Here is a 55,773-nt window from a genome sequence, read left to right as displayed (position 1 = left end):
ACATCGACGGCATGCCGATCGTCAGGCCGGTCGGCCGCCAGGCAAGCTGAATTCCGCATGAGGCCAGGGCAGCATACGCCCCCGGATTCTTAAGAACTTACCCCCGGTCTACCCCGATCATCACAAACCACGAATGCAATCAGTTATGATTCTCATTTAATACACGTGCAGAGGCGTCGTCCCAACGGAGCCGCGCCGGCACTGGAAGACATCTGCTGGCCTGCCCGATGGAATTCAACTTCGAGCTGTTTCCGGTTCTGACCACGGACGACAACCCGCGCACCGGCGCAAAGGTCCTGCGCTTGCTTGCGTCCATTCGGGACACCCGGTCCATGGGCAAGGCCGCCGTCGCCAACGGATTATCCCAACGGCATGGCTGGACGCTGATACGCAGTTGGGAAAAGGCGCTGGGGCAGCCACTCATCGTCGGCGCGCGCGGCAATGGCTCGATGCTGACCCCGTTCGCGATGCGACTCCTGCACGCCGAATGGCGCTTCCGGCAGGCCACGCAACCGGCCCTCGAGGCCGCCATGGCAGAATTTGCGGCGACGCTGTCGGAAGACGACGAGGAGCCGATTGCGATGGCCCAGCTCCAGGCAAACAAAAAGGGCCGGGGTCAATGACCCAGGCCCTTGTTCGGGACTTTGTCGTTAGCGACTGCTAACCGGCAAAGCCTTGCAGAATATCTGGCGGAGAGAGGGGGATTCGAACCCCCGATAGGCTATTAACCTATACACGCTTTCCAGGCGTGCGACTTAAACCACTCATCCATCTCTCCGGGAAGTCCGCGATTATAGCAGAGGTCGCCGACGAGTCCAGCGATTCCTGATCTGGCGCCTACCCCTTTCGCAGGTAAGTCACCAGGCGATCGATCACAGGCGCGTTCCTGGGCGTCACCAGGCTGACAAGGATGGCCGCCGCAAAGCCCGCCGGGACGCCAAACGCACCGGACGCGATCGGGTCCACGCCGAACCATCGATCGCCGAAAATTCCCGTCATACGGGTGAAGAACGGATAGTTGACGAAGATGTAGTAGACCGAGATGCCAAGGCCCGCGGCCATGCCTGCCACCGCGCCGGCGGCGGTGGTGCGGCGCCAGAAGATGCCCAGCACCAGCACCGGGAAGAAGCTCGACGCGGCCAGCGAGAAGGCGGCGCCGACCAGGAACAGGATGTTGCCGGGACGCAGCGATGTGACGTACGAAGCGAACAGCGCCACGCCGAGCAGAACGATCTTGGCTGTGGTGACGCGCCGCTGGTGGCTCGCCTGGCGGTCCACCATGTGATAGAAGACGTCATGCGACAGCGCATTGGCGATCGTCAGCAACAAGCCGTCCGCGGTGGAGAGCGCTGCAGCCAGCGCCCCGGCGGCGATCAGCCCCGATATCACATACGGCAGTCCTGCAATCTCGGGCGCCGCCAGCACGATCATGTCTGGCTGTAGCAGGATTTCCGCCCACTGCACGATACCGTCGCCGTTAACGTCGCGCAGCGCGAACACGGGGGGATCGACCTTGCGCCACTGCACGACCCACTGCGGCAGTTCGGCATAAGGCGTGCCGACCACATGCTGGAAGAACTCGTATTTGACCAGCGCCGCCAGCGCGGGGGCCGATACGTATAGCAAGGCGATGCAGAATATGGCCCACGCCACCGAGTTGCGCGTCTCCTTCACCGACGGCGTGGTGTACAGCCGCGTGAGGATATGGGGCAGGCTCGCCGTCCCCACCATCAGGCAGAACACCAGCAGCACGAAATTCAGCCGCTTGTTCCCGCGCTCCTGCTCGGACGCCGAGGGATAGGGCTCCGTCGACGGCGTGGAAGGCTTGCTGCGCGACAGCGCGTCTTCACGCATCTGGTTCCATTGCTGCTTCGCGGCGGCCGCATCGGCAGGGAAATCGATGCGTTCGCGTTCCAGTGCCTTGATCTCCCGCAGTGGCGCATTGCGCGCGCGCAGGTCCAGGAGCCGCGCATCGAGCGCCGCGCGCTCCTCGCCGAACGATTCCGGCAGGCGCGCAATACGGTCCTGCATCTGAATGGCCTGCTGCCGGTAGTATTCTCGCACCGCCTGCTCGGCCGGCTCCCGTTCGATCTGTCGTTCGCGCTGGTCAAGCCTGGTCAGCATCGGACCATAGCTGAGCTGCGGCACCATTTCCTGATGATGCTTCCACGCGATCATGGAGACCGTGACCAGGAAGGCCACGATCATCATGATGTACTGGGCCACCTGGGTCCACGTCACGGCGCGCATGCCGCCCAGGAACGAGCAGACCAGGATGCCGGCCAGCCCGAAGAAAATGCCGACCGCGAAATCGACGCCGATAAAGCGCGTGACTACCAGGCCGACGCCCTGGATCTGCGCGACAAGATAGACGAACGAGCACAGCGATGCCGCCAGCACGGCAATGGCGCGCACGGGCAGGTTGCCGCCCGGCTTGCCATTGCCGTACCGCGCTGCCAGGAAATCGGGAATCGTGTAGCCACCGTACTTGCGCAAGTACGGTGCGAGCAGGAATGCGACCAGGCAATAGCCGCCCGTCCACCCCATCACGTAGGCCAACCCTTCATAGCCGGACGCGAACAGGATACCAGCCAGGCCGATGAACGATGCCGCGCTCATCCAGTCGGCCGCGATCGCCATGCCGTTGAACATGGCGGGCACCCGCCGCGCGGCTACGTAGTATTCGTTGAGGTCGGATGTGCGGCAGATCAGGCCGATGCAGGCGTAGATCGCGATCGTGATAAAGAGAAAGACGTAGCCGAGCCAGAGCGCATCGGCATTGGATTTTTCGAGCAGCCCCATCATGCCGACGAAGCCGAACAAACCCAGCGTGAACAGGCCGTAGTACAGCATCAGCCGGCGGCGGAAACGCGACTGGGCGTCGGGCATAGGCGGCGGTCGGACGGTTAAGGGGGATTTACAGTGAAGAACCCGCCGGCGCGCTGAGCACGGCGGCGGGTCCTGTCCGGCTGGCGGTTACCGGTTGATCCGGTTACTGCGCCTGCTTCAGTTGATCAAGAATCGCGGGGTTCTCCAGCGTGGAGGTATCCTGCGTGATCTCCTCCCCCTTGGCCAGCGAACGCAGCAGGCGCCGCATGATCTTGCCCGAACGCGTCTTCGGCAAGTTATCGCCAAAGCGGATGTCCTTCGGCTTGGCGATCGGGCCAATTTCCTTGGCCACCCAGTTGCGCAGCTCCGTGGCAATCTGCTGCGCCTCGGCATCGCTCGGACGCGAACGCTTGAGCACTACGAACGCGCAGATGGCCTCACCCGTGGTGTCGTCCGGGCGGCCCACCACTGCGGCTTCGGCGACGATCGGGTTGGCCACCAGCGCCGACTCGATTTCCATCGTGCCCATGCGGTGGCCCGACACGTTCAGCACATCATCGATGCGGCCCATGATGGTGAAGTAGCCATTGTCCTTGTCGCGGATCGAGCCGTCCCCGGCCAGGTACAGCGTGCCGCCAAGTTCCTCAGGGAAGTAGCTCTTCTTGAAGCGTTCCGGATCTCCCCAGATGGTGCGGATCATCGCCGGCCACGGGCGCTTGACCACCAGGATGCCGCCGGCGCCATTCGGCACATCCTGTCCGGTCTCGTCGACGATGGCCGCCATGATGCCCGGCAGCGGCAGCGTGCACGAACCCGGCACCAGCGGCGTGGCGCCCGGCAGCGGCGTGATCATGTGGCCGCCGGTCTCGGTCTGCCAGAAGGTGTCGACGATCGGGCAGCGCTCGTTGCCGATGTTCTTGTAGTACCACATCCACGCTTCGGGATTGATCGGCTCGCCGACCGTGCCGAGCAGGCGCAGGCTCGACAGGTCGTATTGCTTCGGGTGGATCTTCTCGTCGGCCTCCGCGGCCTTGATCAGCGAGCGGATCGCCGTGGGCGCGGTGTAGAAGATGCTGACCTTGTGGCGCGCGATCATGTCCCAGAAGCGGCCGGCGTTCGGATAGGTCGGCACGCCTTCGAAGATGATCTGCGTCGCGCCCGCCGCCAGCGGGCCATAGGCGATGTAGGTGTGGCCGGTGACCCAGCCGATGTCGGCGGTACACCAGAAGAGATCGTCGGGCTTGATGTCGAAGGTCCACTGCATCGTCATCAGCGCCCACAGCAGGTAGCCGCCGGTGCTGTGCTGCACGCCCTTGGGCTTGCCGGTCGAACCCGAGGTGTAGAGCACGAACAGCGGATGCTCGGCGCTCACGGGCACGGCCTCGCAAGTGTCGGGCTGCCCGGCGGAGACATCTTCCATCGAGCGGTCGCGGCCTTCCACCCAGTTGACCTTGCCGCCGGTGCGGCGATAGACGATCACGTCCTTCACCGCCTCGCAGCCACCGAGCGCGAGCGCGTCATCGGCAATTGCCTTCAGCGGCAGCGCCTTGCCGCCGCGCATCTGCTCGTCAGCGGTGATCAGCGCCACGGCGCCCACGTCCACCAGCCGCTCCTGCAGCGACTTGGCCGAGAAGCCGCCGAACACGACCGAATGCGTGGCACCCAGGCGCGCGCAGGCCTGCATCGCGACCACGCCTTCGACCGACATCGGCATGTAGATCACCACGCGGTCACCCTTCTTGATGCCGAGTTTCTTCATCCCATTGGCAAAACGGCAGACCCTGGCATGCAGGTCGCGGTAGGACACGCGGGTCACGGAGCCGTCGTCGGCTTCGAACACGATCGCCGTTTTCTCGGCGTTGCCGTTCTGCAGGTTCCGGTCCAGGCAGTTGTACGAGGCGTTGAGTTCGCCGTCCTCGAACCACTTGTAGAACGGGGCATTGCTCTCGTCGAGCACCTTGGTGAACGGCTTGTTCCAGTGCAGCAGGTCGCGCGCGCGGCTGGCCCAGAAGCCTTCGTAGTCGCGCTCGGCTTCGGCGCAGAGCGCGCGGTAGGCATCCATGCCGGAGATCGTGGCTTGCCGGACGAAGGACTCGGGCGGATTGAAAACGCGATGCTCCTGCATCACCGATTCGATAGCGGACATAAGGCGGGTCTCCTGATTTTTGACTGAACGGCTTGGCTGCAAAACTACGCCCGGCGGCTTACTTAAACCTGACGCTCTCACGCGCTGCGTCCGGGCCCAGTACCTTGCTGCAAAGCAACAAGCCTGTGCGCCAATCGCCATCACAAGGAATGTGCAGCCTTCTTCATTAGGCTAGCACAGCTATAATGCCCCGGGCCCGATATTCGGGCGCCTCAGCGTCCACAACGCGCCCTGTTCCGGCACCTGCTGAACCACCGCAGTCTGCCCGCACCCGGCCCGCACAAGGGGCTTTGTGCTCACTCCCCGAGGCAGCATCCGTGTCCGTCTACCCGTTCTTCCTGATCGCCTCGATGGCACTCGTCGGCAGCAACGTCGGCCTGGGAAAGTCCATCATCGCCCATGTGCCGGTGCTGCTGTTCGCGCTGCTGCGCTTTGTCGTCGCCATCGTCTGCCTGTCACCGTGGTACCGGCCATCGCGCATGCGCCAGGTGTCGCGCGCGGAGTGGCGCAACCTTTTTCTGCAGGCGTTCTTCGGCACCTTCCTGTTCACGCTGCTGATGCTCAATGGCGTGCGCCTGACCAGCGCCATGGCCGCGGGCGTGATTACGAGCACAATCCCGGCGACGGTGGCCATCCTGTCCTGGCTGTGGCTGCGTGAACGGCTGTCGCGCCGGACCGTGGCGTCGGTGCTGCTGGCCGTGGCCGGCGTGGCGGTGCTCAACGTAGCCCGCGGCGGTTCGCATGGCGCAGGCAGCGGCGGCAGCCAGGCCCTGCTCGGCAACCTGATGATCCTGGGTGCCGTGGTCTGCGAATCGATCTACGTGATCCTGTCGCGTCGGCTGACGCAGACGCTGGCCGCCATCGAGATCTGCGCCTACACCCACCTGATTGGCGGCCTGCTGATGCTGCCGCTCGGTTTCATTCCGCTGCTGGATTTCGACCCGACCACCGTGCCCACGCAGACCTGGCTGATGCTGCTGTGGTACGCACTGTCCGCGAGCGTGTTCTCGTTCTGGCTGTGGATGAAGGGCATCCGTCATGTACCGGCCCAACTCGCGGGCGTCTTTACGTCGGTACTGCCAGTGGCGGCAGCCGCCTACGGCATTGTCTTTCTGGGCGAGACACCGGGCTGGCCGCACGCCATCGCGCTGGGCTGCGTGCTCGGCGGCATCCTGCTGGCAAGCTGGCCCGGGCCGATGGCGCGCCGGGTGTTGCAGGATAGGGCCTGAATCGTTTCAGGGCGCGACAGTCACGCGGCACGCCACATGGGCGCGGTACAATCCAGACCCATTTCGAATGTCTTGTAACAAAGACCTAGCTGATTGCCCATGGCCGAATCCTCGATGCGCCCGATCCCCCGCCTTATCTTTGCCTCCCGCTGGCTCCAGTTGCCGCTGTACCTCGGCCTGATCGTCGCGCAGGGCGTCTACGTCTATCACTTCATGGCCGAGGTGTGGCACCTGCTGTCGCACGTGACCGAGTACGACGAGAACAAGATCATGCTGGTGGTGCTCGGCCTGATCGACGTGGTGATGATCTCCAACCTGCTGATCATGGTGATCGTGGGCGGCTACGAAACATTCGTCTCGCGCCTGGGAATCGACAACCATCCCGATGAACCGGAGTGGCTCGACCACGTCAACGCCGGCGTGCTCAAGGTGAAGCTGTCGATGGCGCTGATCGGCATCTCGTCGATCCACCTGCTCAAGACCTTCATCGACGCCGAACAGCGCACGACCCACACCATCATGTGGCAGGTGGCCATCCACCTGGCTTTCCTGCTCTCGGCCGTGGCGATGGCCTGGGTGGACCGGATGGTTTCCCACCCCGCCGGCGCCCATGCCAAGTCTCAGTCGCACTGAAGCCGCATGCCCTGTTGGCTTCACTTCGGACCGCGGCCCTGCGCCGCGGTTTTTGTTTGCGCCTCGCAGCGCCTCCAAGCGGCGGAAAAGGCGCCCCGCGCACTGTAGACGCCTGTATGCAAACGGGCAGAGCGCCCCGGCTAGGTGTATGATTTCGGGCTGTGTTTCACCGCTGCCACCCCCCATAAAATGACCGTCATCAAGCAAGAAGACCTCATCCAGAGCGTCGCCGACTCCCTGCAGTACATCAGCTACTACCATCCGATGGACTACATCACCAGCCTGGGCCGCGCCTACGAGCTGGAGCAGAGTCCGGCCGCCAAGGATGCGATCGCGCAGATCCTGACCAACAGCCGCATGTGCGCCGAAGGCAAGCGCCCGATCTGCCAGGACACCGGCATCGTCACGGTGTTCGTCAAGGTCGGCATGGACGTGCGCTGGGATGGCGCCACCATGAGCCTGACGGACATGATCAACGAGGGCGTGCGCCGCGGCTACACCCATCCGGACAACGTGCTGCGCGCCTCGATCGTCAGCCCGCCCGAAGGCGCCCGCAAGAACACCAAGGACAACACCCCGGCCGTGATCCACTACGAGATCGTGCCGGGCAACACCGTGGACATCCAGGTCGCGGCCAAGGGCGGCGGCTCGGAGAACAAGTCCAAGTTCGTGATGCTGAACCCGTCCGACTCGATCGTCGACTGGGTCCTGAAGACCGTGCCGACCATGGGCGCCGGCTGGTGCCCGCCGGGCATGCTCGGCATCGGCATCGGCGGCACCGCCGAGAAGGCGATGGTGATGGCGAAGGAATCGCTGATGGAGTCGATCGACATCCAGGACATCATCGCCCGCGGTCCGAAGGACTGGATCGAGGAACTGCGCGTCGAGCTGTACGAGAAGGTCAACGCGCTGGGCATCGGCGCGCAGGGCCTGGGCGGCCTGGCCACCGTGCTCGACGTCAAGATCATGGCCAGCCCGACGCACGCCGCGTCCAAGCCGGTCGCGATGATCCCGAACTGTGCCGCGACCCGCCACGCGCACTTCACGCTGGACGGCAGCGGCCCGGCCAAGCTCGAAGCGCCGGACCTGTCGCAATGGCCGAAGGTCGAATGGGCGCCGAACACCGAAACCTCGAAGCGCGTCGACCTGAACACGCTGACGCCGGAAGAAGTCGCGTCGTGGAAGCCGGGCCAGACCCTGCTGCTCAACGGCAAGATGCTGACCGGCCGCGACGCCGCGCACAAGCGCATCGCCGACATGCTGGCCAAGGGCGAGAAGCTGCCGGTGGACTTCAAGAACCGCGTGATCTACTACGTCGGCCCGGTCGATCCTGTGCGCGACGAAGCCGTCGGCCCGGCCGGCCCCACCACCGCCACGCGCATGGACAAGTTCACCGAGATGATGTTGGCCGAGACCGGCCTGATCTCGATGATCGGCAAGGCCGAGCGCGGACCGGTCGCCATCGAGGCGATCAAGAAGCACAAGTCGGCCTACCTGATGGCCGTGGGCGGCGCCGCTTACCTGGTAGCCAAGGCGATCCGGGAAGCCAAGGTGGTCGGCTTCGAAGACCTCGGCATGGAAGCCATCTACGAGTTCGACGTCAAGGACATGCCCGTGACGGTCGCCGTGGACAGCCAGGGTACCTCGGTGCACAAGACCGGCCCCGCCGAATGGCAGGCCAAGATCGGCAAGATTCCGGTCGCGGCGCTGTAAGATTGCGCGCTTGCATGAAAAAGCCGGGTTCTCCCCGGCTTTTTTTCCACCCCCGCCCTTCCGCTTGCCCAACGTGAACCCCGCTCCCATCGGCGTCTTCGATTCCGGCCTCGGCGGCCTGTCGGTGCTGCGCGAGATCCGCGCATTGCTGCCGCAAGAGTCCCTGCTTTACCTGGCTGACTCCAAGTACGCGCCCTATGGCGAGAAACCTGAGTCATTCGTGCAGGCACGCACGCTGCAGGCGTGCGAATGGCTGCTGGCGCAAGGCTGCAAGGCGCTTGTCATCGCCTGCAACACCGCGACCGGTCACGCCGTGGAACTGCTGCGCCAGACACTGCCGGTGCCGATTATTGGTGTTGAACCTGGCCTCAAGCCGGCGGCGGCGGCCAGCCGGAGCAAGGTGGTAGGTGTGCTGGCCACAGCCAATACGCTCAAGAGCGCAAAGTTTGCACGACTGCTGCAGTCGCTAGATGGGGAAAGCCAGTTTATCTGCGAAGCAGGGCTCGGCCTGGTGCCACTGATCGAGCAAGGCGACATCGACGGGCCTGACATACGCGGCCGGCTGAACAATTACCTCACGCCGATGCTTGAGGCTGGCGCCGACACGCTGGTACTTGGCTGCACCCACTACCCGTTCCTCTCGGACACCATCCGCGGCATGGTGGGCGACCAGTTGGCATTGGTCGATACCGGCAGCGCCATTGCGCGTCAGCTGGCGCGCAAGCTGACGGAACATGCCCTGGCAAGCGCACCCGATGCCATGCCGCTGGACCGCTTCGCCTCGACCAAGGATGCCGCCCACCTGAGGCAGATGGTGGCCGCGCTGCTGCATATCGAAGCGCAGGCGGAGACAGTGACCATCGAACCCGCCCCCGCTTTCTGACGACTAGCGCAAAAAGCCGAGCGGACGGTGCGCCCGCACGTCCGGCTTGACCGCGTGCTCGTGCCGCAACTGCGCGAGAAATTCTTCCGGCGTCAGCGAATCGCCGAGCAGCACGCACTGGCGCTTGACCGTGGCGAAGTCGCCGGGCGTCAGGCAGTCCATCGCATCGAGCTCTTGCCGCATGGCATCCGTCAGCCGGGCCTCGTCACCATCCAGCGCTTCATCGACGAACATCGTGGCGCGCTGGCCGGCCTTCAGCGGCAGGAAGCGGATCTTGAACGAGAACCTGCGCAACGCAGCCTCGTCGATGCGGTCGAACAGGTTCGTCGTGCAGACAAAGATACCGTTGAAGCGCTCCATGCCTTGTAGCATCTCGTTGACTTCCGACACCTCATAGTTGCGCACGGCCTGCTGGCGGCTTTGCATGAAGCTGTCGGCTTCATCGAGGAGCAGCACCGCGCCGTCTTCCTCGGCGCGGGCGAACATGGCGGCAATCTGCTGCTCGGTCTCGCCGACGTACTTGCTCATCAGGTCCGAGGCGCGCCGGATCATCAAGGGTGTGTCCAGCGCCGCGGCAATGTGTTCCGCCAGCGCGGTCTTGCCCGTGCCAGGCGGCCCATAAAAGCACAGCGTGCCGCGTTGCCGCACGCGTAGCGCTTCAATGATCTTTGCCACGTCGTAGCGTGTTTCCAGGTGCAGGTTGTCCAGCCGATAGTGGGTCACCACGGGCCTGACCTCGGCCTCCGGCCGCAGCCCCATGGCGCGGTCGGCGTGCTCGAGCTGGCGCAGGATCAGCGCCTCGACCGGCTCCTCTACGTCGGGCCGGGCCAGTTGCACGAAGCGTGCGGCGGACTGCACCTGGGCCGGCGTGAGCGTCTTGCGCCCGGCCAGCGCGGTGATGAAGGGATCGCTGACATCCAGCCCGCCCAGGTGCTTGCGAATGATGTTCTCGCGCACCAGCGGCGGCGGGATCTTCAGTTCCAGGTGGAACTGGAAACGGCGCAGATAGGCGGGATCGATCTGCCGGATCGAATTCGAGATCCAGATCACGGGGACCGGATTCTGCTCCAGCGTCTGGTTGACCCAGGCCTTGCCGTTCACCGAAGCACGCGCATCCTCCTGGCCGAACAGGCTCATCAGCTCGCGCGAACTGCCGGGGAACACGTCCTCGACTTCGTCGAACAGCAGCGCGGTGCGCGGCCGCCCGCGCAGGAAGGCCTGCGACACCTGCAGCGAGCGATAGCGGTCCTTGCCCGAGAGGCTGTTGCCGTCGCGGTCCAGGCAATCGACCTCATACAGCTCGCAGCCGGCCTCCCCCGCCAGCAGCCGTGCGAATTCGGTCTTGCCAGTGCCGGGCGGGCCGTAGATCAGCACGTTGACGCCCGCCGCATGCTGGCGCGTGGCATTGGAAAGCAGCGCGGAAAGATAGCGCGCGTCGGTGTCGACATGCGGATAATCGGCAACGGTCAGCGTGGGCGGCGCGGCCGGGCGCGTGAACACCGCCATCATCTCGGCCTCGTTGGCATAGTTGCCGAGCAGCACATGCAGCAGGCGGTCGGACAGGCGCATCAGGTCGCCCAGGTCGGTCACGCTGTTCTCGGGCAAGGGCTGCTCGATCAGGTTCAGCGTCTCCAGCCGCGAACCTGGCCGCAGCGACGCGGCCACGTCCGCCGGGCTCGCCCCGGTCAGCCCGGACAGTATCTGGAATGCCTCCTGGCTGTGCGCCACCTTGCAGTCCACCATCACGGCGCGCAGGTCGCGCTTGTACTTGGCAAGCGCCGCGAAGAGCAACAGCTTGCGCTCGTGCTCGGGCAGGTCCAGCACATGACTGAGCATGTCGATATTGCGCACCAGCAGCACGCGTTCGCCATCGAGCCGCGATGCGATGGCCGAAGCCGAGGCATCGAACACCGCGAACATGTCCTTGGCGTGGTGCTTGACGTACTCGTCGAGGTAGTAAAACAGCGCGCTTTCGTCGAAAGCGCTGTTCCATTGGCCATGTCGCTCCAGGAACTCCTCGGGCGTCAGGCGTCCCGCCCCTTTCCACGCCGGCATGTCGGCGCAGCGGGCCGACAGAAAGCGCTGCACGCGCAGCACGACACCATACGGCCACACCATTTCCTGCGCGCTGACCGTCAGCACGTCATTGATATTGCTGCGCAGATTGAATCGCGGCCCCAGCGCGCACACGACCCGCAGGGCAAACTGGGCGCACATCCAGTCCAGCGCCGAACTGGCCGACAGGCCCGGCCCGGGGCGCAGTATCTTGGAGCGGTCCTCTTCAGCAAAACGTGTGAAGTCCATGGCCTCATCCCCGTGCCCCCGATTGCGACGCCGCAACAGGGGTACCACCCCGCTCGCACTATTTTCCCTATGCTAGCGCGCTTTGCGGCTTGCGGCGCATTCCGAACGCCTCGCCATGCCCGCCATTGTTGTGCCGCCCGCCCCCTCGAAACGCTGCCTGGATTTGGCGGTATAACTGCCCTTTGGACAAATTTCCAGCTGCGGCGCACAAATCACAACAAATAAGAATCATTATCGTTTATACTGCTCCACTGACACGCCGCCCGAGAGTGGCGCTCCCCGGCAACCGTATTGCAGGAGCGTTTATCATGGAATTGCTTGTTAGCTTGCTGGTCGGATGTGGTATCTCGCTGATCCTGTTCTATCGCAAGTGACTCTGTGCCGGCCGGCAGACACTGTTGTTCACCTCATGTTCGATCAACGCTTCCTCAAGATTACGCTCGCCGTCCTGCTGTTCCACGCCGGCCTGCTTTACCTGATCCAGAGCGGCCTGGGCCGCAAGATGACCGAGGCGGTGATTGCCCCGGAAATCATTGCGCGCATCATTCCGCTCGAGCAGCCCAAGCCGCCCGCGCCGGAGCCGCCCAAGCCCAAGACGGAAACGCCGCCCAAGCAGGTCAAGGTGACTACGCCGCGGCCGACGCCGCCGCAGCCCAAGCCGGTTCCGCAACCGGCCGCCGCCCTGCCGCCGTCGCCTACCGCGATCGAAGCGCCACCGACGCCGCCTGCCTCGCCGGCTCCCGCAGCGCCCGCGCCCGAACCTGCGCCCGTGTCGTCCGCGCCGCGTGCCGTGGGAATCGGCGAGATCCAGTGCTCGCCGCCGCAGCCAAGCTATCCGGCCCAGTCACGCCGCATGGGCGAGACCGGCAAGACCGTGGTGCGCCTGACAACGGATGAAACCGGCAAGGTGGTCAAGACGTCGGTAGTATCCTCCAGCGGATCGTCACGCCTGGACCAGGCTGCCGTCGACGCCGTCCAGCGCATGCGCTGCAAGCCGTACATGGATAACGGCCGCGCCATTGCCGTGACCGCGCAGCAGCCGATTGGATTCGAACTGAACTGATCTCAACCTACAACGTACTCACCAGGAACCAACATGCAGGACCTCGGACTTTCCCACCTCTGGTCGCAAGGCGATTTCGTCATGCGTGCGACGGCCATCATTCTGCTGATCATGTCGCTCTTGTCGTGGATCGTGATCCTTACGAAGGCGTGGGATCTGGTTCGCCTGAAGAAGATGGCGCACGGCGCGGAAAAGCGCTTCTGGCACTCCGACGACTTCGACCACGCCCTGGAAACGCTGGGCGCCAACGACGCCAACCCGTTCCGCACGCTGGCCATCGCCGGCAAGGACGCCGCCCAGCACCACCGCGCCAGCCAGCCGCAGCTGCATGACGTGATGGACATTTCGGACTGGCTGACGCGCTCGCTCAAGAGCTCCATCGACGAAGCCGTTGCGCGCATGCAGTCCGGCCTGGCGGTACTGGCTTCGGTGGGTTCCACCGCGCCGTTCGTGGGCCTGTTCGGCACGGTGTGGGGCATCTATCATGCGCTGATCGGCATTGGCGCCTCGGGCGTGCCCACGATCGACAAGGTCGCCGGCCCGGTCGGTGAAGCCCTGATCATGACGGCCTTCGGCCTGGCCGTGGCCATTCCCGCGGTGCTGGGCTACAACGCGCTGACGCGCGGCAACAAGGCGGTCATCTCCAAGCTGAACCGCTTTGCCCACGACCTGCACGCCTACTTCGTGACCGGCGCGCGCGTTCGCCCGACCGGCACCCGCGCCGAAGACAACGCCGTGCGGCTCGCCGCGGCACGGCAGTAACATCCTCGCATCAAGGAAGTCATCATGGCATTTGGCACCCTCGACGGCGACGATGACGAGGTGATGAGCGAAATCAACATGACGCCGCTGGTCGACGTCATGCTGGTCCTGCTGATCATCTTCATCATCACGATCCCGGTCATCAATCACGCGGTAAAGATCGACCTGCCGCGCGCAAGCAATACGCCGAACGATTCCAAGCCGCAGAGCATCAATGTCTCGATCGATGCCCAGGGCAAGGTCTACTGGAACCAGACTGAAGTCGACGAGACCACGCTGGCGAACAAAATCGCCCTGGCCGCCCAGCAGGAGCCGCAGCCCGAACTGCACCTGCGCGCGGACCGCGAGGTGCGCTATGAACGCGTGGCCGAAGTCATGGCCGCCGCGCAGCATGGCGGACTCGGCAAGATCGGCTTCATCACCGAACCGAAACAGTAGGCACGGCCTGGCCTGGCTATGCGGAATGAAGGGCATCCCACGGGATGCCCTTTTTCTTTGACTGGGCCGATACGCCAAATGTGTAACCATCGATCGGCACTATTGAAATGATAACGGTTCTCATTTATGCTTCTTCCATCGCAAGCACGGACCTCCGGTGACGCCATGCGCCCGGCGTGCAAGCCAATCCCTCATTGCCGAACGGAGCCAGATGATGAGCACCCTTTCCCTGCCGCTGTCGCAACCCCGTGAAGTTACCCGCCGCCGCCTGTCGCTGCGGCGCGTGGAAGTTGCCCCGCAGGGCCGACGCGATACGCCAGCGGCATCCGCGCTGGAATCCGTGAAATCCGCTGTGGCGGCCATTCCGGCCCGCCTGGAAGCCCTGGTGCGCGACAGCTTGCCGAATTCGCCCGTGGCCGAGCCTGTCGCGCTCGAAACCATCATGCGTGGGGCCACGACGCTGCCGATCCGCCATAACGGCGACATCTACACGCTGCGCGTCACGCGCTACGGCAAGCTGATCTTGACAAAGTAAGGGAATGACACGGCGCTGGCACTGCAGTGCCGGCCGTCACAGAAAGTGAGAGGCGGCAGGCCGAATGGCCTGCCTGCCGATGGCAAGGCGACGCGCTTGCCAGCCCCGCAGCCAGGCGGGGCTTCCGGCGAATGGGATCAGGGGATCAGAGACCCAGCGCCGCGATACCAGCACGGGCGATCTGGGCGTCTTCCGTCGACTTGACACCCGAAACGCCTACCGCACCCACAACCTGCTCGTTGCAGACGATGGGCACGCCGCCTTCCAGCATGCCCTGCAGCGTCGGGGCAGTCATGAAGGAATAGCGACCGTTGTTGATCATGTCTTCGTAGACCTTCGACTCGCGGCGACCCAGGGCCGAAGTGCGGGCCTTTTCCGTCGCGATATAGGCCGAGATCGGCGCCGTGCCGTCCAGGCGCTGCATGGCAAGCATGTGGCCACCATCGTCCACCACGACGATCGAGACGGCCCACTGGTGCGCCTTTGCCTCGGCCTCTGCTGCGGCCATGATCTTCTTCACGTCTTCTGCCGTCAGCACGGTCTTTTGCTGCATACCACTCTCCTGATGTTCATACGGTGTGAGGCGGAAGTATAGCGCCGCGCAAATGTCCCGGTCACCGCGCGAGGTGTGCCTGCGAGGGACAAAACACAATTGCCCAAAACAACATGACCCGCACATCAGGCGGGTCATGTTGTCGATCCGCCGACGTCGCGAGATGCCGGCAACCGTCATGCGTCAGGCGCCGTCGGTAAATGGGTCCGGCTTGCTGGTGCGGGCACCGTCGGTGAACGGATCCGGCTTGCTGATCCGGGCGCCGTCGGTATAGGGATCTATCTTGCCGACACGCGCGCCGTCGGTGAACGCATCCACCTTCCCAATCTTGGCACCATCCAGGAACGGATCGACCTTGCCCGTACCGGCAAACGACGGCAGCGACACAGCGGAAAGCGCCGACAGGGCGGCGACAGTCGCCAAACTACGCTTGATATTCATGAGATTCCCCTTTTTCTCTGACAGACAGGCGCCGCGAGGACCACGATCTTTTCGTGTGACATTGCGGCGTCACAGATGCAGTTTAGGGGAAACCCTAATAGTGGTATCCCTAGGCCTTTGAGCGATCTATTCAGGAAATTTGATGACACCAACCGTTAGGGAACTTGCCGGGAGCGGCCCTTCACTTGTATCGCGCGAAGCGGACAAAATAAAAGAGCCCCGAATCGGGGCTCTTTCTTTCAAAAACCTTGGAGGGCTGGCTATCAGCGCCAATGGCCATGACCGTGGTACCCACGGGGTCCGTAGTACGGGCGCGGGCCATAGTAGCGCGGGCCGTAATAACGCGGACCGGGACCGTAGTACCGCGGGCCGTAATACACCGGCGCCGGGGCGTAGTACACCGGAGCGGGCGCCACCACGACCGGCGGAGCGGGCGGATAGTACACCGGGGCCGGAGGATAATAAGCCGGGGCGCCGACAACCACGCCAGGCACACCGATCGCAACGCCGACGCTCACATGGGCCATTGCCGCACCCGACGCAAGGCCAGCGACGATACCGAATGCTGCGAGCCACCAACGTTTCATTTCCCGCCCCTCTGTCCCGGATTCCTGATGGCTCTATTTTAGTGGTTCGGAAATTTCCAGGTGCAACGGCGCTCACGACATTGTTACGAGCCGTAACAGACGGATCACTTTGCTGGAGAACCGGCTTTGAGAAGGAGCGCTCGCAGCCCGCACTTGCATCCCGGATGCGCAACCACCACAATGTTGGCCTTTCCGCGCGGCCGTGGAGAAATTGGTAGACTCAGCAGACTTAAAATCTGCCGCCCTTACGGGCTTACGGGTTCGAGTCCCGTCGGCCGCACCAAGCTGGCTGCGGCCGCCGTCTCATCCCGCCCTTCCGTTCAGGCCATCAGGTAGCAGAGCGCTGCGCCGCCGGCCATCAGGAAGACAAAGATCACGCCAGCCAGGGCAAGCGGCTTGCGCCCGGCGCGCAGCAGGTCGCCGATCCGCGTGTGCAGGCCGATGGCCAGCATGGCGCAGGCAAGCATCCAGTTGTCCAGCGCGGTCAGGCCGGCCTTCCATTCCTGCGGAACGACGCCCGCCGAATTCACCGCCATCACGGCGACGAAGCCAACCGCGAACCACGGCACCGACTTCAGCAGGCCGCTCAGGCGCGGGCCACCGCCTTGGGCCTTGGCATCCTTGTTCGGCCACAAGGCCATCACCAGCAGCACCGGGCCGAGTGCCAGCACGCGCACCATCTTGGTCACGACGGCGGCGTCCGCGGTCGTATCGCCAATCATCTTGCCCGCCGCAATCACCTGTGCGACTTCGTGCAGCGTCGCGCCGGTGAAGATGCCGAACATGCGTTCGCTGATATTCCAGTGGTAGGTGCCCGTCACCAGCTCGAACAGGTACGGATAGAGCAGCATGCCGACAGTACCGAACAGCACCACCGTGGCCACCGCGACCGCCGTCTGCTTGTCGTCGGTACGCACGACGGACGACACGGCGATTGCCGCGGCGGCGCCGCAGATGGCGCTGCCCGAGCTGACCAGGATGGCCTCGCGGCGGCTCAGGCCGAATACTTTCGTACCGATCAAGGTGCCGAAAAGCAGCGTGCCAAGCAGCATGGCGAGCGGCACCACGATGCCGGACAAGCCGAGCGCGGCAATCGAGGCAAAGGTCAGTCGCAGTCCATACAGGGCCACGCCCAGGCGCAGCAGGTGCTGACGCGCGATCTGCATGCCAGGCGCCAGCGGTTGCAGCCAGTGCTTGGGCATGGTATTGGCGGCGATCATGCCGGCAAACATGGCCAGCGTCAGGGCGCTCAGGCCATAGCGCGAGACGGCGGGATGGTCGGCCAGAACCATGGCGAGCCATGCCACGCCCCCAAGGGGCAGCAAAGGCAGCAGACGCTGATGCCATGGCAGCACGGCGGCTGGCGCAACAGCCTGGGCGGAATTGGTAGCGGACACGGATGACATGGCGGCAGGTGTTTGATTAGGTGTATGGAGCGTACCTTCCCCCTCTCAATCTGCAAAACGGGTAATATCGGTATGAATTACCTGAAATGTCGATATGGACCAGCGCCCCCTTCGCCTGACGTTGCGCCAACTCCAGGTCTTCGTCTCCGTGGCTCAGCACGGCAGCACGGTGGCGGCCTCGGAAGCCCTCTCCATGTCCCAGTCGGCCGTCAGCGCCTCCCTGGCGGAACTGGAGCGTGCGCTCGACGGCCCACTGTTCGACCGGGTGGCAAGGCGCCTCAGCATCAACGAGACCGGGCGGCAGTTCTTTCCGCGCGCCTTGTCTTTGCTCGATCAGGCGCAGGAGCTTGAGCGGTTCACGACACAGACCGGGGTGCAGCTGCGCATTGCCGCCAGCAATACGATCGGCAGCTATATCCTGCCGGCGCTGATGGCTGGCTTTCGCGCTTCGCAGGGCGGCCCGTGCCAGCTGGATCTGCGCATCGGCAATACCCGCGACGTCTTGCGCTCGGTGATGCAGTTCGAGGCCGACATCGGGCTCGTCGAAGGCGCCAGCCATGAACGCGAGCTGCGCAGCATGCCGTGGTGCGATGACGAGATGGTCGTCGTGGTTGGCCCGTCCCATCCACTTGCCGCGCCGAACGCGCCCCTTGATGGCCTGCGCGATGCCGAATGGATCGTGCGCGAGCCGGGCTCCGGTACCCGGGAGATCATTGAAGAAAGACTGATGCCCCTGCTGGGCGAGCTACGCTTCGCGCTCGAACTGGGCAATGCCGAGGCGATCAAGCGTGCGGTGATGAGTGGTTTCGGCGTGAGTTGCCTGTCGCTGCACGTGGTCCGCGATGAACTGGAGCGCGGCACGCTGGTAGCGGTGCGGCAAGGCTTGCCCCGCATTGTCCGTCCGCTGCAATTAGTGGTGCACCAGGACAAGTTTCCGACACGGGGGCTGCTGGCCTTTACCGAGTATCTGCGGATCACGGCCCAACAAGTCGGTGCGCAAGCGTAGATCGATGCAGACGAGGCGCAAACGAAAACAGCGCCCATCGGGCGCTGCATCTTTTTCAACTGGAGGCGGAGGTCGGAATCGAACCGGCGTACACGGCTTTGCAGGCCGCTGCATAACCACTCTGCCACCCCGCCAGGTGACGTGCTGCTGAATTGTACCCGCATCAACCGATGCTGCTTGCGGCTACCAACCCAAACAAAAAGGGAAGCGCTGCTTCCCTTTGGGGATGGAGCGGGAGAAGAGTCTCGAACTCTCGACCTCAACCTTGGCAAGGTTGCGCTCTACCAACTGAGCTACTCCCGCGTAAAACTTTTACTGCTACGAGTCCAACGACAAGCCATCGCTTGTTACCGCACCCGAATTAACCTGGAGCGGGAGAAGAGTCTCGAACTCTCGACCTCAACCTTGGCAAGGTTGCGCTCTACCAACTGAGCTACTCCCGCATTGCGCCGTTTTACGCTCACCATCGAGGCGAGCACGCAATTGACTGCAAACAACAGCTTCTTGCGCTAAACCAGCTTATCTCGCCGCTTTCGTTTGCGTCGTCAGCAGCGAGAACAAGATTATTGCAAAGGACAGATCTGCTCGTCAACACTTTTTTGCGCGCGGCATCATTTTTGTGTGCGCGCCTCGCCAAGAACGCCGGCGCGCTCGCGGATCTGCGGCCAGGCCAGCTTCATGTAATAGAACATCGACCACAGCGTCAGGACCGCGGCCACGTAGATCATCCAGGTGCCCACCACCTGCGCGTCGATGCCGAACAGCCGGTCACTGAAGAGCAGCATCGGGATCGCGATCATCTGCACCGTGGTCTTCAGCTTGCCGAGGAAGTTCACCGCCACGCTCTTGGAAGCGCCGATCTGCGCCATCCATTCCCGCAAGGCCGAGATCGTGATCTCGCGGCCGATGATGACCAGGGCCACCAGGTCCGCCACCCGGCCCAGGGCCAGCAGCGACAGCAGTGCCGCGGTGACCATCAGCTTGTCGGCCACGGGATCCAGGAACGCGCCGAAGGCCGAGGTCTGGTTCCAGCGCCGCGCCAGGAAGCCGTCCAGCCAGTCCGTGACCGCCGCGACGATGAAGAAGGACGCCGCCGTGACGTTCTTCGTGTGCATCGGCAGCCATGCTTCCGGCAGGTAGTACACGCCCACCACGAGGGGAATCATGGCAACGCGCAACCAGGTCAGCAGGATCGGGATATTGAAGGGCATGGGGCTCGGAGACCGACGGGGCAATGACGAATTCCGCGATTGTCGCCGATTTCGGCGCCAATGCACGCCCGGCGGGGTAAATCGCCGGCCTGGGACATCAATGAAGCTGACGGTAGATTTCCTCGGCTAGGCCGCGGGAGATGCCGTCGACGCTGGCCAGCTCGTCAATGCTGGCCGCCATGACGCCGCGCAGGCCGCCAAAACGGGTCAGAAGCTTCTGCCGCCGGCGCGCACCCACGCCCTCGATCTCTTCCAGCCGCGAGGTCGTGCGTGCCTTGGCCCGGCGCGCGCGCATGCCCGTGATGGCAAAGCGGTGCGCCTCGTCGCGGATCTGCGCGACCAGCATCAGCGCCGCACTGCCCTGCCCCAGTTCGAGCGATGGCCGCCCATCCGCGAATACCAGGGTTTCGAGGCCGACCTTGCGGCCCTCGCCCTTGGCGACGCCCACCAGCAGCCCGATATCAAGCCCCAGCTCCTCGAACACCTGGCGCGCCACCTCGACCTGCCCCTTGCCGCCGTCGATGAGCACCACGTGCGGCAGCGGCGACGAGGCCTCGCCGGCGGCATCCTGGCCGCCCTCCTCCTGCATCTGCTCGACCAGCTTCTGGTACCGGCGCGTCAGCACCTGGCGCATGGCCGCGTAGTCGTCGCCCGGCGTGATGTCCTGAATGTTGTAGCGGCGGTATTCGCCGTTCTGCATGTCGTGATGGTGAAACACGACGCAGGACGCCTGGGTGGCCTCGCCAGCGGTGTGGCTGATGTCGAAGCACTCCACACGCAGCAATGCCAGGTCTTCCAGGTCGATGCCGATCGTCTCCGCGAGCGCACGCGTGCGCGCCTCCTGGCTGCCCTGTTCCGCGAGCCGCCGCGCCAGCGCCAGTGCCGCACCCTGCTGCGCCATCTCCAGCCAGGCCTTGCGCTGGCCCTGCGGCTGCCGCACCAGCGCGATCTTGCGCCCGGCGTGGAGCGCCAGGGCATCCAGCAATGCGGCATCGTCGGGAACGTGGCTGACGACGATGATCGGGGGCGCCGCCTGATCCAGGTAATGCTGCGCCATGAACGCCGACAACACGCGCGCTGCAATGCGCTCGACGCCCGGCGGCCCGGCCGGTGCCGGTTCGCCTTCCGCGCCTTCCGTGCCCTCTGCCCCCTCGTCGCCGTCCTCGACGATCATCGCCGCCTCGTCGGCATGCGCGGGGAAATAGGCCTTGTCGCCAAGGTGGCGACCGCCGCGCACCATGGCCAGGTTGACGCACGCGCGTCCGCCTTCCACGACCGCCGCCAGCACGTCGATGTCCCGCGCCTGGCCGACCTCCTCCACCGCCTGCCGCTTGAGCACGGTCGACAGCGCCGCGATCTGGTCGCGCACCGCAGCGGCCTGCTCGAACTCCAGCCGGGTGGAATGCTCTTCCATCTTCGACTGCAGCCCCTCAAGCACCTCGGTTTCGCGGCCTTGCAGGAAGCGCGCCGCATTGCCGACGTCGCGCGCGTAGTCCGCCTCGTTGATCGCGCCCACGCATGGGCCCGTGCAGCGGTGGATCTGGTGCAGCAGGCAGGGCCGGGTCCGGTTGTTGAAGACCGTATCCTCGCAGGTGCGCAGCTGGAACACCTTCTGCAGGATCTGCATGCTCTCGCGCACGGCGTAGGCGCTCGGGAACGGACCGAAGTACTGGTGCTTGCGGTCCGTGGCGCCACGGTAGTAGGCCATGCGCGGAAAACGATGGCCGGTCAGCTTGAGGAAGGGATAGGACTTGTCGTCGCGGAACAGGATGTTGTACCGCGGCGCCAGCGCCTTGATCAGGTTGTTCTCGAGCAGCAGGGCCTCGGCCTCGGTGCGCACCACGGTGGTATCGATGCGCGCGATCCTGGCCACCATCATGGCGATGCGTGGCGACAGCTGAGTCTTGTTGAAGTAGCTCGATACCCGCTTCTTGAGGTCGCGCGCCTTGCCGACATAGAGCACGTTGCCGGCGCTGTCGATATAACGATACACGCCGGGCAAGCCCGGCAGGCGGGCGATGACGGGCTTGGGGTCGAAGGGTTCTGCCGGTGCCGCTTCGGGCGGCAGGGCCGAAGCGTCAGGAAGCGGGTCGGACATGGGGAACGATGACCAATTCGATGTGGCCGGCTCGCGATTCGCGGCAACGGCTCTAAAATCCGAAGTTTAGAGCAATTCACTGCCCTCCCTCGCTTTGCCCGCCCGCCCTGCCTTGCCTGCCACCTCCGACATGCCAATCCGTTCCTGGGACATCTTCTGCACCGTCATCGACAATTTCGGCGATATCGGCGTCTGCTGGCGGCTGGCACGCCAGCTCGCGCAGGAACACGGCCATGCGGTGCGCCTGTGGGTCGATGACCTGCAGAGCTTTTCCCGGCTGGCGCCCGCGCTGGACACGGCAGCGCGGCAGCAGCGCCTGTCCGGCGTGGAAATCCGCACCTGGCGCCCCGGTGGCGATGCCGATGACCGCGCCCGCTTTGGCAACCTTACCGTGCACGACGCCGTCATCGAAGCCTTTGCCTGCGACCTGCCGGAGGTTTTCCTTGCCCGCATGGTGGCACGCGAGCGCGCCCCGGCATGGATCAACCTTGAATACCTGAGCGCGGAGTCCTGGGTGCGCGAGCACCACGGCATGCCTTCACCGCATCCGCGGCTGCCGCTGACGAAGCACTTCTTCTTCCCCGGTTTCGAGCACGGGACCGGCGGCTTGCTGCGCGAATCGATGCTGGGCGCACAGCGGGACACCTTCCTGGCCGGTCCGGCCGCCCAGGCCGCCCTGTGGCACCGGCTGCGCGCGACCCGCGATGCAAGCGCGCTCAAGGTCAGCCTGTTTTCGTACCAGAACACTGCGCTACCCGCGTTGCTTGAGCAATGGCGCGATGGCTCGGAACCGATCCAGTGCCTGATTCCGCAAGGCATGGCGGCCGAGCAGCTTGCAGCGTGGTCAGGGGAAAGCGCAGCGCCGGGCAAGGCGCTGGTACGGGGCCACCTGCAGGTCAACATCGTGCCCTTCGTGCGGCAGGAGCTCTACGACGAAATGCTGTGGTCCTGCGACCTCAATTTTGTGCGCGGAGAAGACTCGTTCGTGCGCGCGCAGTGGGCGGCGCGGCCGCTGGTCTGGCACATCTACCCGCAGGATGAGGACGCGCACCGCGACAAGCTCGACGCCTGGCTCGCGCTGTTCCGCCGCAGCGGCGTGGACGCCGCCGCGGCCACGGCCCTGGCGGATTTCTGGCACGCCTGGAATGCGTACGGCAACGCACCCGACTGGACCGACTTGCGCCGCAAGCTGCCCGTGCTGGCGCAAGCCGCCCGCCAATGGCAGGCGCGCCTGCTTGGCTTGGGTGACCTGGCGGCAAATCTCGTGGCGTTCTGTGAAAATCGGGTAAAATAGCGGGTTGATTTGATGGCGACCGGGCCTGGTAACCAAGGCTCCCATACCAGAGGGCAGCGCTGCCACGCGCGCGCCGCGGCGCGGGGACCTGAGCGAACACTGAGCACGGGGTCAAGCGCACGTGGGCACGGGCCCAGCAGGCGCCAGAAGCGGCAAGGCGACAGGGCTTCCTGCTGGCCGCGCCTGCGCCACACCTCGCCATACCAATTTCCGAGACTTTCTTTTTCAGGAAAACAGTTCAGATGAAAACCGCACAGGAACTCCGCGTCGGCAACGTGTTCATGATGAACGGCGTCCCGATGGTTGTGCAGAAGGCCGAGTACAACAAGTCGGGCCGCAACGCTGCCGTGGTCAAGATGAAGTACAAGAACCTGCTCACCGAAGCCCCGGGCGAGTCGGTGTTCAAGGCCGACGACAAGTTCGAAGTCGTGATGCTCGAGCGCCGCGAATGCACCTACTCGTACTTCGCCGATCCGATGTACGTGTTCATGGACGCCGACTACAACCAGTTCGAAGTCGAGGGCGACAGCATGGGCGACGCGCTGAACTACCTCGAAGACGGCATGGCCGTAGAAGTGGTGTTCTACAACGAGAAGGCCATCTCGGTCGACATGCCGACCACGCTGGTGCGCGAAATCGTCTACACCGAGCCGGCCGTCAAGGGCGACACCTCGTCGGGCAAGGTGCTGAAGGGCGCCAAGATCAACACGGGCTTCGAACTGCAAGTGCCGCTGTTCTGCAACATCGGCGACAAGATCGAAATCGATACCCGTACCGGCGAATACCGCAGCCGCGCCAACTGAACGCACGGCTCGCCCCGCCGACCAAGCGGGGCCGGAAACGAAAAAGGCAGCCTCGCTGCCTTTTTTGTTGCCTGCCGCAAACGACGCGGCTACCCGTTCAGGCGATCAGTTCTTGGTCCTTCAGCAAACGCAGCGCGGCGCGATATTCGCCCTCCTGCTGCAGCTTGTTCCAGTCGAGCGGCTTGCGGCGTGCGAACAGCTTGCGGATGCGGCGCTGTGAAGTCTTGTCGATGCCGCTATCGAGTTCCGCCAGCAACTGGTCGGCACGCTCGGGGTGGTTGCAGATCAGCACCATGTCACAGCCCGCAGCCAGTGCAGCCCGCGCGGCCTGCGTGACGTTGCCGGCCACGCTGGCCCCTTCCATGCTCAGATCGTCGCTGAAGATGACGCCCTCGAAGCCCAGTTGCGCGCGCAGGATGTCCTGCAGCCAGAACGGCGAGAAGCCCGCCGGATTGGGATCGACCTTCGGGTAGATCACGTGTGCCGGCATGACCGACGACAGCGACAGGCCCATCCAGTCGTACGGGCGCGCATCCTGCCCGAGGATCTCTTCCAGCGGCCGCTCGTCCACGGGAATCGCGACATGCGAGTCCGCTTCCACGTAACCGTGGCCGGGAAAATGCTTGCCGCAGTTGCTCATGCCCGCCAGCAACAAGCCGTGGTTCAGGTGCCCCGCCAGCATGGTGACCACGCGCGGATCGGCGTGGAAGGCGCGGTCGCCGATCACGGCGCTGCGGCCGTAGTCGAGGTCCAGCACCGGCGTAAAGCTCAGGTCGACATCGCAGGCGCGCAGTTCAGCGGCCAGCACGTAGCCGCAAGCCACCGCGGCCTTGGTAGCGGCCAGAACGTCGCGGTCCCACAGCTCGCCCAGCTTGCCCATGGCAGGCAGGTGCGTGAAGCCGTCGGTCTTGCAGCGCTGCACGCGGCCGCCTTCATGGTCGATGCAGATCAGCACGTCGTCGCGAAGAGCACGAATGGCGCGCGTCAGCGCCAGCAGTTGCGCGCGCGATTCGAAATTGCGCGCGAACAGGATCACGCCACCTGTCAGCGGATGTGCAATGCGGCGCGCGTCTTCGGCGTCGAGCTGCTTGCCGACAACATCAAGCACCACCGGTCCCGGCCGTTTGCCGGAGAGCTTCTTGGTCATGGATAGGGTTCGAGGCTAGGCTGGAGTTTCCGGAGTGGCCGCATGGCCGCCCCGCTCGGCGATTGCAAAAGCAACCGCATAGGCGTGTTCATCACTGACACTGACACGTATCGTCAGGCCGCGTTCCCGGATCCATTGGGCGAGCTCGCCATGGCATACCGGTGTCGGCTCGCCCGACGGCAGGTTCATCAGTTCCATCGCGCGCCAGGTCATCGGCCAGCGCATGCCGAGCCCGATCGCCTTGGAGAAGGCTTCCTTGGCGGCGAAGCGCGTTGCCAGGAAGGCCAGGCCGCGCCGCTCGGAGCGCGCCTTGCGCGCGTGGTACTTGACCAGTTCATCCGGGCCCAGCACCTTCTCCGCGAAACGGCCGCGCGTGCGCTCCATCACGCCTTGCACACGCGCGATCTCGATGATGTCGGTGCCGACGCCGTAGATCACGCCGGGCTGCCCGCAACGGGATAGCGGGTACCAAGGCGCGCGGCCACCATGATGGCCTTGATCTCGCGCACGGCGTTCTGCCAGCCGGCGAACACGGCGTGCGCGACGATCGCGTGGCCGATGTTCAGCTCCTTGATACCCGGCAGCGCGGCGATAGGCTGCACGTTGGTGTAGTGCAGGCCATGGCCCGCATTGACCACCAGGCCATGACGGATGCCGGCATCGACGCCATCGGCAACGCGGCGCAATTCGATAGCCTGCTCGTCAGGCGTGTGCGCGTCAGCGTAGCGGCCGGTATGGAGTTCGATCACGGGCGCGCCACAGGCGGCGGCGGCGGCAATCTGGTCGGCATCGGCGTCGATGAACAGCGACACGCGGATACCCGCCGAGGCGAGTTGCTTGCATGCCGCGCTAACCTGTTCAAAACGCCCCGCCACATCGAGGCCGCCTTCGGTGGTCACCTCTTCGCGCCGTTCGGGCACGAGGCACACATCCTGCGGACGGATCTCGCAGGCGATATCGAGCATCTCCTGCGTGATCGCGCATTCCAGGTTCATGCGCGTGGTCAGCAGCGGGCGCAGCGCGCGCACATCGGCGTCGCGGATATGGCGACGGTCTTCGCGCAGGTGCAGCGTGATCAGGTCCGCGCCGGCCTCCTCGGCCTGCAGCGCGGCCTGGATCGGATCGGGATACACCGTGCCGCGCGCATTGCGCAGCGTGGCAACGTGGTCGATATTGACGCCAAGGTCGATGACGCCCGGATTTGCGTGGAAGATCATGCTTGCGGAATCAGCAGTGGGCCGGTAGCCCGGCGGGTCAAAGGTAGTGCAGGTCGATCAGGATCTGCCGCGTCTTGAGCGGCGCACCCTGCAAATAATAATGCAGAAGGAAGCGCATCAGCGCGCGGCTTTGCAGTGCGGTTTGCGCGCGCCCGTAATCATCCTCCGACATGTCGAGCAAGGTCTGGCCCGACACCACGGGCCACGACGACGGGTCGCTTGGCTGGGCCCTGCGCACGCCGCGCTCGGGCTGGTAGACATAGTCGAGTCCGGGCTGCACGCGTTCGCCGGTGCTCAGGCACTGGTCGAAGGCCACCGCGAAACCCGTTTCCTGCAGCAGCACGCGCTCGAAGCTGCGCAGCACCAGGCCCGCGGACTCGCCATGCGCCAGGCGCGTGAGCGTAGCCATGTAGTGGCGGAACAAGGCCGGATGTCCGTCCTCGCGCGGACAGAACCGCATCAGCAGTTCATTGAGGTAGAACGCGGACAGCAGCGCGTCGCCGGACAGCGGCGGCATGCCGCCGACCCATTCCGCGCGCGTCAGCGTCTTGACGTCGCCACGTCCACTCCACGACAGCGAGATCGGATGAAAGTGCTGCAGCACCGGACGCAGCGACGAATGCGGCCGCTTGGCGCCCTTGGCAACCATCGACAGCCGGCCGTGGTCGCGGGTGAATACATCGAGGATCAGGCTGGTTTCGCGATACGGCCACGCATGCAGGACAAAGCCCGGCTGCTCCGACACGCGCGATTCGCTGCGCGCCGGAACGATGCGCATCGCCCGATCCATCATCGCGCGGCCGGCGGCGCCGGACATGCCGGGCAGCGCCCGGTTGTCCAGCAGTTCGGCGGCTTCATCCACGACCGGATCGGCGCGGCGGACCTTGCCGGGCCCGCGCGCGAAGTCAGGCATCTTGCTCACTCGTAGCCGTAGGCGCGCAGTCCGGCTTCGTTATCGGCCCAGCCGCTCTTCACCTTGATCCACATTTCCAGGTAGACCTTGCCATCGAAGAGCTTTTCCATGTCGAGGCGCGCCTCGGTGGAAATCTGCTTGAGCTTGCTGCCCTTGTTGCCGATGATCATGGCCTTGTGCGCGTCGCGCTCGACCAGGATGGTGGCAAAGACGCGGCGCAGGCGCCCTTCCGTCTCGAACTTATCGATGATGACAGTGCTCGTGTACGGCAGTTCGTCGCCGGTCCAGCGGAACACCTTCTCGCGGATGATCTCCGAGGCCAGGAAGCGCTCGCTGCGATCGGTCATCGCGTCGGCGTCGTACATCGGCTCGCCTTCCGGCAGGTAAGGCCGCAGGATCTCGAACAGGCGCGTGATATGGTCATGCGTCTTGGCCGACATCGGCACCACTTCGCGGAACGGAAAGAGCTGCCCCATCTTTTCCAGGAAGGGCATCATCACCCCGGCGCGGTCGTCGGTGACGCGGTCGAGCTTGTTCGTCACCAGCAGCACCGGCGTGTTCTTGGGCAGCAAGGCCAGCACCTTTTCGTCATCCGCGCCGTAGTAACCGGCTTCGACCACGAACAGCACCAGATCCACCGAGGACAACGTGGAAGTGACCGCGCGATTGAGCGAGCGGTTCAGCGCGCTGGCGTGGCGGGTCTGGAATCCGGGCGTGTCAACGAAGACATACTGCGCGTCGTCGGTGGTCTGGATGCCGACGAGCCGGTGGCGAGTGGTCTGCGCCTTGCGCGACGTGATGCTGATCTTCTGGCCGACCAGCGCATTCATCAGCGTGGACTTGCCGACATTGGGGCGGCCGACAATGGCCACGGTGCCGCAGCGGAACGCCTTGGCTGGGGTATCCGCAGCGGGCTGCTGCGGATGGTTCGATTCGGTCATTCCTTCAACCTGAGAGACAACTGTGGGTCCGGTGGCACCGGCTGCTTGCGCGTCTTGCCCGTGCGCTCGGCCCGGCTGCGCTTGAGCAGCTGCGGCACCAGCTTCTGGACTTCATCGAGCGCCAGCTTGGCCGCCGCCTGCTCCGCCGCCCGGCGCGAGGCGCCGGTGCCGAACACCCGGACTTCCAGTTTAGGCACCATGCACTCGACTTCAAACTGCTGGCTGTGCGCGGCGCCATGCGTGGCGATTACGTTATATTGCGGCAAGGCGATCTTGTGGCCTTGCAGGTATTCCTGGAGCAGAGTCTTGGCGTCCTTGCCTAGCGTGCGAGGGTCCACCTGCTCCAGGATGGGGATATACAGCTTGCGGATCAGCGCGCGCGCGGCCTCGAAGCCGGCGTCGAGGAACACCGCGCCGACGATGGCTTCGAGCGCATCGGCCAGGATCGACGGACGCCGGAAACCACCGCTCTTCAACTCGCCCTCGCCCAGGCGCAGCGCGTCGGAGAGCTGCAGCATCTGGGCGATCTCGTACAGCGCCTGCTGCTTGACCAGGTTGGCGCGCACGCGCGACAGGTCGCCTTCATCCAGCTTGCTGAACATGCCGAACAGCATGTCCGCCACGGCGCAGTTCAGCACCGAATCCCCCAGGAATTCCAGGCGTTCGTTGTGCTGGGCGCTGTGGCTGCGGTGCGTCAGCGCCTGCTGCAGCAACTCAGGCTTGCTGAATCGGTAGCCGAGACGTTGCTGCAAGGCGTCGAGGTTCATATCAGTGCTGCGTTCCCGAATAGCTAATCAATAGACTCAGTGGACCGTAGACGGGAACTTCGGTCCGGTAGGCAAATTCGACCGACTGGATCGTTCCGTTCTCGTCTTCGCGGATCTGGAGGTCCTCCCCCCGCACCGCGGCAATCCGGTCGATGGTTGCCTGCTTATCAAAATACTCGACCACTTCCCGCTTGTTGGTGGCCTTCTGCTTCGCGTAACTGGCGGCCCGCTTGACGGAGAAATACTCCGTCAGGCTCGGTATCGCCCGGAGTGCCGGCAACGCGACGCCGATCACGAAAAAGATCACGACCAGCAGTGTCCAGAGGGAAAACCCCTCGGTCCGCCGTCGGCCCAGGCTGGCCCGCTCCCGGCCAACATTCCCGGCCCGACCTCTTTTCCCCATCTGACCCATTTGCGCTTCCCTCTTCTGGTTGAGCGTTCTTGCGCCGCGCGGGTGTGTTATTTGAAGGCCCCGACGCGTCCGAAATTACCGAGATTCATCCAGATCACAAACGCCTTGCCAACGATATTCTCGTCCGGCACAAAGCCCCAATAGCGGGAATCCAGGCTGTTGTCGCGGTTGTCGCCCATGACGAAATAGTGACCTGCAGGCACCTTGCAGGTCACACCCTGCTGATTGTAAGTGCAGTTTTCCCGGAACGGGAAATCCGGATCCGCGCCGGCAACAAACGCGGGCCGGTCCGCATCGTTCAGGATGCCGTGCTCCACGCCACCAGGCAGCTTTTCCGTGAAATGCTTGGAATAGGACAAACGCTCCTCATCCAGATAATCGGGCAGCGCCGTGTAGTCGGCCGGCTTGCCATTGATGGTCAGGTGCTTGTTCGAATATTGAACCTCATCCCCCGGCAGACCGATCACGCGCTTGATGTAATCGAGCGACGGGTCCTTCGGATAGCGGAACACCATGACATCGCCGCGCTGCGGCTCGCCAATTTCCATGACCTTCTTGTTCACCACCGGCAGGCGAATGCCATAGTCGTACTTGTTGACCAGGATGAAGTCCCCGATCAGCAGCGTGGGAATCATCGAGCCGGACGGAATCTTGAACGGCTCGACCACGAAGGAACGCAGCACGAATACCGCCAGGATGACCGGGAAGAAGCTGGCCGAATACTCGAGCCACCACGGCTGGCGCAGCTTTTCCTCGGCCAGGCGCTTGCGCGTGGAGTCGACTTCGCCGGAACCGAAGCGGCTCTGCAGGTCGGACTGGCGCGAATCGAACTCGGCCAGCGCCAGGCGCGCCGATGCGCGCCGCTGCCGCTCAAATACAAGCTTGTCCGCGATCCACGCGATACCCGTGATCACCACCAGCACAAAAAGGATCAGTGCAAAATTCATGACGGCTTCTGGTTCTTGGATGTCCTGCTACAGCTTCTTCTTATGCCGCCGCGCCCTCTGCGCCGCGGTCCCGTTCCTGCGTGCGCAGCCGCTTACTTGTCGTCAACCTGCAGGATGGCCAGGAACGCCTCCTGCGGAATCTCGACGGTGCCAACCTGCTTCATGCGCTTCTTGCCGGCCTTCTGCTTTTCGAGCAGCTTCTTCTTGCGCGAGATATCGCCGCCATAGCACTTGGCCAGCACGTTCTTGCGCAGCGCCTTGACGTTTTCGCGCGCAATGATGTTCGAGCCGATCGCGGCCTGGATCGCCACGTCGTACATCTGGCGCGGAATGATCTCGCGCATTTTCGCGGCCACTTCGCGGCCACGGTATTGCGAATTCGAGCGGTGCACGATCACCGACAGCGCATCGACCTTGTCGCTATTGATCAGGATATCGACCTTGACCACGTCGGACGGGCGATATTCCTTGAACTCGTAATCCATCGAGGCGTAGCCGCGCGATACCGACTTCAGGCGGTCGAAGAAGTCCATCACGATTTCCGCCATCGGGATCTCGTAGGTCAGCTGCACCTGCTTGCCGTGGTAGCTCATATTGATCTGCGTGCCCCGCTTCTGCGTGCACAGCGTGATCACGGAGCCGACATACTCCTGCGGCATATAAAGGTTGACCGTGACGATCGGCTCCAGGATCGCCTCGATCCGGCTCGGGTCGGGCATCTTGGCCGGGTTCTCCACCGTCACCGTGGTGCCGTCGCGCATCTGCACCTGGTACACCACGGTCGGCGCCGTGGTAATCAGGTCCATGTCAAATTCGCGCTCGAGGCGCTCCTGCACGATTTCCATGTGCAGCAGGCCAAGGAAGCCGCAGCGGAAACCGAAGCCCAGCGCCTGCGACACTTCCGGCTCGAACATCAGCGAGGCGTCGTTCAGGCGCAGCTTCTCGAGCGATTCGCGCAGCGCCTCATACTGGTTGGCCTCGACCGGATACAGGCCGGCGAACACCTGCGGCTTGACTTCCTTGAAGCCCGGCAGCGGCGCCGCGGCCTTGCGCGCCACGGTCGTGATGGTGTCGCCGACCTTGGCGGCCTTCAGCTCCTTGATGCCGGCAATGACGAAGCCCACTTCGCCCGCAGTCAGGGCTTCACGCTGCACGGACTTCGGCGAGAACACGCCAACCTGCTCGACGAGATGCTGGGCCCCGGTGGCCATCAGCAGCACCTTGTCTTTCGGGCGCAACGTGCCATTGACAACGCGCACCAGCATGACCACGCCCACGTAGTTGTCGAACCACGAGTCGATGATCAGCGCTTGCAACGGCGCGCTGGCATCGCCTTCGGGCGGCGGCACCTTGGCGATCAGCGCCTCGATCACGTCTTGCACGCCCTGGCCGGTCTTGGCCGAGCACGGCGTGGCGTCCTGCGCGTCGATGCCGATGACGTCTTCGATTTCCTGGATGGCGTTGGCCGGATCGGCCTGTGGCAGGTCGATCTTGTTCAGCACCGGCACCACTTCCACGCCGAGCTCGATCGCGGTGTAGCAGTTGGCCACGGTTTGCGCCTCGACACCCTGCGAAGCGTCGACCACCAGCAGCGCGCCTTCGCAGGCCGACAGCGAACGGCTCACTTCGTAGCTGAAGTCGACGTGCCCCGGGGTGTCGATCAGGTTCAGGTTGTAGACCTTGCCGTCACGCGCCTTGTAAGCCAGCGCGGCCGTCTGCGCCTTGATGGTGATGCCGCGTTCCTTCTCGATATCCATCGAGTCGAGGACCTGGGCCTCCATTTCGCGATCGGACAGCCCCCCACACAGCTGAATGATCCGGTCGGCCAGGGTGGATTTCCCATGGTCGATATGGGCGATGATCGAGAAATTGCGAATATGGTCCATCTAATCTTCAGGCAAGCGCCGGCGTCTTCGCCCCGGCGGCAGCGGATTCGTGAACGGCCAAGCGCGGGCGCCCCCTTGGGAACGCCCGCGTCAGGAGCCGCGGGTCTTGGGGCGCTGATTTCGCGCCAAACTAGAATTTTACCGGATTTTCAATGACTTCCGGGCCACGAATGGGCGGATCGCCAGGCTGTTGTGCACGCCCGGATGTGCTGATTGCAGCCTATACCGCGGCCCCGAGCCAGGTGCGGACGGCAGCGGCGTCGAGGAAGTAGTGGCAAAGCTCGCGAGGTCCTTCTGGTCCTGTTGCGACCAGCACGGGCACGCGCTCGCCAAAACGGGACTCCAGGTCCGGATCGTCATCCACGTCCACCTCGTGGAGGATGAACGGAACTTCGCGCCGGAACGGCTCCAGCGCGTCCCGCATATCCGTGCACAGATGGCAATAGGCCCTGCCGTACAACGTGAGCTGGCGCATGTCGTACGTTCAGCGGGCGGCAGTGGCCCCAGGGCGCAGCGTCAGGACCTGGGTCGCATCACCACGCCGCACGAACACAGCGGCAATGCGGTTCTTGTCCAGCCCCTTGACCAGATCGTTGAACTGGCGAGCCCCGGTCACATCGGTGTCGCCTAGCCGCAGAATGATGTCGCCAGGACGAATGCCGGCACGCATGGCGGGACCGTCCGCGACTTCGACCTCCACGCCCGACTTCACCTTCAGCTCTTTCAGGCGGGCATCCGGAATGTCGTTGACGATCAGCCCAAGTGCATTGGGCTTGGCCGCCTGCGCAGTGGCCTCGTCTTTGGCCGGCGGTGTGCCGCGAGCCTTCGCTCGCGTTTCGGGCTCCAACTCCGTCACGGTAATCGATACGTCGCGCGTTGCGCCCTTGCGCCACAACTGCATCGGTACCTTCGTGCCGGGCTTGGTATCGCCGACCATGCGCGGCAGGTCGGACGCTTTTTCGATCTCCCGGCCGTTGAACTTCAGGATGATGTCGCCCGGCTCGATCCCGGCCTTCTCGGCCGGACCACCCGGCTCGACGCTGCCAACCAGCGCGCCGCGCGCACGGCCCAGGCCGAGCGAATCCGCCACTTCCTTGGTCACATCGCCGATCGCCACGGCAATACGGCCGCGTGTCACGCGCCCAGAGGTCTTCAACTGCTCGGTGACGCGCATCGCTTCGTCGATCGGAATCGCGAACGAAATGCCCATGTAGCCACCGCTGCGGCTGTAGATCTGCGAGTTGATGCCGATGACCTCGCCGCGCAAATTGATCAGCGGGCCGCCAGAGTTGCCGGGATTCACGGCCACATCGGTCTGGATGAACGGCAGGTAGTCACCGGTATCACGTCCCTTGGCGGAGACAATGCCAGCCGTCACGCTGTTGTCGAGCCCGAACGGCGAACCAATCGCCAGAACCCATTCGCCCGCGCGAACCTTGTCGGAATCGCCCAGTGTCAGTCGCGGCAGCCCCGTTGCCTCGATCTTGAGGAGCGCCACGTCCGTGCGTTTGTCCGCGCCGATCAGCTTGGCCTTGAACTCGCGCTTGTCGGGCAGCGTGACGTAGATGGTTTCCGCATCGGCCACCACGTGGGCATTGGTCATCACGTAGCCATCCTGGCTGATGATGAAGCCTGAACCGACGCCGCGGCTCTGTTCCTCGCCCTGCGGCGGCTGGCCCTGTGGCGGCTGGCCGCGCCGCGGCGCGCCTGGCGCCGGGGCGCCGGGCGTCGGCGCGCCCGGCATCGGCACACCGAAAAAGCGCCGGAAAAACTCGGCCATGTCGTCGTCTTCACTGCCCGGGCCGCCGCGCGAGCGCACGCGCTCCGTGGTCCGGATATTGACGACGGCGGGACTGGCTTTCTCCACCAGGTCGGTGAAGTCGGGCAGGTTGTAGTTGGAAGCCGCGGCCTGCGCGTGACCCACTTCGGCAATCGCCGGACCGAGAATCAACATGGCAGCCATGACCATGGCACGTGCCAGGGCTGGGGATCTGAACGTCATCGACAACTCCCGGGATTCAGCAAATGATGAGGTACCGGCTGGGACAAGATGCGGGATGCCGCCCGCGGGGACACGCGGACACGGGGCCGGGCAGACCCCGCATTCGCCACTTGTACGCGCTCAGTGTAACGCCTTGGGAGGGCGATATTCCACGGCCGACGCGAACTGCCGCACCGTGCTGGCGGGAACTTCGCCGACGACTGTAATCCAGTAGTCGGCGATGCGGCGCACGACAACCTGCGTGGCGCCGAGCGAAGCGACGCCTTCACGGCGCACACGCTGCTCGGACACGGGTTCGATGAACACCGACAGCCCGGTCAGCCCGTCGCTGTACACCACCTGAAGCACCTCGAACACCTGCCCGCGGCCCTGAGCAGGCGCGCGCAGCTCGCCCAGCGGGCGGCGCACTTCACGAATCTTCTGGAATCCCTTCAGCGGCACGGCGATGTTCCAGCCTTCATCCGCAACGTTGGTCGGCTGATAGGTGACCTCGTAGTGGTTCCAGGAACTGGAGTTCTTGATCGCCCCGAGGATGCGTTGCTTGTCCGAGGGCACGCCGATGTCGACCTGCGAAAAGGCCACCTGCTCCAGCACCTTGCCGCCATCGCCAATGGTCTGAGCCCGCATCAGCAAGCCGGAGTTCTTTTCGGCCCAGAGGCGTACGGCATAGCGCGCCGCATCGTGCGGCTCCAGCGAAAACACCTCGCATTCCACCCCGGCCACACGCTCGCCGGGCAGCTTGCGCATGTCGTACAGATCGAGCACATCGCTCTTGTTGGTGGCCAGCAGCGCCGGGAAGCGGTCCTTGGCTTCCTGCTTCTCGACCACCACGAGCTTGGCTTCGGGAATCAGGCTGTGGACGACATCATTCTGCCGCAGCACTTCGCGCGGCTTGCCGTCCAGCGTTTCCAGGCGCTCATACTCATTGTGCACGAGGTCGCTGTAGTGCTGGATCTTCGAGGCATGCATCACGCTGCCGCGCTGGTAGATCAGCGTGCCGACATAGTTTTCGCGCTGTGCTGCGCGATGGATCTTGCTGAGCCAGGCGGAGGCATCACGCCGGTTCAGCGAATTGTCCGAGGGCTGGGCCGTTGCCGCCGCCGCGCTCAGACACAAGGCGAGAAAAAAGGACCTGCGCAGGGCCCTCGTTCTCGGTGCGCCCGCTACGCCGGCGGGCGACCATCCTTTATGCATGTCCGGCATTATTCCTGCGAATTGTCCTGAGAGAAATTAGCGCCGTTGGCGACCGCGCGCATGGTGGGCACGAACGCCTCCGTTGCGACCGAGCTGCGATGAGCGCGCAGGTACTCGTCCAGCCGCGGATCGCGGATCATCTGGGCGCTATCGGCTGCGACGGTAACGAGGTTGCCGGGCTTGGCCGCCGCCGGCTGGTCCGCTCGCGCGACCACGGCGTCAGGCGTGCCCAGGTCGGCCGGCCCGCGCATTTGCGGCACCACGACCCAACTCACGGCCGCCACCGCCGCGGCGATGGCCGTGCCGGGCATGACCCGTCGCACCCACGACGGACGAACCAGCAAGCGCTGACGCATGCCCGCGGCCTGGGCCACAGCCGGCACCAGCACATGGGGCTCGTCCTCGAGGCGCGAGGAGAAGCGGGCGAGAAAATCGCCGGTCGGGCCCGCGTGGCTCAGTTCTTCCGAGCGCAGCGTATCGCCGATCATCTGGAACATCGACCAGTTCGCCATGCCGGCTTCGCTCTTGGCGAGCGCCACCACGGCATCGACCTCATGCGGCGACAGTTCGCCATCCATCAAGACGGAGATCTGCTCCGCCGCTTCCACTACATGAACCGACTGCTTATGAGCCTGACCCATTTCCCACCCCAAGACATTCCAATTCCATTGAACACCGATAATCCCGTCACTTTCTGTCGCTTATCGATGCAGGAACTGGCTGCAACGCTGGCCGCACGACATTCTTATCACTACCATCGCTTGCCCTCCGCCGTTCCCAGCAGCGGGCGCAATCTCTCGGCAATCGCCTCGCGCGCACGGAAAATGCGCGACCGCACCGTCCCGATCGGGCAACCCATCGCCTCGGCGATTTCCTCATAGCTGAGGCCTTCGATCTCGCGCAAGGTGATGGCGGTACGCAATTCTTCCGGCAGTGCCTCCATCGCACGGTTGACCGTTTCGGCAACCTGGCGCGTGTGCAGCATCGACTCCGGCGTATTGATATCCCTTAGTTGCTCACCATCCGCAAAAGTTTCAGCCTCTTCTGCATCGATGTCGCTGGACGCCTCGGGCCGCCGGCTCTGTGTGGCCAGGTAATTTTTGGCCGTGTTGACGGCGATCCGGTACAGCCATGTGTAGAAGGCGGATTCCCCGCGGAACTGGGGCAAGGCACGGTATGCCTTGATAAAGGCATCCTGCGCCACGTCCTCGACTTCGGCGGGATCTCTCACCAGGCGCGAAATCAGACGGATGATCTTCCGGTGGTACTTCGCCACCAGCAGCTCAAAGGCCCGCTTGTCGCCCTGCTGGACGCGTTCAACTAGGAGCTGATCGGCTTCGCGTTCGCTCACGTATGGCTCACCTGCAGTGTATCTCTTGGTTTGGTCGTCACGACGAACGTTGTATTTAACCTACGAACCACGGATGTTCCGGTGCTTCAAAGTGCATGCTGTGACCGCTGCCTAACAATAACGTTCCCCATCACATTGCGCTGGTTGCACCTCTCGTGCAACCGCCATTGCCACCCTTGCCGCGCGCACGACTCGCGGGGAGGCCGCCTGGAACGGGAACACCAATAGCCCGCGGCGCTTGCCGGGGCCTTGCGTCAGGTTCAGGAAGAGAATGCCGCCGACGTTCCAGCTCCCCGATACCACCGCTGTTTCGCTACCGGTACCGGGACGCCGGAGCACCACGCGAGGCATGCCATAGCGTTGCGGCGGCGACAGCACTGCGGAGCAGGTCTGGCTGGCCCATGACCACCCGGCGCGGGAGCTTCGAACCAGCATGACGGCTATGCCAAGCCATGCGACACAAATTAGGAAAGGAAAGACGCTGCCGACCGCGCCGTGGGTCATTGCCGCACCCACGCACATCCGGGCCAGCAGGCCGAGGGCAGCGAACTCGCCGGACCACAACGCCAGCAGGGCCCACTGCAAAGGAGTGAGCCCGCCGAGACGAGGGCCGGCGAGGCGCTTCCGTGACACCGAATCAGGCGCGACGGAAAACCAGCGTGCCGTTGGTACCGCCGAAGCCGAAGTTGTTCTTCACGGCCACATCGATCTTCATGTCACGCGCCGTGTTGGCCACGTAATCCAGGTCGCATTCCGGATCCTGGTTATCGATGTTGATGGTCGGCGGCGACACCTGGTGATGCAACGCCAGCACGGTGAAGACCGATTCCAGGCCACCGGCGCCGCCCAGCAAATGGCCGGTCATCGACTTGGTCGAATTCACCACCATCTTGTAGGCATGGTCGCCGAAGGCCGCCTTGACGGCGTCGGACTCGTTCTTGTCGCCCAACGGCGTAGACGTGCCGTGTGCGTTCAGGTACTGCACCTGGTCGGCATTGATGCCGGCATCGCGCAGCGCATTGACCATGCAGCGGCGCGGACCGTCCATGTTCGGCGCGGTCATGTGGAATGCGTCGCCGCTCATGCCGAAGCCCACGAGTTCGGCATAGATGCGCGCACCGCGTGCCTTCGCCGATTCGTACTCTTCCAGCATCATGACGCCCGCGCCCTCGCCCAGCACGAAGCCGTCGCGGTCCTTGTCCCAAGGGCGCGAAGCCGCCGCCGGATCATCATTGCGCGTCGACAGGGCACGCGCGGCAGCGAAGCCGCCAATGCCCAGCGGCGACACGGTCGATTCAGCGCCGCCGGCCAGCATCGCATCGGCGTCGCCAGCCTGAATCAGGCGGGCGGCCAGGCCGATGCTGTGCAGGCCGGTGGTGCACGCCGTCACGGCAGCAAGGTTCGGACCCTTCAGGCCGTGCATGATCGACAGGTGACCCGAGATCATGTTGATGATCGAACCCGGCACGAAGAACGGCGAGATACGGCGCGGACCACGTTCGGTCAGCGTGGCATGCGTGTCCTCGATCATCGGCAAGCCGCCAATGCCCGAACCCACCAGCACGCCGATGCGCTCGGCATTGGCATCGGTCACTTCGAGCCCGCTGTCCTTCAGCGCCTGGGCGCCGGCCGCGATGCCAAAGTGGATGAAGGTATCCATATTGCGGGCTTCCTTGGCGGGGATGTAATCCTCGGCATTGAAGCCCTTCACTTCCCCGGCAAAGTGCACGGAAAGCGCGGAATGATCGAATTTGGTGACGGTGGCGATGCCAGACTTGCCGGCAACCAGGGTGGCCCAGCCTTCGGCAACCGTGTTTCCGACCGGAGACACAAGGCCAAGCCCAGTGACAACGACGCGACGACGGCTCACTATGATTTCCTACGGGTGCGTGATGCAGGATCGGGACACATCACCGCGTTCCGGCGACTGGCAGTGTTACCCGGCCAGTCAGGTCCGCGCGGCATGAGCCTTGATTCTGCGTCTTCGAACAGACGAAAGCCACAGAAAACAGCAAGGCGCTACCGCAACGGTGCGCCCACCCGCCTTCTGTGGCTCGGAATTCAGATACGACTGGCTTAGGCCTTGACGTGCGCGGTGGCGTAGTCGATTGCCTGCTGCACGGTCGTGATCTTCTCGGCTTCCTCATCAGGAATTTCCATGCCGAATTCATCTTCCAACGCCATCACGAGTTCAACCGTGTCCAGCGAGTCCGCACCGAGATCGTTCACGAACGAGGATTCGTTCTTGATGTCTGCCTCGGCCACGCCAAGCTGTTCTGCCACGATTTTCTTGACGCGTTGTTCGATATTGTCCATGTAACCCTCCAGGGAAGTTCGACAAAAAGTGGGCGCATTTTAGCAGGTTTGGGGCGTCAGAAATGCCGCCTGCCAAGCTTTGCAAGAATCGCACCCGATTGGTTCGGAAAACTACTATTTCAGGCAGCTTCTTCCGGCTTCTTCGCCGAAAGAGCCGCCCAAAAACCTTTTAATTCATGTACATGCCGCCGTTCACATGCAACGTCGTGCCGGTGATGTAGGCAGCCTGCGGACCGGCCAGGAAGGCCACCGCATTGGCAATATCTTCCGGCTGACCCAGACGTCCAAGCGGAATCTGCTGCTTGAGCGAAGCATGCTGCTCTTCGGACAGCGCCTTGGTCATATCGGTGTCGATAAAGCCCGGCGCGACGCAATTGACGGTCACGTTGCGGCTGCCGATTTCGGCCGCCAGCGAGCGGGTCATCCCCGCCACGCCCGCCTTGGCAGCCGAGTAGTTCATCTGGCCCGGATTGCCCACCGAGCCGACCACCGACGTGATGTTGATGATGCGGCCCTGGCGGGCTTTCATCATCGGGCGCAGCACCGCACGAGACAGGCGGAAAACCGAGGTCAGGTTGGTCTGGATGACCGCCAGCCAGTCCTCGTCCTTCATGCGCATGGCGAGCTGGTCCTGCGTGATGCCGGCATTGTTGACCAGCACGCCGATACCACCGTGGCCCTTCACGATCTCGTCGATCAGGGCGTCGCAGGCGGCAGCGTCATTCACGTTCAGCACGGCACCCTTGCCCTTCAGCCCTTGCGCGCCGAGGTATTCGGTGATGCCGGCAGCGCCCGATTCGCTGGTGGCGGTACCAATCACGGTGGCGCCCTGGCGAGCCAGTTCCAGCGCAATGGCGCGGCCAATGCCACGCGAAGCGCCAGTGACCAGCGCGACCTGGTTATCGAGGAGTTTGGTCATTCGATTTGTCCTTTCTTGCAGGCGCTTACTTCAGCAGCGCCAGGGTGTCCTGCAGCGAGGCGGGATCGAAGATCGCGCCGCCCACCAGGTTGCCGTCGATGCGCTTGGTCATGCCAGCCAGCACCTTGCCGGGGCCGCATTCGATCACGTGCGTAACGCCTTCCGCGGCCATCTTCTGCACGCATTCCACCCAGCGCACCGGCGCAGCCGCCTGGCGCACCAGCGCGTCCTTGATCGCATCCGGATCGTTGACGATGGCGACATCGACATTGTTGACCAGCGGAATCGCCGGCGCCGAGAACGTCAGTCCGGCCATGCGTTCGCGCAGGCGGTCCGACGCCGGCTTGAGCAGCGACGAATGGAACGGCGCCGACACGGGCAACGGCAGCGCGCGCTTGGCGCCCTTGGCCTTGGCCACTTCGCACGCCTTCTCGACGCCGGCCTTGCTGCCGGCGATCACGACTTGCAACGGCGCGTTGAAATTCACCGCCTCCACCACCCCGGCGGCCGATGCTTCGGCGCAAACCGCGCGCACGTCATCATCCGACAGCCCCAGGATCGCGGCCATGCCACCCGCGCCCACCGGCACGGCCTCTTGCATGGCTTGCGCGCGGAAGCGCACCAGCGGCACGGCGTCGGCAAACGGAATCACGCCCGCTGCCACCAGCGCCGAGTACTCGCCCAGGCTGTGACCCGCAACCAAGGCAGGCACCGGGCCGCCGGCGTCGAGCCACGCGCGGTAGATCGCCACGGCCGCGGTCAGCATGACCGGCTGCGTGTTCGTGGTCAGGTTCAGTTCTTCAGCCGGGCCTTCGGCGATCATGCGGCCGATATCCTGGCCCAGCGCCGTCGACGCTTCCTCCAGGGTCGCGCGCACCGCGGCGTTGTCGGCGAACGCATTGAGCATGCCAACCGATTGCGAACCCTGGCCGGGAAATACGAAAGCAAATTTCATCGGAGTGCTATCCCAGAAATTGAATACCTGTAGCCGCGCGGCCGACCTTGCCTGCCGCGCCGGCTGTCATTACATGCGCAGCAGCGCAGCGCCCCAGGTGAAGCCGCCACCCACGCCTTCCAGCAGCACGGTATGCCCCGGGCGGATACGGCCGTCGAGCACAGCGGCGTCGAGCGCCAGCGGAATCGAAGCGGCCGAGGTATTGCCGTGCTCGTGCACGACGGCCACCATGCGGTCGGCAGGCAGGCCAAGCTTGCGCGCGGTGCCCTGCATGATGCGGATATTGGCCTGGTGGGGAATCAGCCAGTCGACCTGCTCGGGTTGGATCTCCGCCGCGGCCATCGCCTCGCGCGCCACTTTGTCCAGCACCGTCACGGCAAGCTTGAACACCGCCTGGCCGTCCATATGGAGCAAGGGATTGCCGATGATCGCGCCGCCCGCGACGTTGCCTGGCACGCACAGGATATCCACATGGCTGCCGTCCGAGTGCATGGCCGTCGACAGGATGCCCGGCTCGTCGGAGGCCGTCAGCACGACCGCGCCCGCACCATCGCCGAACAGCACGCAAGTGGTGCGGTCGTTGAAGTCGAGAATCCGCGAGAAAACTTCCGCACCGATTACCAGCACATTGCGATGCGAACCGCTGCGGATGAACTTGTCAGCGGTGGCCAGCGCATACACGAAGCCCGAACACACGGCCTGCAGGTCGAATGCCGCGCACTGGTTGTTGATGCCAAGCTTGTTCTGGACGATGCACGCCGTGCTCGGGAACACGAAGTCCGGCGTAGACGTCGCGACGATAATCAGGTCGATGCTCTGGCGGTCAATGCCAGCCGCCTCGATCGCCTTTTCGGCAGCCTTGACGGCCAGATCGCTGCTTGCCACGTCAGGCTCGGCCCAATGCCGGGCCGAGATGCCGCTGCGCGAGAAAATCCACTCGTCGCTGGTCTCGATGCCCTTTTCGGCCAGCTGCGCCGCCAGATCATGGTTGGTCACGCGCCGCGGGGGCAGGTAGCTCCCGGTACCGATGATTTTTGCGTACTTGGTCATGTAGTGTCGGATCGATTTGTCCGTATGGCAGCCCAGGCGCCGGCCCGATGCATCAGGCGGCGCGGGTGCTGGGGTGCGGGGTCGGTGCTGTCTCCGGGCCGCCTGGCGCAGCGCCCGCAGCGCTGGTCTTGTCGGCGAATGCCCTTGCTATGCGTTCGATGACGCCATTCTTGGCGGCATCATACCCGCGTTTGATCGCCCACTCAAAGGAATGGGCATCGGCCGACCCGTGACTCTTGATCACCAGTCCGCGCAGACCGAGCAGCGAAGCGCCGTTGTAGCGCGCCGGATCCAGCCGCTTGGCCAGGCGAGACAGCACGGGCATGGCAATGCCCGCGAGCAGCTTGGTAAACCAGGAACGGGTGAACTCTTCCTTGATCATGCCGCCGATCATCTTCGCCAGGCCTTCGGTGCTCTTGAGCGCCACGTTGCCGACGAAGCCATCGCAGACGACGATGTCGGTCGTGCCCTTGAAAATGTCGTTGCCTTCCACGTTGCCGTGGAAATTCAACTCCGACGCACGCAGCAGTTCGCCCGCGCGCTTGACCACCTCGTTGCCCTTGATCACTTCCTCGCCGATATTGAGCAGGCCTACCGTCGGGTGTTCCTTGTGGTCCACCACGGCCACCATGGCCTCGGCCATGCGCGCGAACTGCAGCAGGTGCTCCGGTTCGCAATCGGCGTTGGCGCCAAGATCGAGCACGGTGGTGCCCCAGCCCTTCTCGTTGGGAATGGTGGTGGCGATGGCCGGGCGCTCGATGCCTTCAAGCGTCTTCAGCACGTAGCGAGACACCGCCATCAGCGCGCCGGTATTGCCAGCGGAAATGCAGGCGCCAGCCAGGCCTTCCTTGACCTGGGTCACGGCGACCCGCATCGAGGAATCCTTCTTCTTGCGAAGCGCCACTTCCACCGGGTCATCCATGGTGATGACCTCGGTCGCCGGCACGATGGTGACGCGCGCATGGTTCTGCGCGTGCAGCTTTTTCAGCTGCGCCTGGATGGCGTCGGGCAGGCCGACCAGTACCACCTCGGCATCGTCATGACTGGAAAGAAAACTGATCGCCGCCGGGACAGTCACGGAAACGCCGTGGTCGCCGCCCATGCAGTCGATAGCGATTTTGATCGTCATTGTTCCGGATACGGATTACGCATCGGCGCCGGCGGAAAGCCGGTTCGCATCGCGAGCGCCCAACAAAAAAGCGGCAACGATCTTGCCGCTTTTTTGTCTCTGACCTACAGGCATGCGCGAGCGAGACGCAACGTCACGCCGAACGAAGCGATCAGTCGTTCTTGGTCTTGATGACCTTGCGACCACGGTAGTAGCCGTTCGGGCTCACGTGGTGGCGCAGGTGGGTTTCGCCGGTGGTCGGCTCGACGGCCAGCGGAGCGACCGACAGGTGGTCGTGCGAGCGATGCATGCCGCGCTTGGACGGCGACTTCTTGTTCTGTTGAACAGCCATGATGACTCCTTCGAGAATTTTTCAATATTAACACACGCATCCCGCACTAGGCGTAGCCGGGGCCCGGCCGGATGCATCAACCACTACCTGCAAGACCTTGCGCGCGCCGCCCTGCGGCATCAATGCTTGGTCTTCAGGCCGGCCAGCGCCGCGAAGGGCGATGGTCGCTTTTCCTCTTCCTCCGGTGCAGCCTCGGGCTCCACCTCGCCATCGGCGCCGGTCACGAGACTCTCGTGCACTGCCGGGCAGACAGCATGCTTGGGTGCCGCAGGCAGCGCCAGCAACACCTCGTCTTCAATCAGTTCAAGCAACGAAAATCGCTTGGAGCCGGCAATCGCGTCGAGATCGTCATCGTCCATCGGCGCGCTGTCGGCCGCCTCATCGCTGGCGAACACCTCAAAGCGCATGGACGTGGCAACGGGCTCCGCGTAGACCCCAAGGCAACGCTGGCAGCTCAGCCAGACGTGACCGTTCACGGAAAGATCCAGGAACAGGCGCTGCACCACGGGCGCGCCGGGCGCCGACGCCTCTTCGCGCGCGAACCCGGTGGCCGCATAGGCGAACACCTCGCCTGCCGCCGAAGCTGGCGCTTGCGCGGCCGTCTCGGCTAAGATGCGCGGCAAATCCCGCACCGCCACCTGGCCGGCTGTGCTAACGCCTTTGCGGCAGAAAGCAAAGAGATCCAGCTCGCGCAGGTCGATCGACTCGGTCATATGGCTGCTCATGCATGGTTCGCTACATCCTGGGCCATCAGGCCTTTCAGGCGGCACGGCAAACCATGCTCGGATGCGGCGAAACGCGGGATTATAAGACGAAACCTGCTGCCCGGTCAAAGGTCTTGAACGCTTTAACCTTTGAATTTCTGTTCCGCTTCAATCACTTATGCATTTACAACCACTTCCCAGATTGATCCTGGGCTCCAGTTCGCCGTATCGGCGCGAGTTGCTTGAGCGGCTGCGCCTGCCTTTCGAGGTGGCGGTGCCGGATATCGACGAAACCCCGCTGGACCAGGAAACGCCTGAGGCCACCGCGCTGCGCCTGTCGCTGAACAAGGCTGAGGCGATCGCCCTGCGCCACCCCGGCACCCTGATCATCGGCTCGGACCAGGTGCTGACGCTCGACGGCCGGCAGATGGGCAAGCCCGGTACCCACGACAAGGCGCGGGAGCAACTGCGCCTGATGCGTGGACGTACCGCGACCTTCCATTCCGCGCTCTGCCTGCTCGATGGACGCAGCGGCCAGTCGCAGCTTGCCGACGTGCAGACGCGCGTCACCCTGCGCGACCTCAGAGACGCCGAGATCGATGCCTACCTAAACCTCGAAAAGCCGTACGATGTCGCCGGCAGCGCCAAGTCCGAAGGCCTGGGCATCGCGTTGCTGTCACGCGTGGAATCGGATGATCCCACCGCGCTGGTCGGCCTGCCGCTGATCACGCTGACGACGATGCTGCGCCAGGCCGGTTACCCATTCTTTGCCGCATGAGCGGCGCCCCCATACGATGAGCGGCACCCTTTACCTGATCCCCAACACCCTGGGCAAGCGCGACGAAGCGGACCCGCTGCCGGACGTAATCCCTGCGGGCGTCCAGCAAGTTGCCGCGCAACTGGACTACCTGGTCGCGGAGAACGCCAAGACCGCGCGCGCTTTCCTCAAGAAGCTGGGGGAGACGTGCCCGCTGGCACGACCGATCCAGCAGATCGAAATTCGAGAACTGAATGTCAACACCCGCGCCGATGCACTGGCTGAACTGCTCGCGCCGCTGGCCGAGGGCCGTGACGGCGGGTTGCTGTCGGAAGCCGGCGTGCCCGCCGTGGCGGACCCCGGCGCTGAACTGGTGCGACTGGCCCATGCGCGCGGCATCCGTGTTCGTCCGCTGGTCGGGCCCAGTTCGATCCTGCTCGCGGTGATGGGCTCGGGGCTGAACGGCCAGAGCTTTGCTTTCAACGGCTACCTGCCGGTGGACGCCGACGAGCGCGCGAAGCGGCTGCGCGAACTGGAACAGCACTCGCGCAAATTCCGCCAGACCCAGGTGTGGATTGAAACGCCCTACCGCAACGGCGCCCTGCTCGATGCACTACGCCAGCACTGTGCCGGCACCACGCTGCTGTCGGTAGCGGTGGACCTGACGCTGCCAACCGAGGCCATCGTCACGCTGCCGCTCGCGCAGTGGCGGCCGGACCGGCTCGACCTGCACAAGCGCCCCGCCATCTTTTCCTTGCTCGCCGACTGAATCGGCGCAAATGAGGGGAAGTCTCCCGGCGGACGGAATCCGCCGGGAAGCCCGCGCTTAGCGCATGCCTTTCAGCCCGGTGCTCCAGAGCATCGTCTTCATCGCAGCCGCGCCCATCGCGGCGCCAAAGCGCTTGGCCACGCGTTCGGCGATGTTCTCCTTGACGGTGTAGTCGACGATGTCCTCGGCCTTGAACAAGTCGCGCGCCACGTAGTCGGCGCCGCCCAGGCCATCCGCCAGCCCCAGTTCGACACTGCGCTCACCCGACCAGAACAGGCCCGAAAACAGCTCAGGATCGTCCTTGAGGCGATCGCCGCGCCCCTCCTTCACCACGTCGATGAACTGCTGGTGGATTTCCTTGAGCATGGCTTCCGCGTAGGCCTTCTGCCGGGGCACCTGCGGCGAGAACGGATCCAGCATGCCCTTGTTGGCGCCCGACGTGTACAGGCGGCGCTCCACGCCCAGCTTGTCCATCAAACCCGTAAAGCCGAAACCGTCCATTAGCACGCCGATCGAGCCGACGATACTGGCCTTGTCGACATAGATCTTGTCCGCGGCGGCCGCCACGTAATAGCCTCCGGACGCGCAGATCTCTTCGACGACCACGTAGAACGGCTTGGACGGGTACAGCCCGCGCAGGCGGTGGATCTCGTCGTTGATGATGCCCGCCTGCACCGGCGAGCCGCCGGGCGAGTTGATCTTCAGGATCACCCCGGCGGCATTGCTGTCGGCAAACGCCGCCTGCAGCGAGGCGTTGATCGATTCCGCGCTGGCCGGGGTCCCCGCTGCAATCTCGCCGTCCAGCGACACCATGGCAGTATGTTTGCCCGTGCCGATGGCACTGTCGCCCTTGAAGTCGAACACGGCGAAAAAGATGGCCAGCAAGACAGCCAGGCCGGCGAAACGGAAAAAAATGCGCCAGCGGCGAGCGGCACGTTGCTCGCGCAGCGTCGCCATCAGCACTTTTTCAAGCACGTCGCGCTCCCAGCCGGCACCACCGCCGACCGGGCCGCCGCCCTTGCCACCCTCTATGCGCGTCTTGCGCTCGCCAGCCTCACGCCGTACGGCGTCATCGGAGGCACGCAATTCGCGCTCGAGCGGATAGTCCGCCTTGTGCGCCGTCTCCAGACGCTCCGCCTCGGTCGCACCGCTCGCCGGACCCGGCGCCGCGGCGGGGCTTGTACCGGCGTATTCATCCGGCTGACCCGATTCGCCCGAAGGCGGTTTTTGCTGTTCTGTCATGCAAGTGGCTCGTGGAAGGGCTCTGGGTTACGCAGTGCTCGCCGGCAACTCCGCTGGTCGGTATGGCGCTTCGGGCACCCAGAATACCTTGCCGTCGCGCTCTTCGATACGCAATTTAGCCAGGGAAGCTCCCCGGCAAGGACCGCCGACACACAACCCGCTGTCGGGCTCGTACATGGCCCCATGTGTCGAACAGATCAAGTATAGGCCCGAGGACTCGAAAAACTGCCCTTCCTGCCAGTCCAGCTCCATGGGCACGTGGGCGCACTGGTTCAGGTAACCATGCACCGCACCATCGAAGCGCACAGCGAAGGCCGCCAGCCGGCGCGACTGGAATTCCACGGTGAAACGCACGCCCGCTCCGCCGTCGATCAGCGTGTCGGCTGGACACAGGAACTGCGCGGCCACGCCGTCGACACTGGCCTCAGGCATTGGCCAGCAGCCATTCCGTCAGGTCACCGATGGAGCTCGCGCAGTGGACAGGCGCCATGGCGCGCAGCGAATCCCCGGGATGCGCGCCATATGAAACGCCGATGCCATGGGCGCCCGCATTGAGGGCCATCTGGAGGTCGTGTGTCGTATCGCCGATCATCACCGTGCGGCCCAGGTCCTGGCCCAGTTCACGGGTCAGTTCCTGCAACATCGCCGGATGTGGCTTCGAAAACGTCTCGTCTGCGCAACGCGTGGCATCGAACAGCCGCGTCAGGCCGCTCGCAGCCAGTGCGCGTTGCAGGCCGACACGTGTCTTGCCCGTCGCCACGCCAAGGAAATAGTGCTCGCCGTGCAGCGCCTCGAGCATTTCGCGCACGCCGTCGAACAGCACCAGGTCGGCATCACGTGTCAGGAAATGGTAGCGATACCGTTCAGCCAGACGGGGATAGTCGGCCGGGTCCAGGGTCGGAACGGCATACGACAGCGCGTCTTTCAGGCCGAGCCCGATGACATGGCTGGCGGCACTGTCGTCGGGAACCGGCAGCCCGAGGTCCCGGCTGGCCAGCTGGATACATTTGGCGATGGTCGGGGTGGAATCCATCAGGGTTCCGTCCCAGTCGAACACGATCAGGTCAAATTGTTGCCTGGCCATTACTTTCCTTGTTGGCATGAGCGGCGCCCGACTCCGGGGCGCCCTGGTTTTTCTGGCTACGCAATTGTTGCAGGAATCCGGTGCATTCGTCCGGCAGGGGTGCCGACACCACGAGCGGTTCGCCGGTCCCCGGATGGACAAACGTCAGCTTGTGCGCGTGCAGGAACATGCGCTTGATGCCCGGCCGCGCGCTCGCCCGGGCCAGCTGCTTGTTCAGCGCAAAGTCGCCGTACTTCTCGTCGCCGACAATGGGAAAGCCGGAGTGCGACAGGTGCACGCGAATCTGGTGCGTGCGTCCGGTCTTCAATTCCGCTTCCAGCAGCGTGAAGCCCGGGAAAGCCTCGATCCGGCTGAACACCGTGTGCGAGGCCAGGCCGTCCTCCTGAACGCGGACCCGGCGCTCGCCGTCCGGCGTGCTGTATTTATACAGAGGCAGGCGGATATGCTGGCGGCTGTTCGCGAACTCCCCGGCCACGCAGGCGAAGTAGCGCTTGTCCATGCTATTGCCACGGATCTGTTCGTGCAGGTCAACCAGCGCCGACCGCTTCTTGGCCAGGACCAGGATGCCAGACGTCTCCCGGTCCAGGCGGTGGACCAGCTCCAGGAATTTGGCCTGCGGCCGCGCCTTGCGCAGCTGCTCGATCACACCGAAGGCCACGCCCGAGCCGCCATGCACGGCCACGCCTGCCGGCTTGTTGATGATGAGCAGGTGCGCGTCCTCGAACAGGACCGGAAAATCGGCCGCCGGCACGGGTTGTCGGCCGCCAGCTTGTGAAGATTCCGCCACCCGCATGGGCGGAATACGAACCACGTCGCCGATCTGAAGACGATAGGTGGCGTCGATGCGACCCTTGTTGACACGCACCTCTCCCGACCGCAGCACCCGGTAGATATGGCTCTTCGGCACCCCCTTCGATATCTTCAGCAGGAAGTTGTCGATGCGCTGCCCTTCGGCGCCTTCGTCAATCGTGACATACGCCACCTGGGGAGCAGCCGGCGCGGACTTTGCCCCTGTTTCAATTTGATGGCGTAACTCATTCATTTTCAATATAATTTCCTCGCTGTTCCGGCCAATGACCGGCAGCACAAGGCCTGTGTAAGCGATTTATCGCATTTTACACTTGGGGTTGCCGTCAGCCCTTCCGTCTCCCGCTTATTCGCGTAACCCGCAGGCGCCAGACGGGCAAATGACGGCAAAGCAGCACGCGCGCAATTGCCGGCGCGCAGGAAGTCGCCCAGAGGTGGCTTCGGCAAGGCCGGCAATTTCGTGGGAACAAAGTGTTCAGGTAAAACAGAATTCAAGGCGGATGCCCGGTGGCATCCGCTTCGGTGAGAGAAAGTCCCGCCGCACCGGGAAACGGTGCCGGCCGGCAGGCGTGCCTGCCACCTGACTAGAAATACCGGCGCCCGGTCGCAGAACTCCAAGAAGTAGTAGGTGCGCCCGCCAGGAGATGTCAGGTAGCAAATGGTCGCCGTGCCGCGTCCGAAAAACTTGCTCTTTGACGCGTCTAGGCCTTCCGTGGCCGGCCGCGATGTCGCCGGCGCCGTTTGCGCCGGCCCCGCATCGCCGCCGGCATCCGGGAATACGCCGGATTTCTGCGACAAGAGCAGCAGCCGGTGTTCTTTCCCGCCACGCGGACGTTCTCCCAGACGTCGTCGCCTTTCTTTCACCCGCGCCCAGCCGGTTGCGTCTTGACGCAATTTGGCGCTTTTCGGCAATTCTCGCGCCTCGCTTCGCTCCCTTGCGTGCTTCATCGATTCGCCGCGGACACCGCTTGACGGTGCCATCCGCGACACTGGAGTTATTGCGATGAAACGCATGCTGTTTAACGCGACGCAACAGGAGGAGTTGCGCGTCGCCATCGTCGACGGTCAGAAACTGATCGATATCGACATCGAAACCGCCGGGCGCGAACAGCGCAAGGGCAATATCTACAAGGGTGTCATCACCCGCATCGAACCCTCGCTGGAAGCCTGCTTCGTCAATTACGGCGAAGAACGCCACGGTTTCCTGCCCTTCAAGGAAGTCGCCCGCGCCTTCTTCAAGGAAGGCATCGACGTGCGCAACGCGCGCATCCAGGACGCCCTCCATGAAGGCCAGGAACTGATCGTCCAGGTCGAGAAGGAAGAGCGCGGCAACAAGGGCGCGGCCCTGACCACGTTCATCTCGCTGGCCGGCCGCTACCTGGTGCTGATGCCGAACAACCCGCGCGGCGGCGGCGTGTCGCGCCGCATCGAAGGCGAAGACCGCCAGGAACTGCGCGAAACCATGGCGCAGCTGGCCGTGCCGGACGGCATGAGCATCATCGCCCGTACCGCCGGCATCGGCCGCTCGGCCGAGGAACTGCAGTGGGACCTGAACTACCTGCTGCAACTGTGGAAGGCCATCGACGGCGCCGCCGGCGACAACAAGGCCCCGCTGCTTATCTACCTGGAATCGAGCCTCGTCATCCGCGCGATCCGCGATTACTTCCAGCCGGATATCGGCGAGATCCTGATCGATACCGACGAGATCTACGAACAGGCCCGCGCCTTCATGAGCGTGGTGATGCCTGACAACATGAACCGCGTGAAGAAGTACCGGGACGACGTGCCCCTCTTCTCGCGTTTCCAGATCGAGCACCAGATCGAGTCGGCCTATTCCCGCATGGTGATGCTGCCGTCCGGCGGCGCCATCGTGATCGACCACACCGAGGCCCTGGTCTCGGTCGACGTCAACTCGGCCCGCGCCACCAAGGGCGCCGACATCGAGGAAACCGCGTTGCGCACCAACCTGGAGGCGGCCGACGAGATCGCGCGCCAGCTGCGACTGCGCGACCTGGGCGGCCTGATCGTGATCGACTTCATCGACATGGAGTCGGGCAAGGCCCAGAAGGATGTCGAAACCCGCCTGAAGGACGCCCTGCGCCACGATCGTGCGCGTGTGCAGATGGGTAAGATCAGCCGCTTTGGCCTGATGGAGCTGTCGCGCCAGCGCCTGCGCCCGTCTCTGTCGGAGGGCTCGCACATCACTTGCCCGCGTTGCAACGGCACGGGCCACATCCGCGATACCGAATCGTCCGCCCTGCAGGTGCTGCGCATCATCCAGGAAGAGGCGATGAAGGAGAACACCGCCGCCATCCACTGCCAGGTGCCGGTGGAGGTCGCCGCCTTCCTGCTGAACGAAAAGCGCCAGGAAATCAACCTGATCGAGCTGCGCTTCAAGGTCAATGTGCTGCTGATTCCGAACAAGCACCTGGAGACGCCGCACTACAAGCTTGAGCGCCTGCGCCACGACGATCCGCGCCTGGAGGAAGGCACGGCCAGCTACCGCATGGCCGAAGCCGCCGCCAAGGAACTGGAAGCCGATACCAGCTACAGCAGCCGCAAGAAGGAAGACGCCAAGCCGCGCCAGGAAGCAGCGGTCAAGGGCATCACGCCGGAACAGCCGGCGCCTGTCTCGGTGCCTCGCGCCGAGCGCGCTCCGCGTCCGGAGGCCGCTCCGGCCGCCCCGCCGGTGCCGGCGACGAAGCCGGTCGAAGGCGGCGGTTTCATCGCCTGGCTGAAGGGCCTGTTTGGTGTCCGCCCGGCGGCGCCGGTGGTGGTCGAGCCGGCCAAGCCGGTCGCCAGCGAAGCGCGCAACCCCGAAGGGCGCCGCGAGCGCGGCCAGCGTGGCGAAGGCCGCGGCCAGGGCCAGCGTGGGGAGCGCGGCGAGCGTGGCGAACGCGGTGAGCGCACCGAGCGTGGCGAACGCGGTGAGCGCACCGAGCGTGGTGAACGCGCCGAGCGCGGAGAGCGCCAGCGCGGCGAACGCGGTCCGCGCGGCGAGCGTACCGAGCGCCAGGGTGGCGAGCGGACTGAACAACGCGAACCGCGCGAGCCGCGCGGCGAGCGTCAGGGCCGTCAGCCGCGCCAGGGCGACGCCCAAGCCACGCCCGCACTGGCCCGTCAGGCCGATGCCGCACAGGGTGAACGTGCCGAAGGGCGCCAGGAAGGCCGCCGCGACCGCAATCAGGATCGCCGCGAACGGCAGCGCGAGCGCCAGCGTGACCGTGGCGATGCGCGCGAAGCAGAAGCCGGCGAAGCCGCACCGGTGGAAGCCGTAGCTGCCATCCAGGCCGCTGCCAGCCTGCCGCAGGCAGCGTTCGAGGATACGCAAGCCGAGGCACCGCGCGCCGACCTGCCAGAAGGCGCTGAAGCCGCGACCGAAGGTGGCGAGGGCGAAGAACGTCGCCGCCGCAACCGCCGTGGCCGCAACCGCTATCGCCGCGAACGCGACGATTCGGTGCAGGGTTCGCAGGACGATGCCGAAGGCGATACGCCTGCGGAGATCGTGGCCGAAGCGACCGTCGCCGTGGCCGCCGAAGCCGCCGCACCGGCTCCGGCCGCTGCGGTAGCCGAAGTCCGGGAAGTCCGTGCAGTCGAAGCCGTCGCAATCATCGCGGAAGCGCCGGTTCAGGCTGTCGAGGCAGTTGCCGCCCCGGTGGCCGAAGTCAGGGCCGAACCGGTTGTGACGCAGGCACCTGCTCCGGTGATTGCCCAAGCCCCGGCCGCCGAAGTCGCACCGGCGCCAGTCGTCGTCGAGCCGGTAGCCGTGGCTAGCGAGCCTGTAGCGCCCATGCAGGCCGAGCCGGCCGCCGCCATCGTGCAGCCCGCCGTCGCACCCGCCGTGGTGGAAGCGCCGGCAGCACCCGTGGCCTCCACGGCTGCCGCACCGGCCACCGTGTCGCCGCTGCCGATGGAAGGCCTGCAGCCGATGCTGGCCACGGCCGGCCTGGAGTGGGTCGGCACGGACAGCGAAAAGCTGCGCGCAGCACAGGAGGCCGCCGCACGCATCGTGCCCGCGCCGCGCGTGCCGCGTGAGCGCAAGCCGCTGCCGCCGTTGCCGCAAGGCCCGATGATCCTGGTCGAGACCGGCGGCCGCGAGGTCGAATCGAACGCGCAGCAGTAAGCGCCACATTTCCTGTCCACGGGAAATCGAAGGGGACGGCATGGCCGTCCCCTTTTTCATGCAGGGGCAATCCGGATCCCGGCAGCCGGCCTCGGCTAGAATGGCACCAGAATGCATCCGATCCCCCGAGCCTGGCTCCCCGGACGCATCGCCCACCCACAGGCCATGACCGAAACCGTCATTCCGATCTTCGACCTGCGCGATCATCGCTACCGCTCGATGACGCCCAGCATCCCTGAAACGCTGGCAGAGCCTTCCGGGCTGGTCGCCGATACCCGGGCGCGCCCGCTGCACGACCTGCGTATCTCGGTGACGGACCGCTGCAATTTCCGCTGCGTGTATTGCATGCCGAAGGAAGTCTTCGACAAGGACTACACCTTCCTGCCGCACTCCGAACTGCTCAGCTTCGAGGAAATCGAGCGTACGGCACGACTCTTCGCCAGCCTGGGCGTCGAAAAAATTCGCCTGACTGGCGGCGAGCCGCTGCTGCGCAAGAACATCGAGAAGCTCGTCGAGATGCTGGCGCGCATCGAGACCGCCTCTGGCAAGCCGCTGGACCTGACGCTGACTACCAATGCATCGCTGCTTGCGCGCAAGGCGCGGTCGCTGCGCGATGCCGGACTGAGCCGCGTGAGCGTGAGCCTCGACGCCATCGACGATGCCACCTTCCGCCGCATGAACGACGTGGACTTTGCCGTGGCCGACGTGCTGCACGGCATCGAGACCGCGCAGGCGGTGGGGCTGGCGCCGATCAAGGTCAATATGGTGGTCAAGCGCGGTACCAACGACGCCGAGATCGTGCCGCTTGCCCGCCACTTCCGTGGCAGCGGCATCATCGTGCGCTTTATCGAATTCATGGATGTCGGCGCCAGCAACCACTGGCAGATGGACGAAGTGCTGCCGTCCGCCGAAGTGGTCCGCCGCATCGACGAAGCCTTCCCGCTGGAGCCGGTGCAAGCCAACTACGCCGGCGAAACCGCCGAGCGCTGGCGCTACCGCGACGGCGGCGGCGAGATCGGCGTGATCTCCAGCGTGAGCCACGCGTTCTGCGGCGACTGCAGCCGCATCCGGCTGTCGACCGAAGGCCGCCTCTACCTGTGCCTGTTCGCGACCGAGGGCTATGACCTGCGCGCCCTGCTGCGCGGCGGTTACAGCGATCTGCAGGTGTCGAACGCCATCGCGCAGGTCTGGCAGGGCCGCACCGACAACTACTCCGAGCAGCGCAGCAACCCTGCGGTGCGTCAGGCCCGCGCCGAACGCAAGATCGAAATGTCATACATCGGCGGATAACCCGCCGCCGGACCCAATCTCTCCGATGATTGCACGCGACGACATTACCGGCCTGATCCTGGCAGGCGGCAGGGGCAGCCGCATGGGCGGCACCGACAAAGGCCTCCAGCCCTTGCACGGCACGCCCATGGCCATGCACACGCTGATGCGGCTGACGCCCCAGACCGGGGCGCTGATGATCAACGCGAACCGCAACCTGTCGGCCTATGAATCGTTCGGCGTGCCGGTGGTGACCGACTCGGTGCCCGACTTTGCCGGACCGCTGGCCGGCATGCTGGCCGGGCTCGAGCAATGCCCCACGGGCTGGATGGTCACCGCGCCCTGCGATTCACCGTTCCTGCCTGCCGATCTGGTGCAACGGCTCGCCGACGCCATCGAAGCCGAAGGCGCCGATCTGGCGATCCCGGTCACGGTCGATGCGGACGGCCGCCGCCAGTTGCAGCCGGTCTTTTGCCTGATGCCGGTCGGCATGCTGGACGACCTGCTCGCCTACCTGAACGGCGGCGGACGCAAGATCGAAACCTGGGCGGCCTCGCACCGGCTCGCGGAAGTCCTGTTCGATGACGCCGGCGCCTTTGCCAATATCAACACCCTCGACGAGCTGCGCACGCACGACGCCGGCTGAAGGCCCGTTCCCACCATGCCATCCCTGCAATCCGTCATTTCCTGCCTGTCCGACTACGACCCCACCGCCCTGCCCGTGGCGCATGCCAACCGCATCATCGGCGAGGTGGTGGAGCCGGTGCGCGGCATCGAGCAGGTGCCCATCCGCAGCGCACTGGATCGCGTTCTGGCCGAAGACATCATCTCGCCGATCGACGTACCCGCGCACGACAACTCGGCGATGGATGGCTATGCCTTTGCCAGCAGCGCGCTACAGTCCGCCGCAGGGCACGTGGAACTGGAAGTCGCGCGTGAGACCGCATTCGCTGGTGGTGGCGCCGGCACCCCGCCGGGCGCAGGCCAGGCCGTGCGCATCATGACCGGCGCGGTCATGCCAGCAGGCTGCGACACCGTGGTGCCGCAGGAGTTTGTGGAAGCATCGGCCGATGGCAGCCGCATCCGCTTCGCCGCCGACACGGTGCGCGCTGGCGACAACCGGCGCCTGCGCGGCGAAGACCTGGCGCGCGACCAGGCTGCGTTGCCGGCTGGGCGCATCATCCAGCCCGCGGACCTGGGCCTGCTGGCCTCGCTGGGATTTGCCGAGGTACGGGTGCGCCGGCGCCTGCGCGTGGCTTTCTTCTCGACGGGCGACGAGTTGCGCTCGATCGGCGAGCCGCTCGATCCGGGCTGTGTCTACGACTCGAACCGCTATACCTTGCACGGCATGCTGCGACGCCTGAACGTCGAGCTGATCGACATGGGTGTGGTGCGCGACGATCCCGCTGCACTGGAAGCCGCGTTCCGCTCGGCCTGCGAGAATGCGGACGCTGTCATCACCTCTGGCGGCGTCTCGGTCGGCGAAGCCGACTACACCAAGCAGATCATGGCCAGCCTGGGCGACGTCACCTTCTGGAAAATCGCCATGCGACCCGGGCGCCCGATGGCATTCGGGCGCATCGCCTCGGGCGGACGCGACGCGCTAC

General features: G+C 64.6%; 54 protein-coding genes and 5 tRNA genes (2 of these 59 cut by a window edge). 20 read left to right on the top strand and 39 right to left on the bottom strand.

Translation table 11 applies throughout. The annotated features are described in order from the left end of the window. Both AC3FKG_RS20350 and AC3FKG_RS20345 read left to right on the top strand, forming a co-directional pair. Positions 1-50 carry the end of a hypothetical protein gene (locus tag AC3FKG_RS20350; RefSeq protein WP_483708612.1) on the top strand. Its footprint begins 235 nt before the window's first position, so only the last 50 of its 285 coding nucleotides appear in the window; its start codon lies off the left edge, out of view; the stop codon is at positions 48-50. 177 nt (positions 51-227) lie between these two features. Next, a complete protein-coding gene (locus AC3FKG_RS20345; RefSeq protein WP_483708613.1) occupies positions 228-623 on the top strand; it encodes a winged helix-turn-helix domain-containing protein in 396 nt (131 codons plus the stop codon). Positions 624-687: 64 nt separating this feature from the next. Here the strand turns inward: AC3FKG_RS20345 and AC3FKG_RS20340 are convergent. The 3 genes from AC3FKG_RS20340 to acs all read right to left on the bottom strand — a co-directional run bounded on the left by AC3FKG_RS20340 (position 688) and on the right by acs (position 4,975). Next, a tRNA-Ser gene (locus tag AC3FKG_RS20340) sits at positions 688-778 on the bottom strand. Positions 779-837: 59 nt separating this feature from the next. After that, on the bottom strand, positions 838-2,889 hold the full coding sequence (locus AC3FKG_RS20335; RefSeq protein WP_483708614.1) for a sodium:solute symporter family protein: 2,052 nt from the start codon (positions 2,887-2,889) through the stop codon (positions 838-840). 103 nt (positions 2,890-2,992) lie between these two features. Beyond that, the gene (gene acs / locus AC3FKG_RS20330; RefSeq protein WP_488743989.1) at positions 2,993-4,975 is read right to left on the bottom strand and encodes an acetate--CoA ligase; all 1,983 of its coding nucleotides are present in this window, start codon (positions 4,973-4,975) and stop codon (positions 2,993-2,995) included. A 317-nt stretch (positions 4,976-5,292) separates the two neighbouring features. Between acs and AC3FKG_RS20325 the strand changes: the two genes are divergently transcribed. The 4 genes from AC3FKG_RS20325 to murI all read left to right on the top strand — a co-directional run bounded on the left by AC3FKG_RS20325 (position 5,293) and on the right by murI (position 9,433). Then, positions 5,293-6,204 carry a DMT family transporter gene (locus AC3FKG_RS20325; protein WP_488743988.1) on the top strand — a complete coding sequence of 304 codons (912 nt, stop codon included), beginning with the start codon at positions 5,293-5,295 and terminating at the stop codon, positions 6,202-6,204. A 99-nt stretch (positions 6,205-6,303) separates the two neighbouring features. Beyond that, positions 6,304-6,837 (top strand): TIGR00645 family protein, encoded by a 534-nt coding sequence (locus AC3FKG_RS20320; RefSeq protein WP_488743987.1) that lies wholly within the window; start codon positions 6,304-6,306, stop codon positions 6,835-6,837. Positions 6,838-7,026: 189 nt separating this feature from the next. Next, complete coding sequence (locus AC3FKG_RS20315) at positions 7,027-8,550, top strand: fumarate hydratase (protein ID WP_483708617.1); 1,524 nt, start codon at positions 7,027-7,029, stop codon at positions 8,548-8,550. Positions 8,551-8,623: 73 nt separating this feature from the next. Further along, a complete protein-coding gene (gene murI, locus AC3FKG_RS20310) occupies positions 8,624-9,433 on the top strand; it encodes a glutamate racemase (RefSeq protein WP_483708618.1) in 810 nt (269 codons plus the stop codon). 3 nt (positions 9,434-9,436) lie between these two features. On the opposite strand, the gene AC3FKG_RS20305 is transcribed toward murI, so the two are convergent. Further along, positions 9,437-11,737: an AAA family ATPase gene (locus AC3FKG_RS20305; protein ID WP_488678012.1), complete on the bottom strand. Its 2,301-nt coding sequence runs from the start codon at positions 11,735-11,737 to the stop codon at positions 9,437-9,439. Positions 11,738-12,146: 409 nt separating this feature from the next. Here AC3FKG_RS20305 and AC3FKG_RS20300 point away from each other — a divergent pair, with 409 nt between their 5' ends. The 4 genes from AC3FKG_RS20300 to AC3FKG_RS20285 all read left to right on the top strand — a co-directional run bounded on the left by AC3FKG_RS20300 (position 12,147) and on the right by AC3FKG_RS20285 (position 14,535). Next, positions 12,147-12,800: an energy transducer TonB gene (locus AC3FKG_RS20300; protein ID WP_483708620.1), complete on the top strand. Its 654-nt coding sequence runs from the start codon at positions 12,147-12,149 to the stop codon at positions 12,798-12,800. A 33-nt stretch (positions 12,801-12,833) separates the two neighbouring features. After that, a complete protein-coding gene (locus AC3FKG_RS20295) occupies positions 12,834-13,562 on the top strand; it encodes a MotA/TolQ/ExbB proton channel family protein (protein ID WP_483708621.1) in 729 nt (242 codons plus the stop codon). 24 nt (positions 13,563-13,586) lie between these two features. After that, entirely contained in the window at positions 13,587-14,000 is a 414-nt protein-coding gene (locus AC3FKG_RS20290) for an ExbD/TolR family protein (RefSeq protein WP_483708622.1), read from the top strand. Positions 14,001-14,214: 214 nt separating this feature from the next. Then, complete coding sequence (locus tag AC3FKG_RS20285; RefSeq protein ID WP_483708623.1) at positions 14,215-14,535, top strand: hemin uptake protein HemP; 321 nt, start codon at positions 14,215-14,217, stop codon at positions 14,533-14,535. Between the two features lie 145 nt (positions 14,536-14,680). Here the strand turns inward: AC3FKG_RS20285 and AC3FKG_RS20280 are convergent, their stop codons facing one another. The 3 genes from AC3FKG_RS20280 to AC3FKG_RS20270 form a co-directional block, all read right to left on the bottom strand. Next, on the bottom strand, positions 14,681-15,088 hold the full coding sequence (locus AC3FKG_RS20280; protein WP_211949045.1) for a heme-binding protein: 408 nt from the start codon (positions 15,086-15,088) through the stop codon (positions 14,681-14,683). Positions 15,089-15,271: 183 nt separating this feature from the next. Next, complete coding sequence (locus tag AC3FKG_RS20275) at positions 15,272-15,529, bottom strand: hypothetical protein (protein WP_488743986.1); 258 nt, start codon at positions 15,527-15,529, stop codon at positions 15,272-15,274. A gap of 263 nt (positions 15,530-15,792) precedes the next feature. After that, positions 15,793-16,116 carry a hypothetical protein gene (locus AC3FKG_RS20270; protein ID WP_483708626.1) on the bottom strand — a complete coding sequence of 108 codons (324 nt, stop codon included), beginning with the start codon at positions 16,114-16,116 and terminating at the stop codon, positions 15,793-15,795. A 196-nt stretch (positions 16,117-16,312) separates the two neighbouring features. Here AC3FKG_RS20270 and AC3FKG_RS20265 point away from each other — a divergent pair. Continuing rightward, positions 16,313-16,399, top strand: a tRNA-Leu gene (locus AC3FKG_RS20265). A gap of 37 nt (positions 16,400-16,436) precedes the next feature. Here AC3FKG_RS20265 and AC3FKG_RS20260 read toward each other — a convergent pair. Continuing rightward, positions 16,437-17,522, bottom strand: a complete 1,086-nt coding sequence (locus AC3FKG_RS20260; RefSeq protein WP_488743985.1) for a YeiH family protein — start codon at positions 17,520-17,522, stop codon at positions 16,437-16,439. 94 nt (positions 17,523-17,616) lie between these two features. Between AC3FKG_RS20260 and AC3FKG_RS20255 the strand changes: the two genes are divergently transcribed. Beyond that, entirely contained in the window at positions 17,617-18,528 is a 912-nt protein-coding gene (locus tag AC3FKG_RS20255) for a LysR family transcriptional regulator (RefSeq protein WP_483708628.1), read from the top strand. A gap of 60 nt (positions 18,529-18,588) precedes the next feature. Here AC3FKG_RS20255 and AC3FKG_RS20250 read toward each other — a convergent pair. The 5 genes from AC3FKG_RS20250 to uvrC form a co-directional block, all read right to left on the bottom strand. Beyond that, positions 18,589-18,662: transfer RNA gene (locus tag AC3FKG_RS20250), tRNA-Cys, on the bottom strand. Between the two features lie 93 nt (positions 18,663-18,755). Next, positions 18,756-18,831 (bottom strand) — tRNA-Gly (locus AC3FKG_RS20245). A 64-nt stretch (positions 18,832-18,895) separates the two neighbouring features. Continuing rightward, positions 18,896-18,971: transfer RNA gene (locus AC3FKG_RS20240), tRNA-Gly, on the bottom strand. 168 nt (positions 18,972-19,139) lie between these two features. Continuing rightward, positions 19,140-19,739: a CDP-diacylglycerol--glycerol-3-phosphate 3-phosphatidyltransferase gene (gene pgsA / locus AC3FKG_RS20235; RefSeq protein ID WP_483708629.1), complete on the bottom strand. Its 600-nt coding sequence runs from the start codon at positions 19,737-19,739 to the stop codon at positions 19,140-19,142. Between the two features lie 97 nt (positions 19,740-19,836). After that, complete coding sequence (uvrC, locus tag AC3FKG_RS20230) at positions 19,837-21,837, bottom strand: excinuclease ABC subunit UvrC (protein WP_483708630.1); 2,001 nt, start codon at positions 21,835-21,837, stop codon at positions 19,837-19,839. 130 nt (positions 21,838-21,967) lie between these two features. Here uvrC and earP point away from each other — a divergent pair, with 130 nt between their 5' ends. Further along, the gene (gene earP / locus AC3FKG_RS20225; protein WP_488743984.1) at positions 21,968-23,131 is read left to right on the top strand and encodes an elongation factor P maturation arginine rhamnosyltransferase EarP; all 1,164 of its coding nucleotides are present in this window, start codon (positions 21,968-21,970) and stop codon (positions 23,129-23,131) included. Positions 23,132-23,373: 242 nt separating this feature from the next. Next, the gene (gene efp / locus AC3FKG_RS20220; RefSeq protein ID WP_483708632.1) at positions 23,374-23,934 is read left to right on the top strand and encodes an elongation factor P; all 561 of its coding nucleotides are present in this window, start codon (positions 23,374-23,376) and stop codon (positions 23,932-23,934) included. Between the two features lie 97 nt (positions 23,935-24,031). On the opposite strand, the gene nagZ is transcribed toward efp, so the two are convergent. From nagZ to AC3FKG_RS20110, 22 genes are all read right to left on the bottom strand, one after another. After that, positions 24,032-25,081, bottom strand: coding sequence for a beta-N-acetylhexosaminidase (gene nagZ, locus AC3FKG_RS20215; RefSeq protein WP_488743983.1), 1,050 nt, complete (start codon positions 25,079-25,081; stop codon positions 24,032-24,034). A 15-nt stretch (positions 25,082-25,096) separates the two neighbouring features. Further along, on the bottom strand, positions 25,097-25,519 hold the full coding sequence (gene acpS, locus AC3FKG_RS20210; RefSeq protein WP_483708634.1) for a holo-ACP synthase: 423 nt from the start codon (positions 25,517-25,519) through the stop codon (positions 25,097-25,099). Then, a complete protein-coding gene (pdxJ, locus tag AC3FKG_RS20205) occupies positions 25,516-26,298 on the bottom strand; it encodes a pyridoxine 5'-phosphate synthase (protein WP_483708635.1) in 783 nt (260 codons plus the stop codon). Before pdxJ ends, acpS begins: the two co-directional genes overlap by 4 nt. Positions 26,299-26,335: 37 nt before the next feature. Beyond that, positions 26,336-27,211, bottom strand: coding sequence for a DNA repair protein RecO (recO, locus tag AC3FKG_RS20200; RefSeq protein ID WP_488743982.1), 876 nt, complete (start codon positions 27,209-27,211; stop codon positions 26,336-26,338). 5 nt (positions 27,212-27,216) lie between these two features. Then, positions 27,217-28,152, bottom strand: a complete 936-nt coding sequence (gene era / locus AC3FKG_RS20195; RefSeq protein WP_483708637.1) for a GTPase Era — start codon at positions 28,150-28,152, stop codon at positions 27,217-27,219. Then, positions 28,149-28,919 carry a ribonuclease III gene (rnc, locus tag AC3FKG_RS20190; protein ID WP_483708638.1) on the bottom strand — a complete coding sequence of 257 codons (771 nt, stop codon included), beginning with the start codon at positions 28,917-28,919 and terminating at the stop codon, positions 28,149-28,151. Before rnc ends, era begins: the two co-directional genes overlap by 4 nt. Position 28,920: 1 nt before the next feature. Next, positions 28,921-29,331 carry a DUF4845 domain-containing protein gene (locus AC3FKG_RS20185; RefSeq protein ID WP_483708639.1) on the bottom strand — a complete coding sequence of 137 codons (411 nt, stop codon included), beginning with the start codon at positions 29,329-29,331 and terminating at the stop codon, positions 28,921-28,923. A 47-nt stretch (positions 29,332-29,378) separates the two neighbouring features. Next, positions 29,379-30,278, bottom strand: a complete 900-nt coding sequence (gene lepB / locus AC3FKG_RS20180; protein ID WP_488743981.1) for a signal peptidase I — start codon at positions 30,276-30,278, stop codon at positions 29,379-29,381. 92 nt (positions 30,279-30,370) lie between these two features. Further along, complete coding sequence (gene lepA / locus AC3FKG_RS20175; protein WP_483708641.1) at positions 30,371-32,164, bottom strand: translation elongation factor 4; 1,794 nt, start codon at positions 32,162-32,164, stop codon at positions 30,371-30,373. Positions 32,165-32,384: 220 nt separating this feature from the next. After that, complete coding sequence (locus AC3FKG_RS20170) at positions 32,385-32,639, bottom strand: glutaredoxin family protein (protein WP_483708642.1); 255 nt, start codon at positions 32,637-32,639, stop codon at positions 32,385-32,387. A 9-nt stretch (positions 32,640-32,648) separates the two neighbouring features. Then, positions 32,649-34,166, bottom strand: coding sequence for a DegQ family serine endoprotease (locus tag AC3FKG_RS20165; RefSeq protein ID WP_483708643.1), 1,518 nt, complete (start codon positions 34,164-34,166; stop codon positions 32,649-32,651). Between the two features lie 120 nt (positions 34,167-34,286). Continuing rightward, positions 34,287-35,360, bottom strand: coding sequence for a MucB/RseB C-terminal domain-containing protein (locus tag AC3FKG_RS20160; RefSeq protein ID WP_483708644.1), 1,074 nt, complete (start codon positions 35,358-35,360; stop codon positions 34,287-34,289). 8 nt (positions 35,361-35,368) lie between these two features. Next, positions 35,369-36,001, bottom strand: a complete 633-nt coding sequence (locus AC3FKG_RS20155) for a sigma-E factor negative regulatory protein (RefSeq protein WP_483708645.1) — start codon at positions 35,999-36,001, stop codon at positions 35,369-35,371. A gap of 110 nt (positions 36,002-36,111) precedes the next feature. After that, positions 36,112-36,711, bottom strand: coding sequence for an RNA polymerase sigma factor RpoE (rpoE, locus tag AC3FKG_RS20150; protein WP_483731645.1), 600 nt, complete (start codon positions 36,709-36,711; stop codon positions 36,112-36,114). 637 nt (positions 36,712-37,348) lie between these two features. Continuing rightward, entirely contained in the window at positions 37,349-38,581 is a 1,233-nt protein-coding gene (fabF, locus tag AC3FKG_RS20145) for a beta-ketoacyl-ACP synthase II (RefSeq protein ID WP_483708648.1), read from the bottom strand. Between the two features lie 206 nt (positions 38,582-38,787). Further along, positions 38,788-39,027, bottom strand: coding sequence for an acyl carrier protein (gene acpP / locus AC3FKG_RS20140; RefSeq protein ID WP_008644813.1), 240 nt, complete (start codon positions 39,025-39,027; stop codon positions 38,788-38,790). Between the two features lie 169 nt (positions 39,028-39,196). Then, entirely contained in the window at positions 39,197-39,946 is a 750-nt protein-coding gene (gene fabG / locus AC3FKG_RS20135) for a 3-oxoacyl-ACP reductase FabG (protein ID WP_483708649.1), read from the bottom strand. A 25-nt stretch (positions 39,947-39,971) separates the two neighbouring features. Next, on the bottom strand, positions 39,972-40,901 hold the full coding sequence (gene fabD, locus AC3FKG_RS20130; RefSeq protein WP_483708650.1) for an ACP S-malonyltransferase: 930 nt from the start codon (positions 40,899-40,901) through the stop codon (positions 39,972-39,974). Between the two features lie 69 nt (positions 40,902-40,970). Further along, the gene (locus AC3FKG_RS20125; protein WP_488677994.1) at positions 40,971-41,951 is read right to left on the bottom strand and encodes a beta-ketoacyl-ACP synthase III; all 981 of its coding nucleotides are present in this window, start codon (positions 41,949-41,951) and stop codon (positions 40,971-40,973) included. A gap of 52 nt (positions 41,952-42,003) precedes the next feature. Beyond that, the gene (gene plsX, locus AC3FKG_RS20120; protein WP_483708652.1) at positions 42,004-43,080 is read right to left on the bottom strand and encodes a phosphate acyltransferase PlsX; all 1,077 of its coding nucleotides are present in this window, start codon (positions 43,078-43,080) and stop codon (positions 42,004-42,006) included. A gap of 151 nt (positions 43,081-43,231) precedes the next feature. After that, a complete protein-coding gene (gene rpmF / locus AC3FKG_RS20115; protein WP_008644820.1) occupies positions 43,232-43,411 on the bottom strand; it encodes a 50S ribosomal protein L32 in 180 nt (59 codons plus the stop codon). Between the two features lie 119 nt (positions 43,412-43,530). Then, positions 43,531-44,124 (bottom strand): YceD family protein, encoded by a 594-nt coding sequence (locus tag AC3FKG_RS20110; RefSeq protein WP_488743980.1) that lies wholly within the window; start codon positions 44,122-44,124, stop codon positions 43,531-43,533. A gap of 169 nt (positions 44,125-44,293) precedes the next feature. Between AC3FKG_RS20110 and AC3FKG_RS20105 the strand changes: the two genes are divergently transcribed. Both AC3FKG_RS20105 and AC3FKG_RS20100 read left to right on the top strand, forming a co-directional pair. Further along, positions 44,294-44,893, top strand: coding sequence for a Maf-like protein (locus AC3FKG_RS20105; RefSeq protein ID WP_488743979.1), 600 nt, complete (start codon positions 44,294-44,296; stop codon positions 44,891-44,893). A gap of 16 nt (positions 44,894-44,909) precedes the next feature. Continuing rightward, a complete protein-coding gene (locus AC3FKG_RS20100; RefSeq protein WP_488743978.1) occupies positions 44,910-45,641 on the top strand; it encodes an SAM-dependent methyltransferase in 732 nt (243 codons plus the stop codon). Positions 45,642-45,698: 57 nt separating this feature from the next. On the opposite strand, the gene AC3FKG_RS20095 is transcribed toward AC3FKG_RS20100, so the two are convergent. The 4 genes from AC3FKG_RS20095 to AC3FKG_RS20080 are packed head-to-tail and all read right to left on the bottom strand — an operon-like array spanning position 45,699 to position 49,009. Next, a complete protein-coding gene (locus AC3FKG_RS20095; protein ID WP_488743977.1) occupies positions 45,699-46,883 on the bottom strand; it encodes a S49 family peptidase in 1,185 nt (394 codons plus the stop codon). 27 nt (positions 46,884-46,910) lie between these two features. Then, on the bottom strand, positions 46,911-47,315 hold the full coding sequence (locus AC3FKG_RS20090; protein ID WP_483708656.1) for a Rieske (2Fe-2S) protein: 405 nt from the start codon (positions 47,313-47,315) through the stop codon (positions 46,911-46,913). Further along, on the bottom strand, positions 47,308-47,967 hold the full coding sequence (locus AC3FKG_RS20085; RefSeq protein WP_483708657.1) for an HAD-IA family hydrolase: 660 nt from the start codon (positions 47,965-47,967) through the stop codon (positions 47,308-47,310). The genes AC3FKG_RS20090 and AC3FKG_RS20085 overlap by 8 nt, the downstream gene beginning before the upstream one ends. Further along, positions 47,948-49,009 carry an RluA family pseudouridine synthase gene (locus tag AC3FKG_RS20080; RefSeq protein WP_483711514.1) on the bottom strand — a complete coding sequence of 354 codons (1,062 nt, stop codon included), beginning with the start codon at positions 49,007-49,009 and terminating at the stop codon, positions 47,948-47,950. Before AC3FKG_RS20080 ends, AC3FKG_RS20085 begins: the two co-directional genes overlap by 20 nt. A 768-nt stretch (positions 49,010-49,777) precedes the next feature. On the opposite strand from AC3FKG_RS20080, the gene AC3FKG_RS20075 reads away from it, so the two are divergent. The 4 genes from AC3FKG_RS20075 to moeA all read left to right on the top strand — a co-directional run. Continuing rightward, positions 49,778-52,897 (top strand): Rne/Rng family ribonuclease, encoded by a 3,120-nt coding sequence (locus AC3FKG_RS20075; protein WP_488743976.1) that lies wholly within the window; start codon positions 49,778-49,780, stop codon positions 52,895-52,897. Positions 52,898-53,062: 165 nt separating this feature from the next. Beyond that, positions 53,063-54,187 (top strand): GTP 3',8-cyclase MoaA, encoded by a 1,125-nt coding sequence (moaA, locus tag AC3FKG_RS20070; protein WP_483708659.1) that lies wholly within the window; start codon positions 53,063-53,065, stop codon positions 54,185-54,187. Positions 54,188-54,212: 25 nt separating this feature from the next. Continuing rightward, complete coding sequence (mobA, locus tag AC3FKG_RS20065; protein WP_483708660.1) at positions 54,213-54,812, top strand: molybdenum cofactor guanylyltransferase MobA; 600 nt, start codon at positions 54,213-54,215, stop codon at positions 54,810-54,812. Between the two features lie 15 nt (positions 54,813-54,827). After that, positions 54,828-55,773, top strand: partial view of a molybdopterin molybdotransferase MoeA gene (gene moeA / locus AC3FKG_RS20060; RefSeq protein ID WP_488743975.1) — the 5' portion only. The gene runs 341 nt beyond the window's last position; the window shows 946 of its 1,287 coding nt (coding positions 1-946); it begins with the start codon at positions 54,828-54,830; its stop codon lies beyond the right edge, outside the window.

This window comes from Cupriavidus sp. 22TCCZM04-2, from assembly GCF_057798895.1.
This window is presented reverse-complemented; position numbering and strand designations above follow the sequence as displayed.

Excerpts from the sequence above, each read along its gene's own strand:
- AC3FKG_RS20345 (WP_483708613.1), top strand. The coding sequence starts at position 228 with ATGGAATTCAACTTCGAGCTGTTTCCGGTTCTGACCACGGACGACAAC.
- AC3FKG_RS20335 (WP_483708614.1), bottom strand. The coding sequence starts at position 2,889 with ATGCCCGACGCCCAGTCGCGTTTCCGCCGCCGGCTGATGCTGTACTAC.
- acs (WP_488743989.1), bottom strand. The coding sequence starts at position 4,975 with ATGTCCGCTATCGAATCGGTGATGCAGGAGCATCGCGTTTTCAATCCG.
- AC3FKG_RS20320 (WP_488743987.1), top strand. The coding sequence starts at position 6,304 with ATGGCCGAATCCTCGATGCGCCCGATCCCCCGCCTTATCTTTGCCTCC.
- AC3FKG_RS20315 (WP_483708617.1), top strand. The coding sequence starts at position 7,027 with ATGACCGTCATCAAGCAAGAAGACCTCATCCAGAGCGTCGCCGACTCC.
- AC3FKG_RS20305 (WP_488678012.1), bottom strand. The coding sequence starts at position 11,737 with ATGGACTTCACACGTTTTGCTGAAGAGGACCGCTCCAAGATACTGCGC.
- AC3FKG_RS20300 (WP_483708620.1), top strand. The coding sequence starts at position 12,147 with ATGTTCGATCAACGCTTCCTCAAGATTACGCTCGCCGTCCTGCTGTTC.
- AC3FKG_RS20295 (WP_483708621.1), top strand. The coding sequence starts at position 12,834 with ATGCAGGACCTCGGACTTTCCCACCTCTGGTCGCAAGGCGATTTCGTC.
- AC3FKG_RS20290 (WP_483708622.1), top strand. The coding sequence starts at position 13,587 with ATGGCATTTGGCACCCTCGACGGCGACGATGACGAGGTGATGAGCGAA.
- AC3FKG_RS20285 (WP_483708623.1), top strand. The coding sequence starts at position 14,215 with ATGAGCACCCTTTCCCTGCCGCTGTCGCAACCCCGTGAAGTTACCCGC.
- AC3FKG_RS20280 (WP_211949045.1), bottom strand. The coding sequence starts at position 15,088 with ATGCAGCAAAAGACCGTGCTGACGGCAGAAGACGTGAAGAAGATCATG.
- AC3FKG_RS20275 (WP_488743986.1), bottom strand. The coding sequence starts at position 15,529 with ATGAATATCAAGCGTAGTTTGGCGACTGTCGCCGCCCTGTCGGCGCTT.
- AC3FKG_RS20270 (WP_483708626.1), bottom strand. The coding sequence starts at position 16,116 with ATGAAACGTTGGTGGCTCGCAGCATTCGGTATCGTCGCTGGCCTTGCG.
- AC3FKG_RS20260 (WP_488743985.1), bottom strand. The coding sequence starts at position 17,522 with ATGTCATCCGTGTCCGCTACCAATTCCGCCCAGGCTGTTGCGCCAGCC.
- AC3FKG_RS20255 (WP_483708628.1), top strand. The coding sequence starts at position 17,617 with ATGGACCAGCGCCCCCTTCGCCTGACGTTGCGCCAACTCCAGGTCTTC.
- pgsA (WP_483708629.1), bottom strand. The coding sequence starts at position 19,739 with ATGCCCTTCAATATCCCGATCCTGCTGACCTGGTTGCGCGTTGCCATG.
- uvrC (WP_483708630.1), bottom strand. The coding sequence starts at position 21,837 with ATGTCCGACCCGCTTCCTGACGCTTCGGCCCTGCCGCCCGAAGCGGCA.
- earP (WP_488743984.1), top strand. The coding sequence starts at position 21,968 with ATGCCAATCCGTTCCTGGGACATCTTCTGCACCGTCATCGACAATTTC.
- efp (WP_483708632.1), top strand. The coding sequence starts at position 23,374 with ATGAAAACCGCACAGGAACTCCGCGTCGGCAACGTGTTCATGATGAAC.
- nagZ (WP_488743983.1), bottom strand. The coding sequence starts at position 25,081 with ATGACCAAGAAGCTCTCCGGCAAACGGCCGGGACCGGTGGTGCTTGAT.
- pdxJ (WP_483708635.1), bottom strand. The coding sequence starts at position 26,298 with ATGATCTTCCACGCAAATCCGGGCGTCATCGACCTTGGCGTCAATATC.
- recO (WP_488743982.1), bottom strand. The coding sequence starts at position 27,211 with ATGCCTGACTTCGCGCGCGGGCCCGGCAAGGTCCGCCGCGCCGATCCG.
- era (WP_483708637.1), bottom strand. The coding sequence starts at position 28,152 with ATGACCGAATCGAACCATCCGCAGCAGCCCGCTGCGGATACCCCAGCC.
- rnc (WP_483708638.1), bottom strand. The coding sequence starts at position 28,919 with ATGAACCTCGACGCCTTGCAGCAACGTCTCGGCTACCGATTCAGCAAG.
- AC3FKG_RS20185 (WP_483708639.1), bottom strand. The coding sequence starts at position 29,331 with ATGGGTCAGATGGGGAAAAGAGGTCGGGCCGGGAATGTTGGCCGGGAG.
- lepB (WP_488743981.1), bottom strand. The coding sequence starts at position 30,278 with ATGAATTTTGCACTGATCCTTTTTGTGCTGGTGGTGATCACGGGTATC.
- lepA (WP_483708641.1), bottom strand. The coding sequence starts at position 32,164 with ATGGACCATATTCGCAATTTCTCGATCATCGCCCATATCGACCATGGG.
- AC3FKG_RS20170 (WP_483708642.1), bottom strand. The coding sequence starts at position 32,639 with ATGCGCCAGCTCACGTTGTACGGCAGGGCCTATTGCCATCTGTGCACG.
- AC3FKG_RS20165 (WP_483708643.1), bottom strand. The coding sequence starts at position 34,166 with ATGACGTTCAGATCCCCAGCCCTGGCACGTGCCATGGTCATGGCTGCC.
- AC3FKG_RS20160 (WP_483708644.1), bottom strand. The coding sequence starts at position 35,360 with ATGCATAAAGGATGGTCGCCCGCCGGCGTAGCGGGCGCACCGAGAACG.
- AC3FKG_RS20155 (WP_483708645.1), bottom strand. The coding sequence starts at position 36,001 with ATGGGTCAGGCTCATAAGCAGTCGGTTCATGTAGTGGAAGCGGCGGAG.
- acpP (WP_008644813.1), bottom strand. The coding sequence starts at position 39,027 with ATGGACAATATCGAACAACGCGTCAAGAAAATCGTGGCAGAACAGCTT.
- fabG (WP_483708649.1), bottom strand. The coding sequence starts at position 39,946 with ATGACCAAACTCCTCGATAACCAGGTCGCGCTGGTCACTGGCGCTTCG.
- fabD (WP_483708650.1), bottom strand. The coding sequence starts at position 40,901 with ATGAAATTTGCTTTCGTATTTCCCGGCCAGGGTTCGCAATCGGTTGGC.
- AC3FKG_RS20125 (WP_488677994.1), bottom strand. The coding sequence starts at position 41,951 with ATGACCAAGTACGCAAAAATCATCGGTACCGGGAGCTACCTGCCCCCG.
- plsX (WP_483708652.1), bottom strand. The coding sequence starts at position 43,080 with ATGACGATCAAAATCGCTATCGACTGCATGGGCGGCGACCACGGCGTT.
- rpmF (WP_008644820.1), bottom strand. The coding sequence starts at position 43,411 with ATGGCTGTTCAACAGAACAAGAAGTCGCCGTCCAAGCGCGGCATGCAT.
- AC3FKG_RS20110 (WP_488743980.1), bottom strand. The coding sequence starts at position 44,124 with ATGACCGAGTCGATCGACCTGCGCGAGCTGGATCTCTTTGCTTTCTGC.
- AC3FKG_RS20105 (WP_488743979.1), top strand. The coding sequence starts at position 44,294 with ATGCATTTACAACCACTTCCCAGATTGATCCTGGGCTCCAGTTCGCCG.
- AC3FKG_RS20100 (WP_488743978.1), top strand. The coding sequence starts at position 44,910 with ATGAGCGGCACCCTTTACCTGATCCCCAACACCCTGGGCAAGCGCGAC.
- AC3FKG_RS20095 (WP_488743977.1), bottom strand. The coding sequence starts at position 46,883 with ATGACAGAACAGCAAAAACCGCCTTCGGGCGAATCGGGTCAGCCGGAT.
- AC3FKG_RS20090 (WP_483708656.1), bottom strand. The coding sequence starts at position 47,315 with ATGCCTGAGGCCAGTGTCGACGGCGTGGCCGCGCAGTTCCTGTGTCCA.
- AC3FKG_RS20085 (WP_483708657.1), bottom strand. The coding sequence starts at position 47,967 with ATGGCCAGGCAACAATTTGACCTGATCGTGTTCGACTGGGACGGAACC.
- AC3FKG_RS20080 (WP_483711514.1), bottom strand. The coding sequence starts at position 49,009 with ATGAATGAGTTACGCCATCAAATTGAAACAGGGGCAAAGTCCGCGCCG.
- AC3FKG_RS20075 (WP_488743976.1), top strand. The coding sequence starts at position 49,778 with ATGAAACGCATGCTGTTTAACGCGACGCAACAGGAGGAGTTGCGCGTC.
- moaA (WP_483708659.1), top strand. The coding sequence starts at position 53,063 with ATGACCGAAACCGTCATTCCGATCTTCGACCTGCGCGATCATCGCTAC.
- mobA (WP_483708660.1), top strand. The coding sequence starts at position 54,213 with ATGATTGCACGCGACGACATTACCGGCCTGATCCTGGCAGGCGGCAGG.